Origin of the sequence: Deinococcus sp. Arct2-2 (assembly GCF_004801315.1) — a bacterium.
Classification (GTDB): domain Bacteria; phylum Deinococcota; class Deinococci; order Deinococcales; family Deinococcaceae; genus Deinococcus.
In genome coordinates this window covers 1-47158 of sequence record NZ_SSNW01000040.1, presented here as the reverse complement: position 1 = coordinate 47158, position 47158 = coordinate 1, and the positions used below count along the sequence as shown (strand labels likewise).

Annotated in this window: 42 protein-coding genes; 20 read left to right on the top strand and 22 right to left on the bottom strand. The window is 61.5% G+C overall.

Annotated features, from left to right (window positions below):
- Window positions 1–164: 164 nt before the first annotated feature.
- Window positions 165–887, bottom strand: coding sequence for a phosphatase PAP2 family protein (locus tag E7T06_RS15535; protein ID WP_240741104.1), 723 nt, complete (start codon window positions 885–887; stop codon window positions 165–167).
- A gap of 50 nt (window positions 888–937) precedes the next feature.
- The gene (locus E7T06_RS15530; RefSeq protein ID WP_136366683.1) at window positions 938–2878 is read right to left on the bottom strand and encodes a lipocalin family protein; all 1941 of its coding nucleotides are present in this window, start codon (window positions 2876–2878) and stop codon (window positions 938–940) included.
- Window positions 2879–3194: 316 nt separating this feature from the next.
- Here E7T06_RS15530 and E7T06_RS21290 point away from each other — a divergent pair, with 316 nt between their 5' ends.
- Window positions 3195–3365, top strand: coding sequence for a hypothetical protein (locus E7T06_RS21290; RefSeq protein WP_168733577.1), 171 nt, complete (start codon window positions 3195–3197; stop codon window positions 3363–3365).
- 212 nt (window positions 3366–3577) lie between these two features.
- Here E7T06_RS21290 and E7T06_RS15525 read toward each other — a convergent pair whose 3' ends face one another.
- Together E7T06_RS15525 and uvrC are read right to left on the bottom strand one after the other, a co-directional pair.
- Window positions 3578–3871, bottom strand: a complete 294-nt coding sequence (locus tag E7T06_RS15525; protein ID WP_240741103.1) for a GNAT family N-acetyltransferase — start codon at window positions 3869–3871, stop codon at window positions 3578–3580.
- A gap of 33 nt (window positions 3872–3904) precedes the next feature.
- Window positions 3905–5761 carry an excinuclease ABC subunit UvrC gene (uvrC, locus tag E7T06_RS15520; protein ID WP_136366682.1) on the bottom strand — a complete coding sequence of 619 codons (1857 nt, stop codon included), beginning with the start codon at window positions 5759–5761 and terminating at the stop codon, window positions 3905–3907.
- Between the two features lie 79 nt (window positions 5762–5840).
- Here uvrC and E7T06_RS15515 point away from each other — a divergent pair, with 79 nt between their 5' ends.
- Entirely contained in the window at window positions 5841–6488 is a 648-nt protein-coding gene (locus E7T06_RS15515; protein WP_136366681.1) for a histidine phosphatase family protein, read from the top strand.
- A 12-nt stretch (window positions 6489–6500) separates the two neighbouring features.
- Here the strand turns inward: E7T06_RS15515 and aspS are convergent, their stop codons facing one another.
- From aspS to E7T06_RS15500, 3 genes are all read right to left on the bottom strand, one after another.
- On the bottom strand, window positions 6501–8243 hold the full coding sequence (aspS, locus tag E7T06_RS15510; protein WP_168733576.1) for an aspartate--tRNA ligase: 1743 nt from the start codon (window positions 8241–8243) through the stop codon (window positions 6501–6503).
- Window positions 8243–9541, bottom strand: a complete 1299-nt coding sequence (gene hisS, locus E7T06_RS15505; protein WP_136366679.1) for a histidine--tRNA ligase — start codon at window positions 9539–9541, stop codon at window positions 8243–8245. The genes aspS and hisS overlap by 1 nt, the downstream gene beginning before the upstream one ends.
- A 118-nt stretch (window positions 9542–9659) precedes the next feature.
- Window positions 9660–10046 (bottom strand): cell surface protein, encoded by a 387-nt coding sequence (locus tag E7T06_RS15500; RefSeq protein WP_136366678.1) that lies wholly within the window; start codon window positions 10044–10046, stop codon window positions 9660–9662.
- Between the two features lie 36 nt (window positions 10047–10082).
- On the opposite strand from E7T06_RS15500, the gene E7T06_RS15495 reads away from it, so the two are divergent.
- The gene (locus E7T06_RS15495; RefSeq protein WP_240741102.1) at window positions 10083–11078 is read left to right on the top strand and encodes a diacylglycerol kinase family lipid kinase; all 996 of its coding nucleotides are present in this window, start codon (window positions 10083–10085) and stop codon (window positions 11076–11078) included.
- A gap of 82 nt (window positions 11079–11160) precedes the next feature.
- Here the strand turns inward: E7T06_RS15495 and E7T06_RS15490 are convergent, their stop codons facing one another.
- The 3 genes from E7T06_RS15490 to lnt form a co-directional block, all read right to left on the bottom strand.
- A complete protein-coding gene (locus tag E7T06_RS15490; RefSeq protein WP_136366677.1) occupies window positions 11161–11958 on the bottom strand; it encodes an amino acid ABC transporter ATP-binding protein in 798 nt (265 codons plus the stop codon).
- Window positions 11959–12067: 109 nt separating this feature from the next.
- Window positions 12068–13051, bottom strand: coding sequence for a site-specific integrase (locus tag E7T06_RS15485; protein WP_136366676.1), 984 nt, complete (start codon window positions 13049–13051; stop codon window positions 12068–12070).
- Between the two features lie 534 nt (window positions 13052–13585).
- Window positions 13586–15058: an apolipoprotein N-acyltransferase gene (gene lnt / locus E7T06_RS15480; protein WP_168733575.1), complete on the bottom strand. Its 1473-nt coding sequence runs from the start codon at window positions 15056–15058 to the stop codon at window positions 13586–13588.
- Window positions 15059–15118: 60 nt separating this feature from the next.
- Between lnt and E7T06_RS15475 the strand changes: the two genes are divergently transcribed.
- The gene (locus E7T06_RS15475) at window positions 15119–15865 is read left to right on the top strand and encodes a tetratricopeptide repeat protein (RefSeq protein ID WP_205750955.1); all 747 of its coding nucleotides are present in this window, start codon (window positions 15119–15121) and stop codon (window positions 15863–15865) included.
- A gap of 86 nt (window positions 15866–15951) precedes the next feature.
- Window positions 15952–16653, top strand: a complete 702-nt coding sequence (locus E7T06_RS15470; RefSeq protein WP_136366675.1) for a metallophosphoesterase family protein — start codon at window positions 15952–15954, stop codon at window positions 16651–16653.
- A 63-nt stretch (window positions 16654–16716) separates the two neighbouring features.
- Here the strand turns inward: E7T06_RS15470 and E7T06_RS15465 are convergent, their stop codons facing one another.
- From E7T06_RS15465 to E7T06_RS15455, 3 genes are all read right to left on the bottom strand, one after another.
- Window positions 16717–17892 carry an alanine--glyoxylate aminotransferase family protein gene (locus E7T06_RS15465; protein ID WP_136366674.1) on the bottom strand — a complete coding sequence of 392 codons (1176 nt, stop codon included), beginning with the start codon at window positions 17890–17892 and terminating at the stop codon, window positions 16717–16719.
- Window positions 17893–18037: 145 nt separating this feature from the next.
- Complete coding sequence (locus E7T06_RS15460) at window positions 18038–18796, bottom strand: alpha/beta hydrolase (RefSeq protein WP_240741101.1); 759 nt, start codon at window positions 18794–18796, stop codon at window positions 18038–18040.
- A gap of 41 nt (window positions 18797–18837) precedes the next feature.
- Window positions 18838–19584 carry an alpha/beta fold hydrolase gene (locus tag E7T06_RS15455; RefSeq protein WP_136366672.1) on the bottom strand — a complete coding sequence of 249 codons (747 nt, stop codon included), beginning with the start codon at window positions 19582–19584 and terminating at the stop codon, window positions 18838–18840.
- An 80-nt stretch (window positions 19585–19664) separates the two neighbouring features.
- Here E7T06_RS15455 and E7T06_RS15450 point away from each other — a divergent pair, with 80 nt between their 5' ends.
- Genes E7T06_RS15450 through E7T06_RS15435 form a run of 4 tightly spaced genes read left to right on the top strand, consistent with a single transcriptional unit; the run spans window position 19665 to window position 23807 of the window.
- Window positions 19665–20648 (top strand): membrane dipeptidase, encoded by a 984-nt coding sequence (locus tag E7T06_RS15450; protein WP_136366671.1) that lies wholly within the window; start codon window positions 19665–19667, stop codon window positions 20646–20648.
- A gap of 56 nt (window positions 20649–20704) precedes the next feature.
- Complete coding sequence (locus tag E7T06_RS15445; RefSeq protein WP_136366670.1) at window positions 20705–21580, top strand: C40 family peptidase; 876 nt, start codon at window positions 20705–20707, stop codon at window positions 21578–21580.
- Entirely contained in the window at window positions 21568–22602 is a 1035-nt protein-coding gene (locus E7T06_RS15440) for a dipeptide epimerase (RefSeq protein ID WP_240741100.1), read from the top strand. The genes E7T06_RS15445 and E7T06_RS15440 overlap by 13 nt, the downstream gene beginning before the upstream one ends.
- Complete coding sequence (locus E7T06_RS15435; RefSeq protein WP_168733574.1) at window positions 22599–23807, top strand: Gfo/Idh/MocA family oxidoreductase; 1209 nt, start codon at window positions 22599–22601, stop codon at window positions 23805–23807. The genes E7T06_RS15440 and E7T06_RS15435 overlap by 4 nt, the downstream gene beginning before the upstream one ends.
- 69 nt (window positions 23808–23876) lie before the next feature.
- On the opposite strand, the gene pdxT is transcribed toward E7T06_RS15435, so the two are convergent.
- The 5 genes from pdxT to rho form a co-directional block, all read right to left on the bottom strand.
- A complete protein-coding gene (pdxT, locus tag E7T06_RS15430) occupies window positions 23877–24485 on the bottom strand; it encodes a pyridoxal 5'-phosphate synthase glutaminase subunit PdxT (protein ID WP_136366668.1) in 609 nt (202 codons plus the stop codon).
- A gap of 118 nt (window positions 24486–24603) precedes the next feature.
- Window positions 24604–25494: a pyridoxal 5'-phosphate synthase lyase subunit PdxS gene (gene pdxS, locus E7T06_RS15425; protein WP_136366667.1), complete on the bottom strand. Its 891-nt coding sequence runs from the start codon at window positions 25492–25494 to the stop codon at window positions 24604–24606.
- An 87-nt stretch (window positions 25495–25581) separates the two neighbouring features.
- Window positions 25582–26025, bottom strand: a complete 444-nt coding sequence (locus tag E7T06_RS15420) for a response regulator (RefSeq protein ID WP_136366666.1) — start codon at window positions 26023–26025, stop codon at window positions 25582–25584.
- Window positions 26022–27425: a peptidoglycan DD-metalloendopeptidase family protein gene (locus tag E7T06_RS15415; RefSeq protein WP_240741099.1), complete on the bottom strand. Its 1404-nt coding sequence runs from the start codon at window positions 27423–27425 to the stop codon at window positions 26022–26024. The genes E7T06_RS15420 and E7T06_RS15415 overlap by 4 nt, the downstream gene beginning before the upstream one ends.
- 114 nt (window positions 27426–27539) lie before the next feature.
- Window positions 27540–28820 carry a transcription termination factor Rho gene (gene rho / locus E7T06_RS15410; RefSeq protein WP_136366664.1) on the bottom strand — a complete coding sequence of 427 codons (1281 nt, stop codon included), beginning with the start codon at window positions 28818–28820 and terminating at the stop codon, window positions 27540–27542.
- Between the two features lie 630 nt (window positions 28821–29450).
- Between rho and E7T06_RS15405 the strand changes: the two genes are divergently transcribed.
- Both E7T06_RS15405 and ileS read left to right on the top strand, forming a co-directional pair.
- A complete protein-coding gene (locus E7T06_RS15405) occupies window positions 29451–29909 on the top strand; it encodes a DHCW motif cupin fold protein (RefSeq protein ID WP_240741098.1) in 459 nt (152 codons plus the stop codon).
- Between the two features lie 191 nt (window positions 29910–30100).
- A complete protein-coding gene (ileS, locus tag E7T06_RS15400; protein WP_136366663.1) occupies window positions 30101–33373 on the top strand; it encodes an isoleucine--tRNA ligase in 3273 nt (1090 codons plus the stop codon).
- A gap of 83 nt (window positions 33374–33456) precedes the next feature.
- Here the strand turns inward: ileS and E7T06_RS15395 are convergent, their stop codons facing one another.
- Window positions 33457–34302: a DegV family protein gene (locus E7T06_RS15395; protein ID WP_136366662.1), complete on the bottom strand. Its 846-nt coding sequence runs from the start codon at window positions 34300–34302 to the stop codon at window positions 33457–33459.
- Window positions 34303–34612: 310 nt separating this feature from the next.
- Between E7T06_RS15395 and bshA the strand changes: the two genes are divergently transcribed.
- The 5 genes from bshA (at window position 34613) to tpiA (ending at window position 39402) form a co-directional block, all read left to right on the top strand.
- On the top strand, window positions 34613–35782 hold the full coding sequence (gene bshA / locus E7T06_RS15390) for an N-acetyl-alpha-D-glucosaminyl L-malate synthase BshA (RefSeq protein WP_136366661.1): 1170 nt from the start codon (window positions 34613–34615) through the stop codon (window positions 35780–35782).
- Between the two features lie 182 nt (window positions 35783–35964).
- The gene (gap, locus tag E7T06_RS15385) at window positions 35965–36957 is read left to right on the top strand and encodes a type I glyceraldehyde-3-phosphate dehydrogenase (RefSeq protein ID WP_136366660.1); all 993 of its coding nucleotides are present in this window, start codon (window positions 35965–35967) and stop codon (window positions 36955–36957) included.
- A gap of 212 nt (window positions 36958–37169) precedes the next feature.
- Window positions 37170–38339, top strand: a complete 1170-nt coding sequence (locus E7T06_RS15380) for a phosphoglycerate kinase (protein WP_136366659.1) — start codon at window positions 37170–37172, stop codon at window positions 38337–38339.
- Window positions 38340–38353: 14 nt separating this feature from the next.
- Window positions 38354–38656, top strand: a complete 303-nt coding sequence (locus E7T06_RS15375; protein ID WP_136366658.1) for an NIPSNAP family protein — start codon at window positions 38354–38356, stop codon at window positions 38654–38656.
- On the top strand, window positions 38653–39402 hold the full coding sequence (gene tpiA / locus E7T06_RS15370; RefSeq protein ID WP_136366657.1) for a triose-phosphate isomerase: 750 nt from the start codon (window positions 38653–38655) through the stop codon (window positions 39400–39402). The genes E7T06_RS15375 and tpiA overlap by 4 nt, the downstream gene beginning before the upstream one ends.
- A gap of 117 nt (window positions 39403–39519) precedes the next feature.
- Here the strand turns inward: tpiA and E7T06_RS15365 are convergent, their stop codons facing one another.
- Window positions 39520–40050 carry a DUF1697 domain-containing protein gene (locus tag E7T06_RS15365; protein ID WP_136366656.1) on the bottom strand — a complete coding sequence of 177 codons (531 nt, stop codon included), beginning with the start codon at window positions 40048–40050 and terminating at the stop codon, window positions 39520–39522.
- Between the two features lie 36 nt (window positions 40051–40086).
- On the opposite strand from E7T06_RS15365, the gene asnS reads away from it, so the two are divergent.
- From asnS to E7T06_RS15345, 4 genes are all read left to right on the top strand, one after another.
- Window positions 40087–41442, top strand: coding sequence for an asparagine--tRNA ligase (asnS, locus tag E7T06_RS15360; RefSeq protein ID WP_136366655.1), 1356 nt, complete (start codon window positions 40087–40089; stop codon window positions 41440–41442).
- A 186-nt stretch (window positions 41443–41628) separates the two neighbouring features.
- Window positions 41629–42537, top strand: a complete 909-nt coding sequence (locus tag E7T06_RS15355) for a PhzF family phenazine biosynthesis isomerase (RefSeq protein WP_136366654.1) — start codon at window positions 41629–41631, stop codon at window positions 42535–42537.
- A gap of 171 nt (window positions 42538–42708) precedes the next feature.
- Window positions 42709–43503, top strand: a complete 795-nt coding sequence (locus tag E7T06_RS15350) for a Cof-type HAD-IIB family hydrolase (protein ID WP_136366653.1) — start codon at window positions 42709–42711, stop codon at window positions 43501–43503.
- A gap of 84 nt (window positions 43504–43587) precedes the next feature.
- Window positions 43588–43965, top strand: a complete 378-nt coding sequence (locus E7T06_RS15345) for a DUF1622 domain-containing protein (RefSeq protein ID WP_136366652.1) — start codon at window positions 43588–43590, stop codon at window positions 43963–43965.
- Window positions 43966–44063: 98 nt separating this feature from the next.
- Here E7T06_RS15345 and recQ read toward each other — a convergent pair whose 3' ends face one another.
- Both recQ and E7T06_RS15335 read right to left on the bottom strand, forming a co-directional pair.
- Window positions 44064–46223, bottom strand: coding sequence for a DNA helicase RecQ (gene recQ / locus E7T06_RS15340; protein WP_168733573.1), 2160 nt, complete (start codon window positions 46221–46223; stop codon window positions 44064–44066).
- A gap of 413 nt (window positions 46224–46636) precedes the next feature.
- Window positions 46637–47026, bottom strand: coding sequence for a S1 RNA-binding domain-containing protein (locus tag E7T06_RS15335; protein WP_019008756.1), 390 nt, complete (start codon window positions 47024–47026; stop codon window positions 46637–46639).
- Window positions 47027–47158 lie beyond the last annotated feature (132 nt).

Below are 47158 nucleotides of genomic sequence, written 5' to 3'. Positions count from 1 at the left end.
TATAATCTCTCAAAACCCCCTGCAACCACGCTTTCCAGACAGTCTCTTATACGGGCGCGGTGGCTGCACTGGCTCTGCACTGAGCAAAGTAGGTTTTACAGCACTGAAGCAACTCCCCAAACAAAGCGGGCGAACTTGGAATCGATCCAGTTCGCCCGCATTCATCACCGTGTATCCCGCTCGCCCTTCGGAGATTTCCTCAGTCCCGGCCATCTACGGCTCATCAGCAAGTACAGTCCGGCCACCCACGCTGCCGATGCCAAAAAGCCCGCCAACACATCCGATGGGTAATGGACGCCCAAATAATTGCGGCTGGCCCCCACTGTTATGGCCCACAGTCCGGCCACCACCGCCACCGGCCAGCCCGCCCGTGAACGCCAAAACACCACGATCAACGCAAATCCGAAGGCCGCGTTGCTCATGGCGTGCCCGCTGGGAAAGCTGAAGCCCGGCTCGCGCACGAGTGCCTCCAAAATATCCGGGCGAGCGCGGTGAAAGATCAGCTTGGCAATGGTATTGAGTAACGCGGCCCCGGCCAACGCCAATATCAAAAACCAGCCGTGTGCTTTGGCTCCGGCCCGCGCCAGCAAATAGGCAATCAGGCCCGTGACCAATGGCAGTACGGCAAAGCCGCCCAGCACCGCCAACGCGTTAGCCACAGCGGTCAGCTCTGGTGTGCGGTGGGCGCGGTACCACGCCAAAACCGAGGCGTCCCACGCAAAGCCGCCCTCCTGAAACACGTCCTCGGTCAGCTCAAAAAAGAGCAGGAGCGGAGCCAAGACGCCGATCAGGAGGAGCAACAGCCCCCGCCAATTGACCTTTAAAAACGCCCACAATTCCCGGCGTGTGAAGTGCCATCTCAAATGCAGCCCAGACATACCGGGCATTAGAGCATTGTCATCTGTGGGTCAGCCGGAGCCTAAAGCAACAGCAAGGTTTATTTTCCATCATCCAAAAAGTAGTTGCGGCCACCGACATACAGCCACTCCAAATCCGGCTTTCCATTTTCGGTGCTGGGCAGATAAGCAAACTGTTTTTCCACCCGCCCATCGCCGTAAGTCAGCGTCAGCGTGTTGCCCGACAGGGTGTACGTGCCGCTGTTTTTGCGCTCGCTGCTGCTGGAAACGCCGCCTGTGGTCTCGCCAAAAGCCGTGCCATCGGTGGTGGTGGTTATAGACACCCCTCCGGTAGCTACTCTGGTAAAGGTGCCGTCTTTGCGAAAAGTCAGGTTGTTATAGAAGACACCGCCGCCTGATCCCATTACGGCTGTAAACGTACTGATGGCTTGGTAGTCTCCCGCCAATTTCAGGTTCCCCAGCGGCTTGACGGCTTTCAAGTTTTCGCCGTCCAGTTTGTAGCCACTGGCGGTGCGTTCCCACTTCTCCGGCTTATCGGTGCCTATAGTCAGCAGACCGTTTTTGATGGAATAGACCTCGCACAGTGGGAGGCCATTGGGCCGGGTCTTGGTGCAGTCGGCATCGGCCAAAGATGTTTCCGGATCACCTGTAAACACATAGCCGTTCTTATTAAAAATATAGAAGTAATGTTCTAGGCTGGCGTTCGGGTAGAAATTCTGGATGGTTTGAGAGTATGCACCCTCGATGCCGCCCGAACCGGCAGGCGGGGCTGGAGCTTTGGCCGTGCCAAATGTCGGCTCCACAATTGGCTTGGCAATCTGGCTACAGCGCATATTTCGCAGAATTCGTCCAAATTCACGCTCGCCCAGTTCATCTTCGGAGTAGGTGGAATATTCTTCGTCCAACGGCCCGCCCACAAAGTCCACGCCACTAAACGAGTCCCTCTGTTTCCCCATGATATTGACGGCGTATTTGCCGCTGCTGCCCTTATAGCGGTAAACGCGGCCCGCCAGCAGTTCCAGCGTGCCTAGATCGGTGTTTTTGCCGTCCAGCGAGCGGCAGGGGTACTTGCCCACCTGCGGGTCTTTGCGCCGAAATTCCACCAGCGCATGACTCTCGGCGCTGCCCCGTTGGTGGCAATACAGCCGCCGATCCTGATCGGTCACGCCGTCCAGTTGAATCGTCTGGCCGTAGGTGCTGTCGAACAGCAAGTAGGCGTCGTCGGTGCCTGCCAGCGGCCCGCCCTGCCAGCGCAAGTAATTCAATGAGCTGCTGCTGCTGGACTGCACCATTTTGTACGTGCCTTCGCCACCGGGAGCGCGGTAGCGGCCCCCCGGCAAAATCTGGAGCGCGAAGGCAGGCTTGGAATAGTCGCTGCTCTGAACAGACAAGTAGCAACGGAATTCGTCGGGAAACGGTTGCTTGCGCGGATTCAGGCCCGCCCGTACCAGTTGGGCCACATTCGGCGCGGGCACAGTAGGCAGGCTGCCGGAAGCCTTGACCGTTGGAGTGGCTGTTTTCGTCGTACCTGCCGTCGCCGGAGCCTTCACATTGGCAAAGTTAAGCCGATCCGTAAAGGCCGTAAGTTCCGCCTGATGTGCCGTAAAGCTCTCTAAACTAGACGCACTGAACACCAGCATCTCGGCCCGGTTGCCCGCTTTGGTAGCCGCAAACAGTCGCCATTCGCTGCCCGTACCCACCTCGACCACCACAACGGTAGCCAGCACGGGCAGGCCATTTTCGTCGGTGTCGGCCTGCGTTTCCGATTGGCTCAGCACCGCCGCACCCTTGTTGAACGCTGCCACCTGCGCTGCAAACCACGTTCTCAACTCCCCCGACAGCACCGCGCCCGCCGTGAGCCGAATGGTGGCCCGGTCTCCCGCCGTCTTGGGTGGCAGCGTCAGCACCAGTCCGCCGCCCTGTTTGGCCTGCGTCCACCCTGCCGGAAGCTCGAAGACGTAGTTGCCGAACGTAGCGGCGTAGGCGCTCCCCACCAGCATGCCGCCCAGTACGCCCGTCACCACCAGCCTGCTCCAGCACTTTTCCATCCTCTATAGATATCCGCTGCCACGTGAAGTGGGATGAGGCGAGAGAGCTTCGGCTTAAGCGTCGGCTGCTCAAAAGGCGGAGGTGTGTACAAGCTGCGACACGTTACATTGGAATAACTAAAGGAAATCTTCATCACCGTCAGCTAGCGTTCCAGCGTTGCCTAAGCCACTCGGCTCACTCACCTATGCGCCACTCGCCGCATGTGCAGCACGGGCACACAAGCGCACCATAAAGCCACAACAAAGGCGCACCACCGGGCCACCCACAGGCCGCGCCCCAAGGAACCCCATGCATTTCCTGAACGCCGAAATCAATGTCCTGCACGCCGAAGCCCTCCGCGCCGAAGCCACCCGTGAAGCTCAGGCCCGCAGTGCCCGCCAAGGCCAACCCACCCGCCCCAGCTTTAGCCTCCGCGCCGTCCTGCACCGCCTCTTTGCCGCGCCAGTCCGCCCCGCGTGAGGCCAGTCACCGCAGTTGAAATAAACCCCCTCGCAAGTTGAGGGGGAAATTTTCTTGGTGTCTTGCACGCCTCACACTTCGGTAACGTGCTCCACTTCCAAGCGTGCGAAATAGGCCACCGCGTCAGACCGAAGGCCACTGCCTGCGTACAACCGGTGCGCGGCGGCCCGTGACCAGCATGACCTTATAGGATCCCCGTGCCCGTGCCAAAGCTACCTGCCTATGCCTTCTCCGCGTTTCTCCGAATGAGTCACCACATTCTCGCTCAGCGCATGGGGCCGCCCGCCCTGCGTCAAATTGGGCATGACCACCAGCGTCACCGTGCCCCACACGCCGTCTTGCTCGGCCACCAGCACATGCATTTTAGGATCGGCCAGCAACTCCCACCAAACGTGATTGGCGGCCTCTGTACTCAGCTCCGGCGACGAGGGGCTGAGGTGTTTATACAGCGTTTGCACCTCAGCCAAATCGTCGTACCGCGCAGGGCAAATCAGGAATTCGGGCATGGGCCAGTGTAAACGGACAACCAACAGCTCTCCCTACAACGGAGCCGCGTTCACTTCCCGCTGTGCCAAGAAGTCCTTGACGCTCTGGGCCGCCCGCGCGTTCATTCCCGGCACGCGGGCAATGTGTTCCACGGGCGCACTCGCCAAATCCTCCAAGCTCGTAAAGTGTTCTAGCAGGGCGTCCCGGCGCTTTTGCCCAATGCCCGGCAAGTCGTCGAAGACACTACGGAGCATATCTTGCCCCCGCAGTTTGCGGTGATAGGACACGGCGTAGTTATGCACCTCGTCGCGCACGCCGATCATCATCCGCAGGGCCGGGTGGGTCTGCGGCAGCAACAATTCCCGCTCTACACCTACCTCCGTCCCTTCCGTCAGCCACCACTGCGCCCCGAACCGTCCGGGCAAAATCAGGCGTTCTTCGCGCTTGGCGAGGCCCACCACAGCCACACGAATATCAGCCTCCTTGAGGGCATCCAGCGCAGCGTTCACCTGCCCGCGCCCCCCGTCGATCAGCATCAGATCGGGCAACGGCAACTTGTCGGCCAAGCTTCCGGTAAAACGCCGCACAATCGTCTGCTTCATCGACGTGTAATCGTCCGGATGATCCAGCCCTTTTACCTTAAAGCGGCGGTGTTCGCCCCGGCGACTGCGCCCGCCCTCGAACACCACCATGCCCGACACGATGTTGCTGCCGAACAGGTTGGAGTTGTCGTAGCCCTCGATGCGCCACGGACGCTCCGGCAAGGCCAAGACTTCGCGCAGGGCGTCCAGCCCCGGATGATCGCCGCGCCGCTCCAGCAGGGCCATTTCAGATTCCAGCCCGTTCACGGCGTTGCGCTGCGCCATCTCGATCAAGTCCACTTTATCGCCGCGCTTGGGCGTCCTCATCTCAATCCTGCGCCCCGCTTTTTCCGTCAAAAATTCGCTCCACACAGGCGCGGCCTCAAAGTCTGCCGGAAGCAGGATCAGCCCCGGCACATGCGTGGCCTGCGTGTAGTAATCCTGCACGAAGGCTTCCACGATTTCGCCCTCGCCGCCGCTGCCGTCGCCCTCTGCATCGGTCAGAAAGCGCTTGTCGCGGCCTACCACCCGCCCTGCCCGCATGCGGAACAACTGCACCATCGCGTATTCGCCCGCCCGCGCCACGCCCAAGAAATCCAAATCGGTCTCATCGCTCACGAAGGCGTGCTGCTCAGTGCCGAACAGCTTTTCCACGGCCTGTACCCGGTCACGCACGCGGGCGGCCTGTTCGAAGTCTCGGCCTTTTGCAGCAACGGCCATATCGTCACGCAAGCGGGCGATCACAGGCGCGGCGCGGCCTTCTAACAACCCTTTCACGTCTTCCACGATCCGGGTGTATTCGTCAGGATCAGCCTTGTCTACGCACGGCCCCAAGCAGCGCCCCATATGAAAATTCAGGCACGGGCGCGGCTTTTTTTGCAGCGGCAACCCACTGTTCTTCCTCAGCGGAAACATCGTGTCGATCAGGTGTTTCACTCGCCGCACCGCCGAAGCGTCTGGATACGGCCCGTAATAATTGGCCCCGTCCTTGATCACCCGCCGCGTGACCAGCAGCATCGGAAACTTCTCATTGGTCAGCTTGAGGAATGGGTAATGCTTGTCATCCTTGAGCATCACGTTGTAATGCGGGCGGTGCTGCTTGATCAGGTTGGCTTCCAGCACCAACGCCTCGACTTCGTTGCGGGCGGTAATAAATTCCAGCGTATCGGCCAGCGACGTGAACTTGCCGCTTTTGCCGCCCACCTTGAAATGTTGGCCCACCCGCGAGCGTAGGTTGTTGGCCTTGCCGATGTAAATAGGTGTTCCGGTGCGGCGAAAAATGTACACGCCGGGCGTGATGGGCAGCACGGGCAGATCGTCAAAATGCACGCTTTAGCATAGAGCGTAATGGGATGGTCAACCGGATGTCTGCTTACGACGGCCACCGCGAGGCGCTAATCTGTACTTCATGCCTGCTCAGGATTCCTCTCCAGACCGACTTTTTCTGGTTCGGCATGGCCGCACCGCTGGTAATGTTTCGCAGGTGTTGACAGGCGGCGCAGATGACCCTTTAGATGAGGTCGGGCAAGCGCAGGTCGAGGCCGTCGCCCGCTGGTTCGCCGCGCAGGACTTAGAATCACCGCGAATCTATACCAGTTCGTACCTCCGCGCCCGCCAAACTGGAACCGCTCTTGCGCAAGCCTTGCGCGGCCAAATCACCGTGATAGACGGCCTGCAAGAAATCGCCCCCGGAGACTGGCAGGGGAGAGCCTACAGTGACATGCATACCCACGCCCATGAACTGGTGCGCTCTGACGGCAGTTTCGGCTTTCCCGGCGGCGAGAGTCTGGAGGAAGTGGCTATCCGGTTCCGAACGGCGCTTCAACCTGTGCTGGCGCAATCCGGCACGCCCATCATCGTTGCTCACGGTGGTTCCTTGATCGCTTACTTGACTGACTTAATGGGCGCAGACGTACGGGAAGCGTGGCTGGATGGCCGCTACGCCCACGCCAATACAGCAGTAACGGAGCTGCGGAAGCTAAATCAGGGCTGGCACGCCGTGAGTATCGCTGCCACAGGCCATCTTGAAAACCTTGAAAATACAAATAAGCAATAGCGAACAACAATTTCACGATCCAGATTCAACTCGCGCCGCCACCTGAACGCCTACTTCCGCCAGTTGCGCCGCGTCCACCGCTGCCGGAGCCAATGCCATCAAATCCGCGCCCCGGTTATTCTTCGGAAACGCGATGACTTCACGGATACTTTGCGCTCCGGCCATCACCATCAGCAGGCGGTCAAAGCCCCACGCGATGCCGCCGTGCGGGGGGGTGCCCGCCGCCAGCGCATCCAGAAAAAAGCCGAACTGGGCGTGGGCTTCCTCGGGCGTGAACCCAATCGCTGCGAACATCTTTTCCTGCACGGCAGGGTCATGAATCCGGATGCTACCGCCGCCGATCTCGAACCCGTTCAGTACCAAGTCGTAGGCCTGAGCGCGAATCTCGCCTTGCCGCTCGGTGCCGAACAGGTGAATGTCGTCGGGATGCGGAGCGGTGAACGGGTGATGCATGTACGTCCAGCGGGCGTTGTCTTCGTCGTACTCGAGTTGTGGAAACTCGGTGACCCAAGACACGTGGAATTGCCCACCCGCCGCCAGCCCAAACAGGTCACGCAAGGCCAAGCGCACCGCACCCAACGCCGTCACTGCCTTCTGCCAGTCGCCCGCCGCAAACAGCAAAGTGCCGCCCGCCGCGACGCCCGTGCGTGAGAGCAGCTCGGCGGCTTGATCGCCCACAAACTTGCTAATCCCACCTGTAAAACCGTCACCATCACGTTTGAGCCATGCCAAACCTTTGGCTCCATGTTGTTTGGCTACCCGCTCCAGCTCGTCAATCTGCTTGCGCGTCAGCTCCGGCGCGGCCATGACTTTCACGCTGCCCGCACTGGCAAACGCCTGAAACGCGGCGCCTGCGAACAGGTCGGTCACGTCTACAAACGCCGAATTGAAGCGCAAGTCGGGCTTGTCGGAGCCGTATTTGTCCATCGCCTCGAAATACGACAGACGCGGAAACGGCAGCGGCAATTCCACGTCCAACACGTCGCGGAATACCGACGCCAACAAACGCTCCTGAAGCTCCAGCACGTCTTCCTGCTCCACGAAGCTCAGTTCCATATCGAGCTGCGTGAAGTCGGGCTGGCGGTCTGCGCGCAAATCCTCGTCACGGAAACAGCGGGCCAACTGGTAATAGCGGTCAAATCCAGCGATCATCAAGAGTTGCTTGAACAGCTGAGGCGACTGCGGCAGCGCGTAAAATTCGCCCGGATTCAGGCGGCTGGGCACCAAGAAGTCACGCGCCCCTTCCGGCGTAGACTTGGTGAGCATCGGCGTTTCTACCGCAATAAACCCCTCGGCGTCCAAAAAGCGCGTGACCGACGCCACCGCCTTGCTTCTCAGCATCAGATTGCGCTGCATCTCAGGACGCCGCAAATCCAGATAACGGAACTTCAGACGGATATCCTCGGAAACGCTGTCGCCCTTGTCCAGCTCGAACGCGGGCGTTTTGGCGGCGTTCAGCACCTTCACACGGGAAGCGATGACTTCAAAATCAGCCATGCCGCCTTTGCGCTGGCTCTCGGGGCGCATCTGATATACGCCCTCGATTTCGGCCACGTACTCGCCCCGCAGCTTATCGGCCTCCGCAAACGCCGCCGAATCGGGTTCGACTTGTACCTGCACCACGCCGCTGCGATCCCGCAATTCGATGAAAATCAGCCCGCCCAAATCGCGGCGGCGGTTGACCCAACCTTGCAGCGTGACGGTTTGTTCAGCGTGCTTTTCGTTCAGTTGTCCAATCATTGCCGTGCGTTTCATCAGTTGTTCTCCAATTCGGTCAGTACGGCGTTCAAGTCATCCAGCGACACTTCCCGCTGCTGGCCCGACGCCAGATTCTTCAGGTTCAGGACGCGGCGCTCTGCTTCATCCGTGCCGATGACGGCAGCATAGCGGGCACGGCGGCGCTCGGCATCCTTAAAGGCATTACCGGGTTTTTGGGCCTTGTAAGCGAATTCCACACGCGCCACCGCACGCGCTCTCAGCGCGGTTTGAGCGGCGAGGCCCACATTCTCCGCATCCATCGCCGCCAAATACAGCAGCGGCCCCGGCGTTCCCGGCAGGCTCACACCCTCGGCTTCCAGCGCCAGCAGCAGCCGTTCTATGCCAAAGGCCCAGCCGATGCCCGGCACTTCCGGCCCACCCAACTGTGCGCTGAGGCCGTCATAGCGCCCCCCTCCGCCTAGGGCCGACTTCGCGCCGACGCCCTCGTGGTGCAGCTCCCAAGCCGTGCGGCGGTAGTAATCCAGCCCGCGCACGATGCTGGGGTCAAGGTCATAGTCCACGCCCCATGCACCTAAATAAGCCTGCACTTCTGCAAAGTGCGCCGCCGCCTCAGCACCTAAAAAGTCAAGCATAGGCCGCACATTCAGCTCCCGCAGAAGCGCCTGATCCTCCGCGCTCTTGCTGTCCAGAATCCGCATCGGGTTGCGGGTCAGGCGGTCTTTGGAGTCGTCCGAGAGGCGCTCTAGCTGCGGCGTAAACAGCCCGCGCAAGTAGTCGTTGTAGCTGTCGCGGTCTGCCGGATCGCCAATGCTCCCCAGCTTCACGCGCACACCCGTCAGCCCCAACGCCCGCACCACGTCCACCATCAGGGCAATCGCTTCGGCATCTACCAGCGCGTCCGCACTGCCCAGCACCTCGTAATCCACCTGATGAAACTGACGATAACGGCCAGCCTGCACATTTTCAGCGCGGAACATCGGGCCATGTGTCCACAGCTTCAGCGGCGCGGGCAACTGCTTCAGCCCATTTTGCAGATAAGCCCGAACAATGCCCGCCGTGCCTTCTGGCCGCAGAATAAATCCGCCATGATCGCCAAAGTAGGTCACGGTAAACATCTCTTTGCGAACAATATCGGTGCTGCCGCCCACGCCGCGCTTGACCAGTTCAGCATCTTCAAAAATGGGCGTGGCTATAAACTGCGCTCCAGCCCGCTCCAATACACTCCGGGCAATGGTGGTGACATGAGCGTGGGCCGAGGCGCTTGCAAAACTTTTGAGGGCCGGAGTGCCTTCCGGTAAGAGGTCATTGGTACCTTTCGGACGGTTAATCGCCATAACGCCCCGGAGTCTACAGGGCGGCGGGCAGGGAATGAATCCGCGTGATGGCAGAGCAGCAAAATGGGCAGGGGAGAGGGCGGCCCCGCACCAGCAGGCCGCCCCCAACGCTCTCAGTTTACTGGGCGATGCTGTAAGGCAGGCCGTTAGACTTCGAGTTTCCAACCAGAATAAAGATGTAGCCGCCGCCCGCAGGCAGATCAGACGGCACGGTGAAGGTGATTTCGTCTGCCGTCCACGTCTGAATAGCGGCGGCTGGCAAGTCAAAACCGCCGCTTCCATCGAACGCCACGCCCATCCGAATTTTGGCGCTGGCTGGGCCGCCTAAGGAACGTCCCTGAACGGTGAGTGTGCCGCCGCGAACGACGGGGGCGGAAACTTTGTAGAGCACGGGCGCAACCGTAACAAACCGCTCCGTGCCAGCTTGTTGACGCGGCGCACAGGAAGAAAGCGAACCAAGAAACAGGCCAGTCATCAGTAAAGAACCCACCAAGAAACGCGCCATAAAGAGCCTCCGTGCGGGCAGTCTAATGAGCCTTGTATGACCGGTCAAATCACCCCCCCCACTGCGGCAACGTTTGCTGCACTTTCTGACGCAGATCAGGCCACCCTCGCCCCCCTTGCCGGTAAGCGGGTGATGGTGGTCTTCAACCCCAAAAGCGGCCAAGGCGACAGCGATTTGCCCGCCTTTATCGCCCTTTTGACGGCAGCGGGGGCAGTCGTGACCGAGCGCGAACTCGTGCCCGAAAAGCCCATGAGCAGCTATGTGGAAGACATCGCCAATTTTGATGTGGTAGTGGGCGCGGGAGGTGACGGCACCGTGAGCAGCCTCGCCTATGCCAGCCGCTACAAGAATGTGCCGCTGCTGGCGTACCCGGCAGGCACGGCCAACCTGATCGCCCAAAATCTGGACTTGCCGCGCACGCCGCTGGCCCTCGCGCAAGTGGTGGCGGGCGCACATGCGGTGCGGGTGGATCTGGGAGAGCTGGAAGTGCGCGGCGAGACCCACGGCTTTGCCATGTTGGCCGGGGCCGGAGCCGACGCCGCCATGATCCGCGACTCCGAGGAACTCAAAGAAAAATTTGGCGCGATGGCCTACGTGATGAGCGCCATGAAGCAGCTTAATCCCAAGAAGACCACCTTTCACCTCGTACTGGACGGCGAGAAGCGCGAGTTTGAAGGCATCGGCGTGATGGTGGCGAACTTTGGTATGGCAAACTACCGCCTCCCGATCACCACCGACATCAGCCCCAGCGATGGCCGCTTTACGGTGGTTTTGCTGAAAGCGGGCAACATCATGCGCCTCGTGCCCAACCTGATCGACTCGGTGCGGGCCAAGCTGAATCTGGGCGATCCCCTGTTCAGTGGCAATTTGGAGACGGTAGAAGCCAAGGCAGTCAGCGTGGTATCGGACGAACCGTTTCCGCTGCAATACGACGGCGAGCTGCATGAAGAAACGACGCCTTTTACAGCCAAAATCCTACCGGGAGCGATTCGGTTCCTGACAGGGGCCAAGAAAGGCGATTTGGACACTTAAGAGCGGTAGGTGGGAAAAGATGAACAGCCGGAAGCTTTATGCCCCGGCTGTTATTTTGTTATTTCGTAGCCCAAAGCCGCTTTTAGTGGCCCAGTACCTTGCTCAAAAACGCCTTGGCCCGTTCGTGCTGCGGGTTGTTATAAAACTGCTCCGGCGTGGTGTCTTCCACAATGTTGCCCTGATCGAAGAACACCAACCGGTCTGCGACTTCCCGCGCAAAACCCATTTCGTGCGTCACACACAACATGGTCATGCCGCTGCCCGCCAGCCCCTTCATCACGTCCAGCACTTCCTTGATCATTTCGGGATCAAGAGCTGAAGTCGGTTCGTCGAACAGCATGACTTTGGGATCCATCGCCAAAGCGCGGGCAATGGCGACTCGTTGTTGCTGCCCGCCCGACAACTGCGCCGGATATTTGTAGGCCTGCTCCTCAATGCCCACCCGCGTCAGCAACTCCATCGCCCGTGCTTCGGCCTGCGCTTTGGGCTGCTTGCGTACCCGAATCGGCGCGAGCGACACGTTTTGCAGCACCGTCAAATGGGGAAAGAGGTTGAAGCTCTGAAATACCATCCCGACTTCCCGGCGAATCGCATCCAAGTTCTGGCCGTCTTTAAGTTCCATCCCGTCGACGACAATAGTTCCCTGATCGTGCGCCTCCAGACGGTTGATGGTGCGAATAAAGGTGGATTTGCCGCTGCCCGACGGCCCGATAATGACCACCACTTCCCCGGACTGCACCGACATATTCACCCCGCGCAGGGCATGAAAGCTGCCGAAATGCTTGTGGACATCGACGGCCTTGATGATCGGATCGCCGGATTTGGGGGGGATTGCCTGCTTGTTGAGGTTGGGCTGGTTCAGATTGGGTTGGGCGGTCATAACTCCTCCAGAATAAATGAGACGGCGTTGTCGGTTTCTGGGGTCAGTGTAAGGCCACAGCCAAACGGCGGCGCGGTGAAGTGTCTAGCACCGATGGGGAAGACCCCGATCAGACGAAGCCCTCCATCACCTCATCCAGATCGTCTTCGGGCAATTCCACGTAGCGCCGCGTGGTATCCACCTGCTCATGGCCCAAGAATCCGGCCACCCGCGTAAAGTCCTTGACGGCGGCGTACAGTTGCGTGCCCGCGTACTTGCGCCCCGCGTGGAAGCCCCGGAACTCATGCTCGCGCCCGCATTTCAGCGCCAGCTTTTGCAGCCGCTCGTAGGCGCTGGAATACGCCGAAAAGGTGAACAGGCGACTGGTGGGCGTAGACACCGTTCCGGCCTTCAGAGCCTCCAAGGCTTCCCGTAACTTGGCACTCAGCGGCACGATCCGGGCCTTGTCGCCCTTGCCGTGCGCCACCAGTAGCCGCCTGCGCCGCAAGTCGATGTTGCCCCATTCCACAGCTAGTGCTTCGGCAATTCGCAGCCCCGCGTGCGTGAGTAGGAGCACCAAGACTGCTTCCTGTGCGTCGGCCTCCGACAGCATCGCCTGCACAAAATCGGCGCGGTACGGGGGATTTTTCACGATGCCTTTAGTGCGGTCTTTGGGGCGCTTCACGTCGCCAAACGGATCGGCGTCGGTGGCCCCGGCCCAGCGTAGGGCGCGGTACAGGGCGCAGGCCGCAGCAACGCGGGCCTGTACGGTGGCAGGCTTCAGACCCGACGCGCTGAGGCTCGCCACATACAACGCAGGTTCGCGGCGGCCCGGATGCGTGAGGTTCCAAGCATGGGCGCTGGCATGCTCCAGCAGCACCTTCACGCCCGTTTTGTAGGCCCGCAACGTATGGGGGCTGACGCGCACGCCCGCGCTGGTATCGCTGCTCAGGCAGGCGAGGGTCAGCGCCCACAAGTCTTCGGCGTCTTTGTCACGGGCCGCGCGAATGGCCCGCACGCGCAAGGCTTCGTCGGTGAGTCCTGCAAAAGCGCGGGCTTGGGTTAGGCGATCACCGGAATACAGGACGGGGGCAGATGTCGGAGTGTCGGACATACCACCCGATGATAACAAGCCTTATCAACGGCGAGGTGAGATGAGACTCTAGGAATTATTTCTGCACAACGTTCACTCTGGGATATCTACCGATTCCGGGAGACTGCGGAGCAACAATTGTGCAGGTCAGGCGAAGCAAGTGAGAAGGTTCAGGCGAGCGCACGACGAAGCTTGCCGTGTCACCTTGCTGGCGATATGTCCCAGACACCAATTCCACTCCAAGCCACTGCCTTTGGGCCTGTTGCAGACAGAGCCGGGGCATCTGACTTGCCGCAACCGATGGGCCAAAAACGATCAGTGCCACGATCAGAGTCAGGCCTGCACAGACCACCCAGCGAAGCGGAGATGAATGCCGAGCCAGAGTCACTATATTCCCGAAGAGTATCCGCTCAAGCGGTGCGGGTCATAGCCTCAGCCCTCATGCTCAGGTCAATTCCCCCTCAAGCCTGCGTCGGCGGCCCTTCACAGCCTTCCTGTGAGCTTGGGTGTTTTTAGTCGTCTAGCACGGTATTACAGCTTTCAGCGTCGCTTCTGCTAGAGCCTACGCTGATACCGCCGGTCAATCAGCCCCGCGAACACTAACATCAACGCCGCCAACCCCAGCGCGGGCCAGTCGCCCAAGCGAACAAATAAGGTTTGCCCGGTCAGACGCAGTGGGCGGGCGTGTAGGACGCCTTGACCTGAACCCAGCGTTTGTAGGGGCCGCCCCAAGTCATCAATTTCGGCGGCGATGCCGTAGTTCACGCTCCGGACGATGTAGCGCCGCGTTTCGATGGCCCGCACACGTCCCATCATGAAGTGCTGCTGCACGCCCCAGCCGTCGTACCAGCCGTCATTTGACACGTTCACCAAAATTTGTGCGCCTTTGCTGACCAAGACGCGGGCCACCCACGGAAACACACTGTCGTAACAAACGTATGCTCCGTACTGAACGCCGTTCAGTTGGAGTGTATTCACGACTTTGGCGGGCGGCACACTTTCCAGCGAGACGTTGATCGTGCGCTCGATCAGGCTCCATGCGGGGGCGAGGGGTTGGCGGAACGGAAAGTATTCACCGAACGGAACGGGGCGGGCCTTGTCGGTTTCGGAGGTGACGCTGCCCCCGTCCCAAACGCGAACGGAGTTGCGGCGGGGTTGCATCTGGCTCACGCCGTAGATGCCAGCAGCGGGAACGGCGGGCAGCAAGGCCGGGTCTAGAACGCTGCTCTCGCTCCAGACCACCACTTCATTTGGGCGGCGGTTGGTGCGGGTCAGGTTGGCCTGTAAGTCGAACTGATCTTGCGGGGTCAGGCGGCGGGAGGCGCGGCCAAAGGAATCGATAGTGGTTCTGAGTAGCAGCATCGGCGTTTCTGGCCCGCTGCCCGCTGTGCGCGTGAGGCCATACCCAAACGACAAGGCCCACGCTGCCGCCATCAGCAGGAGTGGGCGGCGTCTCCCCCATCCTCCCTCCCGCTGCTGCACGGTTCCCACGAAGCAGGCCAGCGCCGCCGCCGTCGCCGCTACCAGCACACTGCCCAGCAGCACGCCGCCCAAATCGGCAATTTGAATAGCGGGCGTGGGCAACAGCGTATAGCCCAGCGTGGGCCACGGAAAGGCGGGCGGCCCGAGGAAGCGCAGCCATTCCAGCACCACCCAGCCGCTCGCCAGCCCCCAGACTCGCGCTCCCTTTGACCGGAACAGGCGGCCCACCAGCCACGCCATGCCCGCCAAAAATGCGCCTTCTAGGGCAAACAGCGCGAAGGCCAGCACACCAGCGGGCGGAAAACCGAACAGTTTGCCCAAAAAGGCGGTGAGCCACCCCAGATGCACGGCGCTGTAAGCGGTGCCAGCCCAGAAGGCGCGGCCCGCCACGTTGCGGGCGCTTTGGCCCTGAGCGGCAAACGCCAGCAGCGCGGCCAGCGGCAAGAAGCTGAGGAAACTCCAGCCCAGCGGGAGGCCGCAGAGGGCCAGCAACATTCCGAGCAGGGCGGCGAGCAACATGGAAGGCAGGGACGGCGAGACACGCATCGGGCGCATTGTAAAGCGGGCGCGGGTGAGCATGGAGGGAGGCATGCGGCACACTGGGGCATGACTGGAGCTCTGGAAGCGAGTTTGGCCGAACTGTGGGAGAAGTTGGAGAAGGTCAGTGACACGGATTTTTTGGCTCAGATGCAGACCCTAACCGAAGGACTTCCCCCCGCTGACAGACTGTTCGAACGCGGTGCGGCCTTCGATTCCACCGGACATCCGCAGCAGGCCGCCTCGCTGTACCGGGAAGCCTTGGCCGCTGGACTCGTGGGCGAGCGCCGACGCCGCGCCGTCATTCAGCTCGCCAGTTCGCTCCGGAATTTGGGGCAGGCCGAGGAAGCGTTGACGTTGTTGACGGCTGAAGCGGGCCAGCCATCCGACGCTTTGGACGGAGCAGTTGCACTTTTTACAGCCCTCACGCTGGCTGACTTGGGGCGTGAACGGGAAGGCTTGGCCGTGGCGCAAACGGCCTTAGTTCAGACACTCTCGCCCTATAACCGCTACCGGGAAGCTCTGGCCGCTGGATTGCCACATGAACGCCGCCGGAGGGCCGTGATTCAGCGGGCGAGTTCGCTTCGGCAGGCGGGGCAAACCGAGGAAGCGTTGGTGTTGCTCTCTACCGAAGCGGGGCAGCCGTCGGATGCCTTGGATGGGGCGGTAGCAATTTTTCTGGCCCTGACGCTGGCCGACTTGGGCCGTGAACGGGAGGCCTTGGCGGTTGCGCTCACAGCGTTGGCTCAGACGTTGCCGCGCTACAACCGCTCGGCGGCGCGGTATGCGGGGGCATTGCTGGAGACTTCTGATTAACAGTTGCTCCTGCCCACACCCCACCTCGCCCCCTTTGGGGGGTTTGCTGCCGCGCCGCGCTGCTGGGCTGCTAGGATAAACAGACCTTGAGAATCGCGTTTATCAGTGACCTGCATGCCAACATTCACGCGCTGACATCCGTGAAACGGTTTTTATCGGAAAATATTGTCAATCAGGTGATCGTGGTGGGTGATCTGGTGGGCTACGGCGCAAGCCCCGGCCCGGTCATCGACTTTGTGCGCCGCGAGGGCTGGGCCACGGGCCTCGGCAGCAGCGACATGCGCGTGTCGATGGAGCTTGGAGAACGTGCCGAGCGAAAAGGCGTGGCCGATCAGGTGTTAGTCTGGACGCGCAAAATGTTGACGCCGGAGCAAAACGACTACCTGCGCCGTTTGCCGCCCGGTGGCCGAATTATGACCCCGGTGGGCCGGGTGCGCTTCTTTCACGGCTCGCCGCACAATCCCGAAGACCGCATAGACCTGATGGCGCAGGAGCGGGAGCTGGAAGCGTTGGCCGACAGTCTCAGCTCACGCGTGGTCGTGGTGGGCGGCTCGCATGTACCGTTTGTGCGCGTGATTGGAGACACCACTTTTCTCGATCCGGGCAGCGTGGGCCTCAGCCTGAACCACGAGCCGGGGGCAGATGTGGCGATTGTGGACTGTGTGGGCCGCAGACCGAAAGTGTCGCTGCACAAGGTCACGTATGATTTTGCGTCAAGCGCGTTCGACATCATGGCGTGGAACCTGCCGCCTGTGATCGCGGATGTGATTCGCACGGGGAAAATGTAGGCAGTGGGAGAAGAAGAAAGAGGCGTCCGCGTGTGCAGATGCCTCTTTCTTGTGGTTTGAAATCTAGACCAGCACGCTTTGCTTCTCCCCCACCAAGCCCGCCACTTCCAGTTCCTCTTCGTAGCGGGCCACCAAACCGGGTGCGCCCAACAGGTCTTGCAGGGCCACCATCAAGGCGCGGTACGGCGCGGGGCGGGCCGCTTCTCCCATCAGGCCCAGTCGCCAGATCACGCCAGCGGTGGGGCCGAGGCCGCCTGTCACGCTGATTTCGCGGGCGCGGAGGGCCAAGCGCACGGCGCTGTCGTCCATGCCAGCGGGCAGGCGCAGGGCCAGCACGGTGGGCAAGCGGTCTTCGGGGCGGCGAACATAGTGTGAGAACCCCAGCGGCGCGAGGGTGCGCGTGATGACCTGCCCAAGCTGCTGCACCCGCAGTTTTCGGGCGTCTAGACCTTCTTCCAGCGCGGCTTGCAGGGCGGCGTGAAAAGCGTAGTGCAAGTTCACGGGAATGGTGTGGTGGTAGGTATGCTCCACCCAGTAGTCGCGCAGGCCCTCGAAGTCGCAGTACCACAGCGGCGTAGGCGTGCGGCGTGCGGCGTAGCGGGCAAAGGCGCGTTCGCTGATGGCAATGGGCGCGAGTCCGGGCGGGGCCGACAGGCATTTTTGTGCGCCTGTGTAGGCGTAGTCTACGCCCCAGTCCTGCATATGGAAGGGTTCCATTCCAGCCGTCGTTACGGCGTCTACGGTGAGCAGCACGCCGCTGCCGCGTACCAGCTTGGCAATTTCGGGCACAGGATTCAGCACACCGGTACTCGTTTCGCCGTGAACGACGGCTACCATCGCTACGCCGTCCAAGTGTGCGGCCACGTCTTCGGGCTTGATGGCTTCACCCAGCGGTGCCGTCACCAGCCGCACGTGAGCGCCGTAGCGGGCGGCCATTTCAGCCATGCGCCGCCCGAAGCTGCCGTTGGCGCAGACCAGAATTTCGTCGCCCTTTTCCACCAGATTCGCAAAGCCCGCCTCCATGCCGAGGCTGCCCGTGCCCGCCAAGAGTGCCGTGAAGGCTTCGGGTTCGGTGCCGTACATCACGCGCAGGTCGGCCTGAATTTCGCGGTTCAGGGCGAAGACTTCGGGATCCATGTGCCCAAGCATCCCGCGCATCATGGCTTTTTGGGCGCGGGGATGAATCGGGGTGGGGCCGGGCGTTAGGAGTACGTGGTTGTCGTGGGTGTCCTCGAACATTTGACCGAGTGTAGCATTTGAGCGGGACACTTGAGCAACGCTGTTGCGTGGGGTTGGCTAGGCGGGTAGGGTAGAGCAATTTAATTGCGTTAAAGTGTCGACGGCGATCCAAACGCACTGCCAATCGCCCCTTTCACCCTTGATCCTATGCCGGAAAGACCGCTCCGGGTTCTCCGCGCTGGGCGTGGGCTTCCACGAGCTTCAGGAAATCTAGCGTGTAGCGGGCCACCGTTTTGGGGTGCGAATCGGTGAGGGCGTGGGTTCCGCCGGGCACGGTTTTCACGAGGGCGTCGGGAATGGCGCGGCGCAGGTCGCGTACTGTCCAAGAGCGGATCACGTAGTCCAGATCGCCGTCCAGCAGCAGCGTGGGCACGCGCACCTTCTTCAAGATCGGGCCGGTGTCGTGCTGGCTCTGGTCGGTAGCCAGCCTCAGCATCAGCGCGGGGCCGCTGGTGGAATAGGCGCTCAGGGCGGGCAACAGCAGGGGCAAGCGCTCGTGCGGCAGGTCACGCAGCAGGCGCAGGAACTGCATGGTCACACTGGGGTTTTCGGGAATGCCGGTGGGGGCGCAGGCGATCAGCGCCGACGTGCAGGTGGGATAGCGGGCCGCCAGATCAAAAATGACTTCGCCGCCCAGCGAATGCCCGAACAGCGGCGCACAGTTCAGGCCGCATTCCACGAGCCACTTCGCCAAATGATCGGTCAGGTCTTCGATGTTGCGCGGATAATCGCGGCGGCCCTCGCTGAAGCCGTGACCGGGCGGGTCGTACACGTACACGGTGCGCTCGCGGGCCAGTTCGCGGGACACGCGCACATACATCCATGACGCGCAGCCCAGTCCCGGCACCAGCACCAGCGGGGGGCCGCTGCCCCGTACCCAAGCGTGAGTATGCAGGCCGTTCACGCGGGTGAAGTGTGATTGGCCGGGGTGTGAGGCTTCAAGTGTCACTGAGCCGTGCCTTCGCGCAAAAAGTCCAGTACCAGCGAGTTGAACCACTCGGGGGCGTCTACCATGACTACGTGGCCTGCCCCCGCGATTTCTTCGTAGCGTGCGCCGGGAATGGCGGCGGCCAGCGCACGGCCCAGCCGGACAGGAACAAGGGCGTCGCGTGCGCCCCAGATGACCAGTGTCCGGACATTCAGGCCGGGCAGCACATCTAAAATATTGTCTCCCAGTAGATGAACGGTGCTGCGCCACATGTTTGGCAGGCCCGCGCGGGCGGCGTCCAGCAGAATGCGCGGCACGAACGATTTGCGGCCCGTGACCACCGCACGCGGCAACTTGAGGGCCACCCGCACCGGATGACCGTCCAAGAGGCCGCTGGCACAGGCCAAGACCAGATTCTTGACCCGCACGGGACGCAGGGCCGCCACATGCAGGGCGATATGGCCGCCCATGCTGTGGCCGATCAGGGTCACGTCATGTAGGTTTTGGTTGTCCAGCCACGCGGCGATCAGGGCCGCGTCTTCACGCACGCCGAGGGAACGCTGCCGCCGTGCGCCGCCGTATCCGGCGAGGTCAAGGACAAAGACGCGGTGAGACTGAGAGAACACGGGGACATTGTGCCGCCACCAACGGCCCGAACCGCTGAGGCCGTGAATCAGCACCACCGGCTCACCATTGCCTGCCGCGTCGTAGCGCAGCGTGGCTAAACCATGTCGGAACTGGAGGGAGCGCACGCGGGGCAGCATAGCGTGATGGACGGTGGGCCGGGGTGGAGGGTCAAGATTCGCGGAAGTTCGGGCCGGGTGAGCGGCCTACAATGTCGCCTATGCTGATCGACGGACATCTGGACTTGGCCTTCAACGCCGCGCTGGGGCGGGACTTGACCTTGCCGCTGGAGGACTTGCGGCGCAGCGATCCGGTGGCGGGTGAAACGGCCACCGTGACCTTTTCGGAGATGGGGGCGGCGGGCCTGCGCGTGTGCTTCGGCACGCTGTTTGCCTTGCCCAAAACGGTGGAGAGTCCGGATGGTTACGAGGATCACGTGGGGGCGCGGCGGCAGGCGCTGGGGCAACTGGAGCAGTACCGGCGCTGGGAAGACGGCGGATACTTGCGGTTATTGCGGACGGGCGCGGAGGTGGCCGCACATTTGGCCTCTGCTGACGCACCTGTGGGAGTCGTGCTGCTGATGGAAGGCGCTGACCCGGTGCGGGATGTGGATGATCTGGCGTTCTGGGCGGCGGCGGGCGTGCGGGTGATTGGCCCGGCATGGGGCCGCACCCGGTACGCGGGCGGCACGGAAGCGCCCGGCCCTCTGACCGATGCCGGACGGGAATTGGTTTCGGCAATGGCGTCGATGGATCTTGCGTTGGACGCCTCGCATCTGGACGACGCCAGCTTTTGGGACGCGGCAGAGTTGCACCCACGCATGATCGCCACGCACGCCAACAGCCGACATGTTGTGGCCGGAAACAGGCACCTGACCGACGACATGGCCCGCGCCATTGCCGACAAAGACGGCGTGATCGGGCTGGTCTACCCGTCCAAGTTCTTGCAGGACGGCTGGCAGGACGGCGATCCGCGTCCTCCCCTGAGCCGCTTGGCCGATCACGCTCAGCACTACGCTGGCCTAATCGGATGGGATCGGGTGGCACTTGGCACCGACTTAGACGGTGGATTTGGGCAGGAGAAGTGTCCGGGGGGAGTGGATGCCTACCGGGATATTCCGGGCAGTGTGGACGTGTTGCCAGCGGAGGTACGGGCCGGGGTGCTGGGGGGCAATTGGGCGCGGTGGATGACGCAGTATTTGTAACACCGTGAAACATGGTTTGCCCATCACCCACAGCCTCTATGCTTTAGGCTGAGGCTATGACTGCTCTTCCCACCATAGACCCGCGCCTACACGCCTACGATCCCGAACGCCGATTGGCTGAAACAAGCTTGCAAGGCCAGTTGGAAGGTGCGGATTGGCGCTGGCTGACGCCTCAAGCGGGTTGGGCGAATGCACGGCTGAGCTTGCGGGCCGCGCCAGATAAGGGGGCCGAGCAGGTCAGTGAGGTTTTGCCGGGTGAAGCGGTGTCGGTACTGCTGAAGGGTGAAGACTGGGCATGGGTCAAGACCGGGCATGACGGCTATCCGGGCTGGGTGCAGTCGAACGGTGTGCTGGACAGCTTATCCGCCGGGGAAACACTGACGGTCACGGCTTTACGCGCTCATGCGTATGCCCGGCCAAAGGTCAGTGCGCCTGTAGTGGCCGAGCTGTGTTTCGGGGCGGCAGTGGTGCTGGGGAGTGGTGAGAACGTGACCGAAGGCGGGCGGGTGTGGCGGCCCGTGCTGCTGCCGGACGGTGCGGCGGCGTGGGTGCAGGCGGTCTGCTTTTTGGCTGTGTCAGAGGGTGATGTGGCTGACTTTGCCCTGCGTTTTCTGGACACGCCGTATATCTGGGGCGGGCGTTCGGCTTGGGGGCTGGATTGTTCCGGGCTGTCGCAGTTGGCTTATGCAGCCTTCGGGCGGGCCATTCCGCGTGACGCCGACTTGCAGCAAGAGGAACTGACGGGAGTGAACGAGCCGATGCGGGGGGATTTGGCTTTTTTCCCCGGACATGTGGGCCTCATGCTGGACGAGCGGCGCATGGTACACGCCAACGCGACGCATATGCGGGTCACGGTAGAAACGTTTGGGGAGGGTGAGTACGGCGCGAGGTTGGCAGCGAGTTGCACGGGCTTCGGGCGGTGGAACGGTTGATTCAGGTCACGTGGGAAACGCTGGAACTTCAGACCGCGCAGCCGTTCGGGATTGCCCGCTGGACGCATTCGGTCTATCCGCGTACCTTCGTCAGCCTCTCCTCTGAGGGCGTGACCGGGCAGGGCGAGGCCGCGCCCAACGCTTTTTACGGCGAAACGCGGGGGACGGTGGAAGCGGTATTGCCGCTGCTGGCGGGGGCTGTTTCTGATGATCCTTGGGACTGGGACGGGTTGCATTCCCGCCTCACGGCCCTCATGCCGTTTCATCATCCGAGTGCCAAATGTGCGTTGGAAATGGCCGCGCTGGAGTGGTGCGCCCGCCGTGCGGGGCTTCCGGTGTGGCGGCTGCTGGGCCTCTCCCCTGCGCCGATTCCCGAAAGCAGTTATACGGTCAGTCTGGCCGAGTTGCCCGAGATGCGGCGGCAGGCACGGGAAGCCGTAGGGCGCGGGCACGGCATTTTGAAGGTGAAGCTGGGAACGGACCGAGATCAAAAAATCGTGGAAGCCCTCCGCGAAGAAGCGCCTGATGTGGCCCTGCGGGTAGACGCCAACGCCGTGTGGACGCGCCCGCAGGCGAAGCGGGTGCTGGGCGTGTTGGACGCGGCCCGCGTAGAACTGCTGGAGCAACCCCTCGCGGCGGGCGATTTGGAGGGTCACGCCGCGCTGCGTGCGGTGTCCCGCGTGCCTATCGTGGCCGACGAGAGCTTGCACCATGTGTCGGACGTGCCCGCGTTGGCGGCGGCCTTTGACGGTGTGAACCTGAAATTGGCGAAACTGGGGGGGCCATTGCAAGCGTTGCGTGCGCTGAGGCTGGCCCGCACGCACGGCCTACAGGTCATGATGGGCTGCATGATCGAAAGCTCGCTGGGGATTGCGGCGGCGGCACATTTGGCGGGCGCGTGTGACTGGGCCGACTTGGACGGGGCGTTATTATTAGCCGATGACCCTTATACGGGGCTGGACTGGCAAGCCGGAACAGTGGGGAGGCCGACTGGCGTGGGCTGGGGCGTGACGCGGGCGTGAGTCCAACCATCGCCGTCCTCGGCTGCGGCAACCGGGGCGCGGATGTGTACGCTCGGCATCTGGCGGCGCAGGGCGCACGGATCACGCATTTGGTTGACATGCGGCCTGCACGCTTGGCCGAAGTCGCGGCAAGGCATGGGCTGAATGCGGATGCCTGTTTTGCCGATGCCGACGCTTTTTTTGCACTGGGCCGAGTGGTCGATGCACTGGTGATCGCCACACCCGACGATGCACATATGGGGCCATGCCTGCAAGCTCTGGCACTGGGCTACGACGTGCTGCTGGAAAAGCCGATCTGCTTGCAGGAATCCGATTTAGAGCAGTTGCTGGCGGCAGAAGCGGCGTCTGCGGGGCGGGTCACGGTCTGTCATGTCTTGCGGGCCACCGCATTTTTTGGTGCGGTGCGGGCCGTGCTGGATTCGGGGCGACTGGGGCGACTGGTGGGCATCGTACACGCGGAGAATGTCGCTTACTGGCACTACGCGCATTCGTATGTGCGGGGCAACTGGCGCTGTAGTCCGTCCGCCGCGCCGTTTGTACTGGCTAAAAGTGGGCATGATCTGGACTTGCTGCGCTGGTTCGCGGGTGCGCCGCCAGTGCGGGTGTCCAGTGAAGGCGGGCTTCATCATTTCCGGCCCGAGGATGCTCCGGCGGAAGCCTCAGCCCGCTGCGTGACGTGTGCGGTGCTGGCGTGTCCGTATGATGCCTGTACCATTTACGGCGGGCGCGATCCGGCAGCGTGGCCCGTGACCGTCCTCACGGCGGGCGGCGTCTCGTTGGCCGACGCTTTGACATACGGGCCGTATGGCCGCTGCGTGTACGGCGGCGGCAACAACGTCGCAGACCATCAGGCCGTGACCGTAACGTTTGCCAACGGCGTGATCGCCCAACTCACCGTCAGCGCATTTACGCACAACAATAGGCGCACGCTGAAACTGCTGGGCACGCACGGCGAACTGCGCGGGCAGATGGAACGGGGCGAACTGGAACTCCACGACTTCCGCACGGGTGAAGTGGATCGCTGGGTGGTAGACGCGGCGGGCACTCACGGTGGCGGTGACGTGGGCTTGGTGGCCGGGTGGCTGGCGTACTTGCGGCGTGAGGCTGCGCCGCCTACCCCATTGGCCGAGTCGCTGGATTCCCACCGGATGGCGTTTGCGGCAGAGCGGGCGCGGTTGAGCGCAACAATTGAGCGGTTGGGTTGAATGGGAATAAGTGAAATCATTCACGATAAATCTAGGTCGTGAATGATTTGTTTGATTTTCAGTCAAATTTCATGCGCCTGCGGGAATGGCCGACTGCACCAATCCTAAGAAAAGATCGTGTAAGCGCGGGTCAGGCGTGAGTTCAGGGTGAAATGAACTCGCCAATAAGCGGCCTTGGCGGGCCACAACGACTTGGCCGTCATGCTGGGCCAGCACGTCTACGTCTTCTCCCACACTTTCGATAACTGGGGCGCGAATGAACACGGCGGGGAAGGGCTGCTCTAATCCGGTCACGGTTAGCGGCGTCGTGAAGGAATCCACCTGCCGCCCGAAGGCATTGCGGCGAACGCGAATGTCCATCAGGCTAAGGCTGTCCTGTGCGCCGAATTGAGGTGGTGCGCCGTTGATTTCTCGGGCCAGCAAAATGGCTCCGGCACAGGTGCCCCAAATTGCGCCGCCGCGTGCATAGAAGTCCCGGACGGGCTGCCAGAGGGCGTAGTCGGTCATCAGGCGGGCCATCGTGGTGCTTTCGCCGCCGGGAATGATCAGACCGGAAAGGCCGTGCAAGTCGGCGGGCAAGCGGACTTCTTTGACGCTTGCGCCCAAAGTTTCAAGGCGTTGGCGGTGTTCGCGGAATGCGCCTTGCAGGGCGAGGACGCCGAGTTGGGGTTGAGTCATAAAAACACCTCATGGGAAGGGGGAGAACGGTGGTGGCCGTCTCCCCTGTTCGGGTGGTGAATGGTGGGGTGATTCAGATGACCTTCCGGGTTCAGCCGGAGCTGAACGGCACCCTTACTTACCAGCCGCGAGAAGCCAGACGCTCGGCGGGGATCAGGTCGTCGATGTTGATGCCCGTCATGGGTGCGCCGAGGTTTTCGCTGATTTCGGCCAGCATGTCGGGGTTGTCGAAGTGGGTCACGGCCTTCACGATGGCGTGGGCGCGGCGCTCGGGGTTGTCGCTCTTGAAGATGCCGCTGCCCACGAACACGCCGTCTAGGCCGAGGTGCATCATCAGGGCGGCGTCGGCGGGAGTGGCGATGCCGCCCGCAGCGAAGTTGACGACAGGCAGTTTGCCGTGCGCATGGACGTACTGAATCAGGTCGTAGGGAGCCTGAAGGTCACGGGCCACCGTCATCAGTTCTTCGGGCGGGCGTGTCTGGATGGCGCGGATTTCGCCCAGAATGGTGCGGGCGTGGCGCACGGCCTCAATGACGTTGCCGGTTCCGGCCTCGCCCTTGGTGCGGATCATGCTGGCCCCTTCCCCGATGCGGCGCAGGGCTTCTCCGAGGTTCTTTGCTCCGCACACGAACGGCACTTTAAAGCCGTGCTTGAGAATATGGAACTGGTCGTCGGCGGGGGTCAGCACCTCGGATTCATCGATAAAATCGACGCCGAGCGCCTGCAAAATCTGGGCTTCCACGATGTGGCCGATGCGGGCTTTGGCCATCACGGGAATCGTGACCGCGCCGATGATTTCCTTGATCATGGAGGGGTCGCTCATGCGGGCCACGCCGCCGTCTTTGCGGATGTCGGCGGGCACGCGCTCCAGCGCCATCACGGCAGTCGCTCCAGCGGCTTCGGCAATGCGGGCCTGATCGGCGGTCACCACATCCATGATGACGCCGCCCTTGAACATCTGGGCAAAGCCCTGCTTGATCTGGGGGGTTCCGGTTTGAGAATCGGTCATGAACAGAGCGTAAAGAAAATCTGACCCCAATGATAGGGCCAGATGAGGGAAGAAAATGGGGTCAGTCTGACCAGTTGGGCTGCGCTGTCAATCTAGATGACGATCTCGGGCAGCGCGGGCCACCTGACCGATGACTTCCACGAGTTGCGAGGGCCGGAAAGGTTTGATGAGGTAAGCGGCGATCAAGGCTCCGGCGAGATCAGGCACCTGTGCGGCGCGGTTGAGGCCGGACAAGAACACGACGGGCGGCAAGGCGGCACCGAGCGCGGCGTGCAACTGGCGCACTGTTTCGAAGCCGTCCCAAGGGGTCATCAGGATGTCGAGCACTACCACGTCGAACATCTGCGACTGCAACGATTGAGATTGTACCAACCGAGCTTGGGCCAACGCCAGCGCGTCTGGGCCGCTGCGGGCGGTGGTCACGAGGAAACCGCTCATGGTAAGGGTTAGGTCGAGCAGCTCCAGAATCTGGGCCTCGTCGTCCACCACGAGCAGGTGCAGGGGTGCGCTTTCCTCGCCGGGCTGGGTCATGGCAGGAGCGCCAACGGATCGACAGTTTGCCCGCCCAGCCGGATTTCAAAGTGCAGGTGTGGCCCGGTGCAGATGCCCGAGCAGCCCACGTAGCCGATCAGTTGGCCGCGTGAAACCGGTTGTCCCGCAGAGACGGCGGTGCGGCTCATGTGGCCGTAGACCAGCGTGGAATTGCCGCTGTTGGTGAACACATTCAGGCCGTAATCGCCGTAGCCGCTTTGGGTGACCGTGCCACTAGACGCCGCGTAAATGGGCGTGCCTGCCGGGGCCGCCAAGTCCACACCGCCGTGGAAGACTTGCCGGTGGAAGGCGATATCGCGCTCTCCGTAACGGCTGGTGATGCGGTAGGAGCGCATGGGCCACGCGAGGCCGCCGCCCGCCGTGACCCGCGTGCCGGGCACGTCGCGGCCTATGTTGGAACTTGAGACAGCCGTGGTTGCGGCGGCGCGGTTGGCAGCGGCCTCGCGCTGGGCTTCCCGTTCACGGGTGCGGCGGGCGGCTTCGGCGGCTTCATATTGCACTTGACGCTGGTAGGCCGCGATGGTGCGCTGACGCTCCGGGCTGGTCTTCCAAGCAAGGAAAGCTTCGTATTTGGCTTGCTGGGCGTATTTTGCTTCTAGGCTGGCGCGTTCGCGGTCTTTTTTCCACTGGGTAAAGCGGGTGTACTGGGCCAAGATGCGGGCGTCGGCTTCGGCCTTTTCCTCGTTCTCACGGCGCTCTACGAGTTGCTCGTGAAAGCTTTCGGCCAAGATGCCGGGCAACAGCAGTTCGTCTTCCACGCCGAGTTCGGTGGGCAGCACGCCGTTGGCCTGCGCGGTGGCCTGAAGGTCTGCGCCGTAGCCTGCGATCAGAGACAGGGCCGTCTGACCGGGCTTGATGCGAACGAGGACGCCTGTTTGGGCGGTGGGAATCCGCACGGTTTCGCCCACTTTCAGGTCATCCAAGCTTTCGCGCTCTAAGTTTGCGCCCAGCAGTTCGACGAGACTCAGGCGGTGGCGGCGGGCCACCGAATCAAGGGTTTCGCCGGGCCGCACCGTGTAGTCGATCACCGATGCGGGGCGCACGGGCACGGCGGCGGAATCTTCGGCGGGCAATTTGACGCGGCGCACTCGCACGCCCGGTTCTTTGGTGGGCAACAGATCGACGGCGTCTGCGGGCACACCGTAGCGCCGGGCCACTGCCGCCGAGGTTTGGCGGGTGTCGGTCACGATCAGCACGGTGGGAGCTGCGGAAACACGTTCTAGGCGCACGGCAGGGGCGGGTTGAAGCAGTGCGGCGGGATCAGGCAGGAGCGGCGCGGCGTGGGCAGGGCTAGACCACGTTGCGGCAAGGAGGGTCAAGCTCAGGGCGTTCAGGAGGCGGGCGCGAGAGGCCGGGAAGGGGCGGAAACAGTCAGGCACTAACAAACTCCGGTCATGGGTGGCCGCCTGACCACACGGGACGCAGGCGGCGGGAAAGAAGGCAGGGTCAGCACAAGCAAGCTGGGCACAGGCAAGGTCGGCACAGGCAGGGAATTAGCCGCCTGCCAAAGCTTGCAAGAATTCGACGTTGTTGCGCGTTTTGCCCATGCGCCCCAGCAGCATTTCCATGGCGTCGGCAGGATCCATATCGCTGATGACTTTCCGCATCAGCCACATCTTTTTCAAGACTTCAGGCTGAAGCAGCAGTTCTTCGCGGCGCGTGCCCGACTTCAGGATGTCCATAGCCGGAAAGATGCGGCGTTCTTCGAGGCGGCGAGACAACACGAGTTCGGCATTGCCGGTGCCCTTGAATTCCTCGAAGATCACGTCGTCCATGCGCGATCCAGTTTCGACGAGTGCTGTCGCCAAGATCGTTAGGCTGCCGCCCTCGCGGATGTTGCGGGCCGCGCCCAAAAAGCGTTTGGGCCAGTGAAGGGCGTTGGAATCTAAGCCGCCCGAGAGGGTGCGCCCGGTGGGAGGCGTGACGAGGTTGTTGGCGCGGGCAAGGCGCGTGATGGAATCGAGCAGAATGACGACGTGGCCGCCTTCCTCGACGATGCGGCGGGCGCGTTCGTGCACGAATTCGGCCACGCGCACATGGTGCTGCGGCGGCTCGTCGAAGGTAGAGGCGATCACCTGTGCGCCCTGCACGCTTTCGCGGAAATCGGTCACTTCTTCGGGGCGCTCATCTACGAGGAGCACCATTACGGTCACGTCGGGGTAGTTGCGGACGATGGAATTGGCGATCTTTTTCAGCAGCGTGGTCTTGCCTGCTTTGGGCGGCGCGACGATCAATGCACGCTGGCCCCGGCCAATTGGAACGAGCAGATCCACGACGCGCAGGCTGAGGCCGTCGTCGGTGCCGGGTTCTTCCAAGACCAGCTGAATGTCGGGGAAGGTAGGCGTGAGATCGTCGAAGCGCGGACGGCGGCGGGCGGCTTCCGGGTCGAGGCCGTTGACGGCTTCTACCTGAATCAGCGAGCCGTAGCGTTCGTTTTCACGCGGCTTGCGGGCGCGGCCTATGACCTCGTCGCCGGTTCGCAAATGAAACTGCTTGATGACGCCCGCCGTGACCAGCACGGAACGCGAGGCCGGGTCGAGCAGATCGGACTGCAAGAAGCCGTACCCATCGGCGCTGATTTCCAGAATTCCGCGTGCCAACACTTGCCCGTCTCGTTCGGCTTGTCGCTCCATGATAGCCAGCGACAAGGCATCTTTTTTCAGCTTGCGGTAATTTTCTATGCCGTATTCAGCGGCAATCAGGTGCAGTTCGGGCAATATTTTTTGCTGAAGCTCGTGAAACGGCAGGGCGGGCTGAGACTGAACGTCGGTCATGGTCGCCGCTCCTGTCCTAACCGCTCACTCTGACCATCCTCGGTAAAATAAGCGGTCTTCCTCTCCGAAAACACCGCCGTGTCTGTAAAAAATTTCATGTTCTCACTCCCTATAGGGAATTGTAAACGCAACTTGTTCAGGAATCCATGACCAAGTCGTCAGTAGCGGAAGGCGGCAAGGGACGGTGCGGCAAGCGGAAGACAAAACAAGGCGGGAGGCCAACGCTTTTGGGACGGCACACCACTGCTTGTTCTTCCGTAAGCCCTAGCATACCCACAAGTGGGACGGGGGGTCTGTAAATGTCTGGTAATGGGCTGTATAGACGGTACTCTGTCATATGACGCATTGACCGCTGCCATCATGCCGCCCTACCATGAGCATTGCCCCGGCTCCCGCGTGAGTTGAGGCCACAACACACAGCGAACGTCGGGCCAGTAGGGAGTGCAGGGCAGCCACAGCGAATCAGGGACGGTGAAAGCCTGATGCCAGCCGCACCCACCGAAGATCTCCCGCCGCGCTGGGCGAAGAAAGGCCCATAAAGGCCGACTAGACCGCCCCGGACACCCCCCCGACAGAGGGCCGCAACGAGACTCCCATGCTTTTTTCTAAAGAGGGTTGGAGTGAAGTTGGGTGGTACCACGCACAACCGCAGCAGACTGTACAGGCGGCGCGTCCCAGCATTTTCCGCTGTGGCGTGCCGTCTTTTTTGTGCCCGCCTTCCCCTCATCTCTGCGAGGTTTCCGTATGCAACTCACCGATATTCCGTTTGGCGTGACCGACTGGGCTACCGTTGCCCCCACGCACCACCCCGGCAAACGGGGGGCGGCGACGTGGCGCACGCAGTATTTTGGCCCAGCCGAGAACAAGACGCGGGTGCGCTGCGTGGAGTACAGCCCCGGTTATCTGGCCGATCATTGGTGCAGCAAAGGCCATGTGCTGCTTGTGCTGGAAGGCGAGTTGCTGACCGAGCTGGAAGATGGCCGCACCTTTACCCTCCGCGCAGGCATGAGCTATCAGGTGGCCGACGGCGCAGAGGCCCACCGGTCCAGCACGGGGGAAGCGGGCGCGAGGTTGTTTATCGTGGATTGACTTGAAGGCGGTCTAAGGGTCTAAGCAACCCAAACGACAACGCACTTTTTCTCCCCTCTAAGGGGGGGCGTTGCGAAGCAACGGGGGGTTCACCCAAAACCTCAATTCTCTGCACCTTAGACCCTAGACCCTTAGACCAAGCCCCCAGAAACTTACCGCCCCACCAACTCTCCCACCCAAAAGGACATCCCATGACAAAGCCCCCAACCGATCACCCTACGCTCACCTTCTCGCCCGTGCCGTCTCAGCCTAGTTTTAAGGACATGGAAGCCGAGGTCTTGGCGCACTGGCAGGCCACCACTGTCTTTGCCCGCACGCAGGAGCGTCAGCCGGGGCAGCCGGAATTCGTATTTTACGAAGGGCCGCCCACCGCCAACGGTAGACCCGCGCTGCATCACGTACTGGCGCGATCTTTTAAGGATTTGTTTCCGCGTTACAAGGTGATGCAGGGCTACCACGTGACGCGCAAGGGCGGCTGGGATACGCACGGCCTGCCCGTAGAGATCAGCGTGGAAAAGAAACTGGGCCTCACGGGCCGCAATCACGGGGCCAGCCGCGCCGAACTGGAGGAATTTAACCGACTGTGCCGCACCAGCGTGTGGGAAACCATTCAGGAGTGGAATACGTTTACGCAGCGCCTCGGTTATTCGGTGGACTTGGACGATGCGTATGTGACGTACAAAAACGACTACATCGAGTCGGTGTGGAACCTGTTGGCCCGCCTGCACGCCAAAGGCTTGGTGCAGCAGGATTACAAGGTGGTGCCGCTCTCTCCGCGCATCAGCACCACGCTGTCTAAGGCCGAATTGGGCGAAGTGGATTCTTACCGGATCGTGGACGATCCCAGCGTGTACGTGCGCTTTCCGGTGATCTGGGACACGTTGCCGGATGCGGCGAGGGCGGCGTTGGCAGGGGTGCCGGAAGCCGAGCGCGTGGGCCTGAGCCTGCTGGTCTGGACGACGACGCCGTGGACATTGCCGAGCAACACGCTGGCGGCGGTGAACGCGGGCCTGACGTATGTGGCGGCCAAAGGTCAGGGTAGTGTCGTCGTGGTGGCCGAGGACGCCCTAGAGCGCTTGAACGGGCTGCACAAGGATTCCCCGGCGCTGGAAGTCTTGGCGCGGTTTAGCGGGCAGGAGTTGGAAGGCATGGAGTACGAGCCGCCGTTTCCGGAAGTGGCGGTGGAATTGGGGGCCGTGAAGGAACTACACGAGCGCACACCGGAAGGCCGCCCGGTCATGCATTTTGTGACGCTGGCCGACTTCGTGAATGCCGCTGACGGTTCGGGTGTGGCGCACGAGGCCCCGGCTTACGGCGCGGAAGACTTGGAACTGGCCCGCAAATACGGTGTGCCGCCTATGTTCGGCGTAGACGATCACGGCATCTTGCAAGTCACGGCAGAGCGCGGCAAGTTCTTCAAGGACGCCGACAAGGGTTTGATCGCTGACCTGAAGACACGCGGCTTGATGTTCTGGTCAGGCACGCTGCGGCACAGATACCCGTTTCATGACCGCACGGGCGACCCGATCCTGTATTTTGCCAAGAAGGGTTGGTATATCCGCACCAGCACGGTGTCGGAGCGGATGCAAGAAGAGAATCAGAAGATCAACTGGGTTCCGGCGCACATCAAAAACGGGCGCTTTGGGAACTGGCTGGAGGGCAACGTGGACTGGGCCATCAGCCGGGAACGGTACTGGGGCACGCCGCTGCCGTTCTGGGTGGCCGACGACGGTGACCTGATCGTGGTGGGCAGCGTGCGTGAGCTGAGTGAACTGGCGGGCCGTGACCTGTCGGAGTTGGATCTGCACCGCCCGTACATCGACGACATCACCTTTGAGAAGAACGGCAGGAGCTACCGCCGCGTGCCGGAAGTGCTGGACGTGTGGTTCGATTCGGGATCGGTGCCGTATGCACAGTGGCATCTGCTGTTGGACAAAGCGGGCGAGGCAGCTTTGCCGGGGACGGAAGAGCAGAAGAACGTCTTCGAGCGGCACTATCCCGCCGATTTCATCAGTGAAGCCATCGACCAGACTCGCGGGTGGTTTTACAGCCTGCACGCCATCTCGACGATGCTATACGGCCAGCCCGCGTATAAGAACGTGATCTGCCTCGGGCATATCGTGGACGAAAAGGGCGCGAAGATGTCGAAGAGCAAGGGCAACGTGATCGAGCCGCTGCCTGTGTTTGACCAGTACGGAGCCGACAGCGTGCGCTGGTACATGTTCATGGCGTCCGATCCCGGCGACCAGAAGAGGTTTTCCGAGCGTTTGGTGGGCGAGGCGCAGCGCAGTTACGTGAACACGCTCTGGAACGTGTATTCCTTCTTTGTGCTGTACGCGAATTTGGATCAACCTGACTTGCAAGGTGCGCCCGCTGTGGCTGAGCGCCCGGAAATTGACCGTTGGCTGCTGGCGAGGCTGGAGGAAACCGTGCAGGACGTAACCAATGCGCTGGAGACCTACGATGCACGCGGCGGCGGGCGGGCGCTGGAGCGCTTCGTGGGCGACCTGAGCAACTGGTACGTGCGCCGCAACCGTTCACGGTTCTGGGGCGAGGGGGGGCAGGTGGACACTGCCGCGTATGCCACGCTGCACGAATCGCTGTTGGTGGTGTCTCAGCTCACCGCGCCGTTTACGCCATTCTTGGCTGACGCTTTGTACCGCAACCTGACGGGTGGGCAGGGACAAGACAGCGTGCATCTGACCCAGTGGCCGCAGGTACGCCCGGAGCGGTTGGATTCGGTGCTGACGGCAGAAATGGACGGCGTGATGAAAGTCGTGGACTTGGGCCGTGCGGTGCGTGGGGCGCATAACCTCAAAACGCGGCAACCGCTGGCAGGCGTAACGGTGCGGGCAGGAACGCCGGAGCGCACGGAGTCCCTGCGCCGCTTCGAGGGCCAGATCGCTGAAGAATTGAACGTGAAGGGCGTGACCTTTTTGGAGGCCGTGACCGATTTGGTGCAGTACAGCCTGCGCCCCAATTTGCCCGTGATCGGCAAAGTGTACGGCAAGCAGTTGCCTGCGCTGAAGGCGGCGTTGGCTGCGGCAGATGCGGCGGCGGTGGCTGCTGCTGTGCAGGCGGGCCAGAACTTTACGGTAGGAGAGTTTGACTTGACGCCCGACAGCGTGCTGGTGGATGCCCGCTCGCCGGAAGGGGTGGCCGCTGCCGAGAGTGACGGCTATCTGGTGGCCTTCGATACGGCCCTCACGCGGGAACTGGTGCTGGAAGGCTTGGCCCGAAATCTGGTGCGCGGCGTGCAGGAAGCGCGGAAGGCGGCGGGCTTTCAGGTGCAAGACCGGATTGCGCTGGCGCTGGCGCTGGACGGCGACGCGAGGGACGCAGCGGAGGCGTGGCAGGACTTCATCGCCGGGGAAACGCTGGCGACGAGCCTGAGCTACGGCGTGGCTGAGGGCTTCGAGGCGGAAGTGGAAGGCGGGAAAGCGTACCTGACCAAGCAAGGCTAAAGCTGGCAAAAAGGGGGCCAGAGCGTAACTGCTCTGGCCCCCTTCATCCGTTCCCACGCTCTACGATCCACACTCCACGTTCCTCACGCCTCCACTGGCCGCGCCATATACCCATACGTTCCCGGCCCCACGTGCGCTCCCACCACTGGCCCCATCAGTTGCACGCGGCCTTTTGCTACGTTCAGGCCGCTGGCGATCATGGCGGCGCGGAGTTCGGCAATGCGGGCGGGATCGCGTCCAGCATGGGAAATTGTGACGCTCAGGGGCGTATCGCCGTAGCGTTCTTTGAGGGTACTGAGCAGATCTTGTGTGGCCGTCGCCGCCCGCACCCGGCGCACCGCTTTCAGTTGGCCGTTGGTAAAGGCCAGCACGGGGCGCATGCCCAGCATGTTGCCGAAGAACTCTTGGGCGCGGCCAATGCGTCCGCCCCGGCGCAGGTATTCGAGGCTGGGAACAGTAAATTCGGCGTGCAGGTCGCGGCGCACGAGTTCCACGGCTTGGCGGGCGGTTTCGGCAGTCGCTCCAGCCCAGATGGCGTCACGGGCAGCAATGACGGCTTCGGCCAGCGGCGACGAGGCCAGCCCAGAATCTACGATATGAATGCGGCGCGTGGCCCCCAAGCGTTCGGCGGCTTCGCGGGCGTGCTGCACCGTTTCCGACAGTTGACCCGAAATATGAATGGAGATGATTTGTTGGTGGCTGCCCAACAGATCACGGTAAGCCGCTTCGAAGGCGTCGGTGGTCACGGGCTGGGTACTGACTGTGCCGCCTGCCTTGAGGTGGTCGTATACGGCGTCCGGGTCTATTTCTTGCCAGTCCAGCAGCGTGCGCGTGCCGAGCTGCACACTCAGCGGAACGATTCGGATACCCAATTGACGGGCAGTGTCTGGATGAAGATCACATGTGGAATCGGTGAGCACGGCAAGCATATCCAGATGAAGGTAGACAAGGCCTGCGCGTCTGTCCGTGCGATTCTCGCCGCACGGGGTAAGTGGCAAGACTTTTGGCGCTTATGGAGTGGGGGTGGGAGGGGTGGGGGCAGCAAGTAAATCGAACGCCTTACTTAGACCCGGCCCCCCAAGTTCCTCCTCCATAATCCCCACTTCATTCCTTCAGGAAGTCGAAAGCCCGAATCGGCTGTGCTTGACACGCTTGTGACGCGGGGGGAGTCCTATACTCCGCAGCCATGACCAACTTTTTCTTACTTTGTTCTGATGTTGACCTGTTCGGGAGCCGCCGTTGAAGGTGGCCGTGTTGTGTCATGCCAGCGCGGGCGGATCGGGCGTGGTAGCCACCGAACTGGGGCTGATGGTGGCGCAGGCAGGCCATGAGGTGCATTTCGTGGGGTCGGCGCAACCGTTCCGGCTGTCGGGGCACGGCGGCGTGCAGGGGCCGTTTTTTCATCAGGTCAGCGGCTTTGCTTACGCCCTGTTCGATCAACCGTACCCGGAACTGGCCGCCGCCAACACCCTCACCGAAGTGATTTTGGAAAAAGGTGTGGAGCTGACGCACGCGCACTACGCTATTCCTCACGCGACGGCGGCTATTCATGCACGCGGCATTACGGGCAAAACGCGGGTGATGACCACGCTGCACGGCACCGACGTGACGCTGGTAGGCGCGGAACCAGCCTTCCGGCACACCACGCGGCACGCCATAGAACGCAGTGACCATGTGACGGCGGTATCTCAGTTTTTGGCCGACCAGACGCGGGAACTGTTTGGTATAGACCGCGAAATAGAGGTGATTCATAACTTTGTGGACGCCGGACGGTTCGTGCGAATTACCGATCCCACCGTGCGTGCCCGCTTTGCCCACCCCGACGAAGCGCTGCTGGTGCATGTCAGCAACTTCCGGCCCGTGAAACGTGCAGAAGACGTGATCGAGATTTTTGCACGGGTGGCCTCCGAGATTCCGGCCCGCCTACTGATGATCGGAGACGGCCCGGAGCGGCCCAGAGCCTTCGAGTTGGCCAAGACGTTGGGGGTCATCGGGCGCACACATTTCTTGGGATCGTTCCCGGATGTGCAGACGGTCTTGGGCATCAGTGACCTGTTTTTGCTTCCTAGCAGCAATGAAAGCTTTGGGTTGGCCGCGCTGGAAGCCATGAGCTGTGAGGTTCCGGTGGTGGCGACCCGCGCTGGGGGCATTCCCGAAGTGGTGGAGGAAGGCGTGACGGGCTTTCTGGCCGAAGTGGGCGATGTGGACGCGATGGCCGACGCCGCGCTGAGGGTGCTGCGTGACCGCGAACTGTACCGGCGCATGGGCGCGGCGGCGCGGCAGGCGGCCACCACGCGCTTTCACCCCGACCAGATCGTGCCGCGTTATTTGGAGGCCTACGCACGCACGGTGGCAGGCGGCATGGTGGGCGCTGATCCGGCGCGGACGTACAGCCGCAGCCGTCATTGAGGGCCAACTTCTAGACAGCTGGCAGTGAACTTGGTCTAAAGATCGGTTGGTGTCCAGAAGACACGAAGAGGGGCTTGACCGGGTAGAGTAGACTCGCTCACGCGTGGTCAGCATGATGGACTTCTGACCCGAACTCTAGACTCCCCCGACCCCCAATTTCAGTAACACTTCAAGGAGGCAGTATGAAGGTAGGTATCAACGGGTTTGGCCGCATTGGCCGTCTGGTCTTCCGCAATCTGGTAGAGCGCGGCGTAGAAGTCGTCGCCATCAACGACCTCACCGACAACAAAACGCTGGCGACCCTCCTGAAGTACGACTCCACCGCCGGACGCTTCAACGGCACGGTGGAGTATGACGACACCAGCCTCACTGTGAACGGCAAGAAAATTCAAGGACTGGCCGAGCGTGACCCCGCCGCGATTCCTTGGGGCGAACTGGGCGCAGACATCGTGATCGAGTCTACGGGCATCTTTACAGACCGGGCCGGAGCCAGCAAGCACATTCAAGGCGGCGCAAAGAAAGTCATCATTACCGCACCTGCCAAGAACGAAGACATTTCTATCGTGTTGGGCGTGAACGAGCAGGACTACGATCCCACCAACCACCACATCATCTCTAACGCTAGCTGCACCACCAACTCCTTGGGCGCTCCCATGAAGCTCCTTGATGAAGCGTTCGGCATCGAGAAAGCCATCATGACCACCGTTCACAGCTACACCAACGATCAGCGCATCTTGGATTTGCCCCACAGCGATCTGCGCCGCGCCCGTGCTGCCGCTGTGAACATCATTCCCACTAGCACCGGGGCCGCCAAGGCCGTGTCTCAGGTCTACCCCGCCCTGAAGGGCAAGTTCGACGGAACCTCGTTGCGCGTGCCTACGCCCGTCGGCTCCATCAGCGACGTGGTGGTTATCGTGGGCCGTGAAGTGACCGTAGCCGAAGTGAACGACGTGTTCCGCAAGGCCGCAGAAGGCAGCCACAAGGGCATCATCTCGTACACCGAAGACCCTATCGTGCTTCAGGACATCGTGGGCGACCCCCACAGCGCCATCATCGACGGCGGCCTGACCATGACGATGGGCAACCTCATCAAGTTCTTCTCGTGGTACGACAACGAATGGGGTTACTCCAACCGTATCGCGGATTTGGTGCAACTCGTTCAGGAAAAAGGCTAAACAAGCTTTGAGTGATGGGCTATGGGTCTGGAGCAGCAACGCTCTCGCCCGTAGCCCATTTTGTATGTCGTGAAGCAGGCCAGACAGATTGAACGCCGGATGCATTGAAGTGTGGTTCGGCTGTAGAAAATAGAGATGGGGTTGATGTGCTGACGTTCGGTTGCGTTCTGCAAGTGACGCAAGATGACTCAACCCGAAGAAAAGGAGCAACCATGCAAACACTGGATTCACTGAACGTTTCAGGCAAGCGCGTGCTGGTGCGCGTCGATTACAACGTGCCCCTCAAAGACGGCGTGGTGCAAGACGATACACGGATTACCTCCAGCTTGCCCACTATTCAGGCCTTGCTGGACGGCGGCGCAAGCGTGGTGCTGATGAGCCATTTGGGGCGGCCCAAAGGTGGCCCGGAAGCCAAATACAGCCTGAGCGGAGTGGCCGAGGCGTTGGAAAAGGTGCTGAAGCGCGACGTGAAATTTATTGGCAGCTTGCCCAGTAGTGACGAAACCTTGAAAGACGTACAGGCCATGCAGCCAGGCGAAGTGGCCCTGCTAGAAAACGTGCGCTTTGAGGCAGGCGAGGAAAAGAACGACGCGGCCCTGTCTGAGAAGTTGGCCCGCTTGGGCGACGCTTTCGTGCTGGACGCCTTTGGAAGCGCACACCGCGCCCATTCGTCAGTCAGCGGTGTGGCCGCGCACTTACCCCACGCGGGCGGAACCTTGTTGGCCGCCGAAGTGGTGGCGCTCAGCAAGCTGCTGCACGAGCCGGAGCGCCCGTATGTGGTCATCATCGGCGGCGCGAAAGTGTCCGATAAACTCTTGGTCATCGAAAACCTGTTGCCAGTGGTAGACCGCATGCTGATCGGCGGCGGCATGGCCTATACATTTGTGAAAGCGCAGGGCGGCAAGATCGGCAAGAGCATTCACGAAGACGACTTTTTGGAGAAAGCGCGTGAGTTGCTGGGCAAATACGGCGACAAAATCGTGCTGCCCACCGATACGCTGGCGGGCGACAGCTTCAGCGCCGAGGCCAACACCCGCGTCGTGCCCACCAACGCCATTCCCGACGACTGGGAAGGCATGGACATCGGCCCAGACAGCCAGAAGGCGTTTACGGCGGCGCTTCAGGGAGCCAAAACTGTGTTCTGGAACGGCCCGATGGGCGTGTTCGAGTTCGCGGCCTTTGCCAGCGGCACCAATGCCATTGCCAAAGCCGTAGCCGACTTGGGGCCAGACACCTACAGCGTCATCGGCGGCGGCGACAGCGTGAGCGCCATCAACAAGAGTGGGCAGGCAGACCGCGTGAGCCACATCAGCACGGGTGGCGGTGCGAGCTTGGAACTGCTGGAAGGCAAGGCGCTGCCGGGCGTGGAGGCGATGAAATAGCTCCTGTTACTTGCTTGTTGCGCTATGAACTGAAGGCCGGACGCGAGGCAGACTTTGAAACTTACGGGCGCAAATGGATCAGTCTTGTAAACCGGTTCGGCGGGCAGCATCACGGGTATTTCATGCCGTCGGAGGGCGCGAACGACATGGCCTACGCTCTGTTCACCTTTCCCAGTCTTGCGGCGTATGAAACGTACCGGGAAGCGTCGGCTGCCGATCCGGTCTGTCAGGCCCTCTTCAAAGAATTACCTGCGCTGATGCACCGCTATGACCGCACCTTTTTAAGACCCGTCCTAGACGGAATGGAGCCACAGTGAAGAACCTACTCGCATTGAACTGGAAGATGAACAAAACGCCCTCGGAAGCCCAAGCTTGGGCCGAGGAACTGCAATCTAAACTCGCCCTGAGTGAGTCCAAACTGGGGGACGCTGAATTGGCGATCATGGCCCCGGCCATCGACCTGCAAGCCCTGTCGTGGTTCTTGAAAGATTCCGGCGTCGCCATCGGCGGTCAGGATGTCTCGGCCCACGAATCAGGCGCGTATACGGGCGAGATCAGCGCGGCGATGCTGAAGGATGTAGGCGCAAAATACGCCGTAGTCGGCCACAGCGAGCGGCGCGAGTATCACAATGAGGACGACGCAGGGGTGGCGGCCAAAGCAGCGCAGGCTCAGGCGGGCGGCTTGGTGCCGATTGTCTGCGTGGGTGAAGGGCTAGACGTGCGCGAACGCGGCGAGCAGGTGCCATACACGCTGGCCCAGTTGCGCGGCAGTTTGGCGGGCGTAGGCGCGGACGTTGTGATCGCTTACGAACCTGTTTGGGCGATTGGCACGGGCAAAACCGCCACCGCTGAGGACGCTGAGGAATTGGCGGCGGCGATTCGTGCTGAGTTGCGTACTCTTTATGGTGAGTCTGCTGACAGCATCCAGATTTTGTACGGCGGCAGCGTGAAGCCTGACAATATCGCTTCCATTTGCGCCAAGCCGAACGTGAACGGCGCATTGGTAGGCGGCGCGAGCTTGAAAGTAGCCGATGTCGTGGGGATGAATGACGCTCTGAAGTAAGAGTGTTGAACTGAGACTATGCTGGAACCTCTGCCCCGCTGTGAGTTGGCGGGGCTTGTAAAAAGACTCTAAGTGAAATCATTCACGATAGATCAGATGCGTGAATATTCTATTTCTTTATTCGATCAGAGCCGTTAATGCGTTTACTGTTTGCCAGTTCCGCACCGTTGCAGAGGCATTGAGCCGCCGTTCTATCAGGGCATGGGTCAGCCGCGCCGCTTGGGTTCCGTTGGGATAATGCAGATGCAGGTCACGCCCGATGAGTGTCCAGAGATCGGGCGCGAAGTCTTGGGCTTGGAGAGCCGCCACGCGCTCTGGTTCTAGTGTGTGCGAGAGGAAGGCGACATGGGTATGCTTGCCTGCCGGGTAGGGGCTTGAAATGGCTTGCCATTCGGCGGCAGTGCGGAGAGTCAGTGCGATGGGAAAGCCAAATTCAGCGTCCAGAGCAGTGAATATCAGGGGCAACAATTCTGTCTCTCCCCTGTCGCTGCTGAAGACGGCGTTGCCACTTTGGATATAGGTTTGCACGTCGCTCAGGCCCAGATAGGTGAGAACGCGGCGTAGATCGGCCATCGGTACATGGCGGTGACCGCTTACGTTGATACCGCGCAGGAGCAACACAAACCGGTCAACGCCAGCCACAGCCATAGATGAAGTCTAGCCCGCCCGCCTATACTTTCGCTCATGGCATCAGAGTTTTCTGCAACCACCACTATTCGTGACCTGAAACAACATATCGGCGAAACCGTGACGCTGGGCGCATGGCTGACCGATAAAAGCGGCAAAGGCAAGATTCAGTTCCTCAAACTGCGCGACGGGACGGGCTTTGTGCAGGGCACAGTCTTCAAGGGTGACGTGACCGAAGAAGTCTTCGAGGCTGCCAAGCGGCTGACGCAGGAGCAGGCCGCATGGATTACGGGCGAGGTGCGGGCCGACGAACGCGCTCCGGGCGGCGTAGAACTCAGCGTGCGCGAGGTGATGCCGATTGGCGAGAACCACGGTGAATACCCGATTACGCCCAAAGAACACGGCATCGAGTTTTTGATGGACAACCGTCATTTGTGGCTGCGGCACCGTCGCCCGTGGGCCGTGCTGCGGGTGCGTGACTGCGTGCAGCGGGCCATTACCACGTTTTTTCATGGCGAAGGCTTTGTGCGCTTTGACGCGCCGTTCTTTACGCCCAATGCTGCTGAAGACACCACCGAACTGTTTGAGATCGACTTGTTTGGTGAAGACAAAGCGTACTTGAGTCAGACTGGCCAACTGCACGCCGAAGCCGGAGCAATGGCGTTTGGCAAGGTCTACACCTTTGGCCCCACCTTCCGCGCCGAAAAAAGCAAAACGCGACGGCACTTGCTGGAATTTTGGATGATCGAGCCGGAAGTGGCCCCCAGCAATCACGTGCAGAATATGGCCTTGCAAGAACGCATGATCAGCTTCATTGTGCGGCAAGTGTTGGCGGAATGTGCCACGGAACTGGAGTTGCTGGGCCGCGATGTGAGCCGGTTGCAGGGCGCAGCAGAGGGCAACTATCCCCGCGTGACCTACACCGAGGCGCTGGAGATCATTCGTACCCGCATCGAGGCGGGCAACTTGCCCGACAACGTGCAGGCCGATGTGCAACCTGTGGAGTGGGGCGACGATTTGGGTGCGCCGCATGAAACGATTGTGGGCAGTTCCTTTGACCGCCCCGTGATGATCGAGAAGTACCCGGCAGCGATCAAGGCTTTTTATATGCAGCCTGACCCCGAAGACCCCCGGCTGGCCCTCTGCGACGACATGATTGCGCCCGATGGCTACGGCGAAATTATTGGCGGCAGCGAGCGCATTCACGATTACGAGTTGCTGAAAAGCCGGATTGAGGCGCAGGGCTTGCCGCTGGAAGCGTTCGAGTGGTATTTGGATTTGCGGCGGGTGGGCAGCGTGCCACACGCGGGCTACGGCATGGGCCTAGAGCGCGTGATCGCATGGATTACAGGGATTGACCATATTCGTGAGGCAATTCCGTTTCCCCGGATGCTGACGCGAATGCGGCCCTGAGGGCATAACGCGAAGCCAGTGGCCCTCAATGTGAGGGGCCACTGAATTTTCGCTTCATTACACTTCCGTGTTATTCCAAAATAATTCAACGTTCCCCGCTTCGCCACACCGAACATCAGTCAGGCGTGGAAAGGCTGAGCGTCGGAACGATTTCGTTTTAGTCCACCAATACGCTAGATTCCGGGCATGATCGCGTACAGCGAAGTCAGTGCATTCACGGATACGCCGGGATTCGGCAACCGGGCGGGCGTGGTGCTGGACGCATCCGGGTTGTCGGAACGGGAAATGCAGGCGTTGGCCGCCTTTTTGGATGCGCCCGAAACAGTATTCGTGACACGCCTGAGCAGCGGCGCGGTGCGGGTTCGGTACTTTACGCCCACGCAGGAAGTGGATTTTTGCGGGCACGCGACTGTGGCGCTGGGGCTGATGCTGGCACAGCACGGGCACTGGGCCGGACAAGACTTGGTGCTGGAAACTTTGGTGGGCCGGATTCCGCTGCAATTGGTGTGCGAAGCAGGCGTGCCGTCGCGGGTGTGGATGAAGCAGCGACTCCCAGAAGTGCGGGCCGTGCCGCGTAGTCTGCACGCGGATTTGGCCGAGGCATTGGGCATTGACGTTCGAATGATTCACCGGGGTTTGCCGATGGCTGCTAGCAGTACGGGCCTCTGGAGTGTGTTCGTTCCTCTACTGGACAGCGTCATTTTGGACGGCCTAGAGCCAGATTTAGCCCAAGTCCGGATGCTGTCGAAGGCGCTGGATGTGGTGAGCGTGTACGCTTACACCCCGATGGGCGTGAACCGTTTTGCAGCGCGGGATTTTGCCCCAGCAGTCGGCATTCCCGAAGACCCGGTGACGGGCAGCGCGGCGGGGGCGCTCATGGCGCTGTTGGCGGCAGAGGGCAAATTGCCGGTGCGCCATGACCGGGCCTGCGGTGTGGTGTTTCAGGGACACGCGCTGGGCACGCCCGGAGAGGTAGAGGTGGAGGTGGAAGTGCGCGGACAGACGGTGATAGCCGTGCATGTGGGCGGGTGCGCAGTGCTAGACAGAGAGGGGATTTGGAAGCGGCAGCAGGGGGGAAATGCTGGCTCTGGCTGATCCTATTCACTGTCTATCGTTCGTTCTCCCTTCTTAGTTATTCCCTTTTAACTTTGCTCGTCGGGCAACCCGGAGAACAGGGATGCTTGACTGGGCCTTCGCTGCAACCTCAGCTACCCTGCTAGATTTCCGATTCGGCTCTGTCTCAAAACGCCCTAAACTGCACCCCATATGCTCGGTTTGATCTGTGTGGACGTAGACGGAACGCTGGTGGGAACCGGCAACCTGATTCGGGATGACGTGTGGGCGGCGCTGGCCGGAGCGCGGGCGCAGGGTGTCCGGATTGCGCTGTGTAGCGGGCGGCCTGCTGTGGGTAATGCTCTGGTTTATGCCCAGCGCATGGACGCCGATGGCTGGCACATCTTTCAGAACGGGGCCAGCATCGTGAATGCCGCAGACGGCGAGAGCATGAGCGAACCCATGCCCGACAAGCCTCTAGATGACCTGATTGCCCATGCCCGCCACACGGGGCGGCTGCTGGAGGTGTACACCGACACCGAATGGGCGGTGACGAAGCCCGGCGACTACGCCGAACGCCACGCCACCTTGTTGGGTGTGCCATATGCCCCGCGTGAACCTGAAACCTTGGTGGGCACGCGGGTTCGGGCGCAGTGGGTGGTGCCCAAAGCGCAGGAGATAGAAGTGGTGAGCGAACCTCACGAGGGGTTAGACCTGCACCCATCGGGCAGCCCGGTGATGCCCGACGTAATGTTTATTTCGGCCACCCGCGCAGGCGTCAGCAAAGGCAGCGCTATTCGCCGAATCGCAGCGGGCTACGGCCTGACCCTTGACCGCGTGATGATGGTGGGCGACGGAGAAAACGACGTGTCGGCCCTGCGTGTGGTGGGGCATCCGGTGGCGATGGGCAACGCCGATCCTCCAGCAAAAGCAGCGGCCCGCTACCACGTAGGCCATGTAGATGACGGCGGTTTGGCCGAAGCCGTGCGGCTGGCGCTGACGCTGTAGCCACCTCTCAGATTTAGCCCTCTTAGCAACACTTCACACTGAATAAGCACGCTGCGCTCTTTCTTATCGCTATAACTGTGGGGCATGGAAGACACGGTGAAGGCTTGGACGGGACTGGTGGCGACGGGAGTGGAAGCCGCCGCCGCCTTGATTATTACGCTGGCCGCACTGATCGCCACTTGGCGTGCCACCGGAGCCTTCTTTGCCCGCCCCGCCGCGCCCGATATTGCCAAGGAAAGAATCCGCCTCGATTTGGCCCGCTGGCTGGCCGTGGCCCTAGAATTCGCGTTGGCCGCCGATATTCTTCGGACGGCGATTACGCCCTCTTGGGATGAGATTGGCAAGCTGGCTGCCATCGCCACCCTTCGCACGTTGCTGAACTACTTTTTGCAGCGCGAAATAGACGGCCATACGGCGCGGCAACGGGGAACGCCGAGTCAAGGCGTCGAATCTGAATCTTGAAAACCAGTTTGGATTACCGATAAGCAGTCCGAGTTATTCCTATATAAAATTTCTGAACTGGACTCTCCCCATGCCCAATCGAATCCTAGAACCGAGAATTAATCGGCGGTCATGCTCCGAACCACGCCCACAATTCGTTCTCCATACGCCTGAATGCGCTTCTCCCCCATTCCAGCGATGCCGTGTAGGTCGGCCACGCGGCGTGGTTGGCGGAGGGCCAAAGCCTCAAGGGTGGCATTCGGAAAAATCAGGAAGGCGCTGACTTCCGACTCTTGGCTGAGGGTGGTACGGAGATCGCGTAGGGCGTCAGTCAGGCTACCGGGCGCGGGGGCGGTCTTTGAAGCGGCGTTCAATACACTCAACACCGCCAGATTGGACGACACGCCGCGCACCGCTTCGGCTTGCTGGCGGGTGAGGGTAGGGGCTGAAGGGCTGCCTAGTTCGCGAATCACGGTTAGCACATCGGCTCCGTAAGCATCCAATTTGCGGCCACCCACACCCGTCACGCTGCCCAGCGCGGCCAAACTGCTGGGGCGCATTTGGGCAATAGCGGTCAGGGTGGCGTCGTGGAAGATGACATACGGCGGCACGCTCTGCTCACGCGCTTTGGTCAGTCGCCATGCCCGGAGTGCGTCGAACACGGGCTGATCGGCGGCGCTCAGGGTGGCCGAGCGGTTGTTGGGGCGGCGTTCGGCACGGCTGGCAGTGCGCGGCAGCAACACGTCTTCGCGCAGGCTCAGGGTAGTTTCACCCTTCAACAGTGGGCGAGCTTTGGCCGTCGCGATCAGGCTGCCGTGTCCATTGGCGTCGGTGTTCAGGTAGCCGAGACTGACCAACTGCCGCAGCACATTGCGCCACGTTTTTTCGCTGTGATCGGCACCCACGCCGAAGGTCGGCAAGAGATTGTGACCCATGCCGCGCACTTTTTCGGTGTCGCGGCCTAGCAGCACGTCGGTCAGGTGCGCCGCGCCGAAGCGGTTGCCGGTACGAATCGCGGCAGACAGGGCCATTTGCGCCTCGCGAGTGGCGTCACGGGTACGCGGCGGCGTGAGACAGGTGTCGCAGTTGCCGCACGCTTCGGCCATACTTTCGCCAAAGTATTCCAGCAGCATTTGGCGGCGGCAAGTGGCGGTTTCGCAGTAGGTCAGCAGGGCGTCCAACTTGGCGGCTTCCACGCGGCGCACTTCGTCAGGCGCGGCACTCTGGGCCAGCATCCGGCGCATATTGACCACATCGGCGAGGCCGTACACCATCCACGCCGTACTCGGCAAGCTGTCGCGGCCCGCCCGCCCGGTTTCTTGGTAGTAGCTTTCCATGCTTTTAGGCAGGTCAAGGTGGGCTACAAAACGCACGTTGGGCTTGTCTATGCCCATGCCAAACGCCACCGTCGCCACCACGATCAAGCCCTCTTCATTCAGAAAGCGGTTTTGGGCGTGATCGCGCTCGCGGGGAGAAAGACCCGCGTGGTACGGCACGGCGTCGATGCCCTGCGCCACCAACCATTTGGCCGTTTCTTCGACGGATTTGCGGCTCAGGCAGTACACGATGCCCGCGTCTCCAGCGTGTTCGGCGCGAATAAAATCCAGCAGTTGCGACTTGGGGCTTTCCTTGCCTGCCACCCGGTACTGAATATTGGGCCGATCAAAGGAACTGACGAAAGCAGGCGCACCGGTCAGGCCCAACACCTGCACGATGTCGGCACGGGTGCGGTCATCGGCGGTGGCAGTCAACGCGAGGCGCGGAATGGTGGGAAAACGCCCCGGCAGCACCGACAACTGCTGATATTCGGGCCGGAAATCGTGCCCCCATTGAGAAACACAGTGCGCTTCATCTACCGCGAATAGGGCGATCTGCACGCGCTCCAGCAGTTCAAGGGTACGCGGGAGAAGCAACCGTTCCGGCGCGGCGTACAGCAGATCGAGTTCGCCTGCCATCAGCGCCGATTCCACATCCCGCACTTCGCTGAGGCCTAGGCTAGAGTTTAGGAACGCGGCCCGCACGCCCAATTGCCGCAGCGTATCCACCTGATCTTTCATCAGCGCGATGAGGGGCGACACGATGATGCCCACACCGGGCCGCAGCAGCGCAGGCAACTGATAGCACAGGCTTTTGCCGCCGCCGGTGGGCATCAGTACCAGCGCATTGCCGCCGTCCAGCACAGTCTGCACGATGCCGCCCTGCACGCCCCGAAAGGCGTCGTAGCCCCAGACGGATTTCAGGACTTTGAGGGCATCGGGGTGAGCAGGAGCGGCGATCATCGGGACTAGCATAGCGCGTTCTGCCTACAGCGTAATGAGCAGGTGGGGGTGTTGGCGGTGGGGAGGGCGTCTAAGGGTCTAGGGTCTAAGGGTCTAACAGAGGTCAAGGGCAATCGCGTTGCTCATTCACCCCCTCTGCTGGCGCAGCTCTGCGAGTCCCAACCTCCACCCTCAAGGGTGAGGAGCTAAACCCCATGCTTCCAGCTCTTTCTTTTAGCCCTCGCCCCTTGTGGGAGAGGGGCGCTGCCAAAGCAGCGGGGTGAGGGGGCCACCGGTGAGCTAAACCGCCCCAGCACTCTAGACCCTCTACCCTTAGACAACGCACCCGCTGCCGCCTTCACACCAACAAAAAGAAAGAAGAGCAGCACTAGGCCGCCCTCCTGACTGATCTGAGAATGTGTTGCGCTACGGGCTTACTTCTTGCGCTTGGTGGACGTCGAGGACGGCTTTTTACCGCCGCCAGCGGTTGTGCGTTCTTTTGCATCTCGCATAAAGGAACGCAGCTTGGCTTCGAACTGAGGACTCTGACGGCCAATGGCGCGGGGCCGAGGCACTTCTTCAGGTTCTTCCAGCAGTTCTTTGATAGACAAATCGAGGCGGCCCCGATCATCGCGGCCCAGAACTTTAACTTCTACGTTTTCGCCCTCGCGGACGTGATCGTGGATGTTCCGGACAAATGAGTGGGCGATCTGCGAGATGTGCACAAGGCCAGTTTCACCGTTCTCGAACTGGATAAACGCACCGAAATCGGTGACGCGTGTGACGCGGCCTTCTGCGACCGCGCCAGAATCAAGCTGCACCAAGGTTGGACTCCTGAAAGGGCATGAGAAGCATCTTACACCAAATGGGTGAAGACCGCATTCCGATTTGGCACATCTGATCAGGGCTACCGCAAAGTCAGGAGGCTCATGAGATAGGTGGTGTCGAGGGCGGCA

Excerpts from the sequence above, each read along its gene's own strand:
- rho (WP_136366664.1), bottom strand. The coding sequence starts at position 28,820 with ATGACCGACGTTCAGTCTCAGCCCGCCCTGCCGTTTCACGAGCTTCAG.
- E7T06_RS15380 (WP_136366659.1), top strand. The coding sequence starts at position 37,170 with ATGCAAACACTGGATTCACTGAACGTTTCAGGCAAGCGCGTGCTGGTG.
- gap (WP_136366660.1), top strand. The coding sequence starts at position 35,965 with ATGAAGGTAGGTATCAACGGGTTTGGCCGCATTGGCCGTCTGGTCTTC.
- E7T06_RS15465 (WP_136366674.1), bottom strand. The coding sequence starts at position 17,892 with ATGTTCGAGGACACCCACGACAACCACGTACTCCTAACGCCCGGCCCC.
- lnt (WP_168733575.1), bottom strand. The coding sequence starts at position 15,058 with ATGCGTGTCTCGCCGTCCCTGCCTTCCATGTTGCTCGCCGCCCTGCTC.
- aspS (WP_168733576.1), bottom strand. The coding sequence starts at position 8,243 with ATGAAACGCACGGCAATGATTGGACAACTGAACGAAAAGCACGCTGAA.
- E7T06_RS15420 (WP_136366666.1), bottom strand. The coding sequence starts at position 26,025 with ATGACCCAGCCCGGCGAGGAAAGCGCACCCCTGCACCTGCTCGTGGTG.
- E7T06_RS15515 (WP_136366681.1), top strand. The coding sequence starts at position 5,841 with ATGCCTGCTCAGGATTCCTCTCCAGACCGACTTTTTCTGGTTCGGCAT.
- E7T06_RS21290 (WP_168733577.1), top strand. The coding sequence starts at position 3,195 with ATGCATTTCCTGAACGCCGAAATCAATGTCCTGCACGCCGAAGCCCTC.
- E7T06_RS15495 (WP_240741102.1), top strand. The coding sequence starts at position 10,083 with ATGACCGGTCAAATCACCCCCCCCACTGCGGCAACGTTTGCTGCACTT.
- E7T06_RS15490 (WP_136366677.1), bottom strand. The coding sequence starts at position 11,958 with ATGACCGCCCAACCCAATCTGAACCAGCCCAACCTCAACAAGCAGGCA.
- recQ (WP_168733573.1), bottom strand. The coding sequence starts at position 46,223 with ATGATCGCCGCTCCTGCTCACCCCGATGCCCTCAAAGTCCTGAAATCC.
- pdxT (WP_136366668.1), bottom strand. The coding sequence starts at position 24,485 with ATGACTCAACCCCAACTCGGCGTCCTCGCCCTGCAAGGCGCATTCCGC.
- asnS (WP_136366655.1), top strand. The coding sequence starts at position 40,087 with ATGGCATCAGAGTTTTCTGCAACCACCACTATTCGTGACCTGAAACAA.
- E7T06_RS15450 (WP_136366671.1), top strand. The coding sequence starts at position 19,665 with ATGCTGATCGACGGACATCTGGACTTGGCCTTCAACGCCGCGCTGGGG.
- hisS (WP_136366679.1), bottom strand. The coding sequence starts at position 9,541 with ATGGCGATTAACCGTCCGAAAGGTACCAATGACCTCTTACCGGAAGGC.
- E7T06_RS15535 (WP_240741104.1), bottom strand. The coding sequence starts at position 887 with ATGCCCGGTATGTCTGGGCTGCATTTGAGATGGCACTTCACACGCCGG.
- E7T06_RS15455 (WP_136366672.1), bottom strand. The coding sequence starts at position 19,584 with ATGCTGCCCCGCGTGCGCTCCCTCCAGTTCCGACATGGTTTAGCCACG.
- E7T06_RS15445 (WP_136366670.1), top strand. The coding sequence starts at position 20,705 with ATGACTGCTCTTCCCACCATAGACCCGCGCCTACACGCCTACGATCCC.
- E7T06_RS15525 (WP_240741103.1), bottom strand. The coding sequence starts at position 3,871 with ATGCCCGAATTCCTGATTTGCCCTGCGCGGTACGACGATTTGGCTGAG.
- E7T06_RS15365 (WP_136366656.1), bottom strand. The coding sequence starts at position 40,050 with ATGGCTGTGGCTGGCGTTGACCGGTTTGTGTTGCTCCTGCGCGGTATC.
- E7T06_RS15350 (WP_136366653.1), top strand. The coding sequence starts at position 42,709 with ATGCTCGGTTTGATCTGTGTGGACGTAGACGGAACGCTGGTGGGAACC.
- E7T06_RS15345 (WP_136366652.1), top strand. The coding sequence starts at position 43,588 with ATGGAAGACACGGTGAAGGCTTGGACGGGACTGGTGGCGACGGGAGTG.
- E7T06_RS15355 (WP_136366654.1), top strand. The coding sequence starts at position 41,629 with ATGATCGCGTACAGCGAAGTCAGTGCATTCACGGATACGCCGGGATTC.
- E7T06_RS15485 (WP_136366676.1), bottom strand. The coding sequence starts at position 13,051 with ATGTCCGACACTCCGACATCTGCCCCCGTCCTGTATTCCGGTGATCGC.
- E7T06_RS15395 (WP_136366662.1), bottom strand. The coding sequence starts at position 34,302 with ATGCTTGCCGTGCTCACCGATTCCACATGTGATCTTCATCCAGACACT.
- ileS (WP_136366663.1), top strand. The coding sequence starts at position 30,101 with ATGACAAAGCCCCCAACCGATCACCCTACGCTCACCTTCTCGCCCGTG.
- E7T06_RS15475 (WP_205750955.1), top strand. The coding sequence starts at position 15,119 with ATGACTGGAGCTCTGGAAGCGAGTTTGGCCGAACTGTGGGAGAAGTTG.
- E7T06_RS15500 (WP_136366678.1), bottom strand. The coding sequence starts at position 10,046 with ATGGCGCGTTTCTTGGTGGGTTCTTTACTGATGACTGGCCTGTTTCTT.
- pdxS (WP_136366667.1), bottom strand. The coding sequence starts at position 25,494 with ATGACCGATTCTCAAACCGGAACCCCCCAGATCAAGCAGGGCTTTGCC.